Source organism: Flammeovirgaceae bacterium, assembly GCA_015180985.1.
In the GTDB taxonomy this organism is placed as follows: domain Bacteria; phylum Bacteroidota; class Bacteroidia; order Cytophagales; family Cyclobacteriaceae; genus UBA2336.
On the sequence record CP054185.1, the window covers coordinates 2,562,695 to 2,620,365 of the forward strand.

The 57,671-nt window shown below is 46.1% G+C and carries 47 protein-coding genes and 1 pseudogene (1 of these 48 cut by a window edge); 35 read left to right on the forward strand and 13 right to left on the reverse strand.

Going from position 1 to position 57,671, the window contains the following annotated elements:
• A protein-coding gene (locus tag HRU69_11860; protein ID QOI98136.1) for a transporter crosses the window boundary here: on the reverse strand, positions 1–634 show its 5' portion. It extends 188 nt beyond the left edge of the window; the window shows 634 of its 822 coding nt (coding positions 1–634); the start codon lies at positions 632–634; its stop codon lies beyond the left edge, outside the window.
• 104 nt (positions 635–738) lie between these two features.
• Here HRU69_11860 and HRU69_11865 point away from each other — a divergent pair, with 104 nt between their 5' ends.
• Together HRU69_11865 and HRU69_11870 are read left to right on the forward strand one after the other, a co-directional pair.
• Complete coding sequence (locus tag HRU69_11865) at positions 739–1,584, forward strand: Ku protein (GenBank protein ID QOI98137.1); 846 nt, start codon at positions 739–741, stop codon at positions 1,582–1,584.
• A gap of 45 nt (positions 1,585–1,629) precedes the next feature.
• Positions 1,630–2,223, forward strand: a complete 594-nt coding sequence (locus HRU69_11870) for a tetratricopeptide repeat protein (protein QOI98138.1) — start codon at positions 1,630–1,632, stop codon at positions 2,221–2,223.
• A 3-nt stretch (positions 2,224–2,226) separates the two neighbouring features.
• Here the strand turns inward: HRU69_11870 and HRU69_11875 are convergent, their stop codons facing one another.
• Positions 2,227–3,081: a DUF3667 domain-containing protein gene (locus HRU69_11875; GenBank protein QOI98139.1), complete on the reverse strand. Its 855-nt coding sequence runs from the start codon at positions 3,079–3,081 to the stop codon at positions 2,227–2,229.
• Between the two features lie 12 nt (positions 3,082–3,093).
• The gene (locus HRU69_11880; protein QOI98140.1) at positions 3,094–3,609 is read right to left on the reverse strand and encodes a hypothetical protein; all 516 of its coding nucleotides are present in this window, start codon (positions 3,607–3,609) and stop codon (positions 3,094–3,096) included.
• A 353-nt stretch (positions 3,610–3,962) separates the two neighbouring features.
• On the opposite strand from HRU69_11880, the gene HRU69_11885 reads away from it, so the two are divergent.
• Together HRU69_11885 and HRU69_11890 are read left to right on the forward strand one after the other, a co-directional pair.
• On the forward strand, positions 3,963–4,523 hold the full coding sequence (locus HRU69_11885) for a dienelactone hydrolase family protein (protein QOI98918.1): 561 nt from the start codon (positions 3,963–3,965) through the stop codon (positions 4,521–4,523).
• Positions 4,524–4,623: 100 nt separating this feature from the next.
• Positions 4,624–5,031, forward strand: a complete 408-nt coding sequence (locus tag HRU69_11890) for a hypothetical protein (GenBank protein QOI98141.1) — start codon at positions 4,624–4,626, stop codon at positions 5,029–5,031.
• On the opposite strand, the gene HRU69_11895 is transcribed toward HRU69_11890, so the two are convergent.
• Complete coding sequence (locus HRU69_11895; protein ID QOI98142.1) at positions 5,028–5,906, reverse strand: sulfurtransferase; 879 nt, start codon at positions 5,904–5,906, stop codon at positions 5,028–5,030. The genes HRU69_11890 and HRU69_11895 overlap by 4 nt on opposite strands.
• An 81-nt stretch (positions 5,907–5,987) precedes the next feature.
• Here HRU69_11895 and HRU69_11900 point away from each other — a divergent pair, with 81 nt between their 5' ends.
• Positions 5,988–6,941: a nitronate monooxygenase gene (locus tag HRU69_11900; GenBank protein ID QOI98143.1), complete on the forward strand. Its 954-nt coding sequence runs from the start codon at positions 5,988–5,990 to the stop codon at positions 6,939–6,941.
• Positions 6,942–6,971: 30 nt separating this feature from the next.
• On the forward strand, positions 6,972–7,790 hold the full coding sequence (locus tag HRU69_11905; protein QOI98144.1) for a sterol desaturase family protein: 819 nt from the start codon (positions 6,972–6,974) through the stop codon (positions 7,788–7,790).
• Here HRU69_11905 and HRU69_11910 read toward each other — a convergent pair.
• Complete coding sequence (locus HRU69_11910; protein ID QOI98145.1) at positions 7,784–10,078, reverse strand: acyl-CoA dehydrogenase family protein; 2,295 nt, start codon at positions 10,076–10,078, stop codon at positions 7,784–7,786. The genes HRU69_11905 and HRU69_11910 overlap by 7 nt on opposite strands.
• 8 nt (positions 10,079–10,086) lie before the next feature.
• Positions 10,087–10,497, reverse strand: coding sequence for an OsmC family protein (locus HRU69_11915; protein QOI98919.1), 411 nt, complete (start codon positions 10,495–10,497; stop codon positions 10,087–10,089).
• Positions 10,498–10,624: 127 nt separating this feature from the next.
• Here HRU69_11915 and HRU69_11920 point away from each other — a divergent pair, with 127 nt between their 5' ends.
• A complete protein-coding gene (locus HRU69_11920; GenBank protein QOI98146.1) occupies positions 10,625–10,948 on the forward strand; it encodes a DUF2834 domain-containing protein in 324 nt (107 codons plus the stop codon).
• Positions 10,949–10,963: 15 nt separating this feature from the next.
• On the opposite strand, the gene HRU69_11925 is transcribed toward HRU69_11920, so the two are convergent.
• A complete protein-coding gene (locus HRU69_11925) occupies positions 10,964–11,722 on the reverse strand; it encodes an MBL fold metallo-hydrolase (GenBank protein QOI98147.1) in 759 nt (252 codons plus the stop codon).
• 63 nt (positions 11,723–11,785) lie between these two features.
• Here HRU69_11925 and HRU69_11930 point away from each other — a divergent pair, with 63 nt between their 5' ends.
• Together HRU69_11930 and HRU69_11935 are read left to right on the forward strand one after the other, a co-directional pair.
• Positions 11,786–13,288, forward strand: a complete 1,503-nt coding sequence (locus HRU69_11930) for a M48 family metalloprotease (protein ID QOI98148.1) — start codon at positions 11,786–11,788, stop codon at positions 13,286–13,288.
• On the forward strand, positions 13,288–14,043 hold the full coding sequence (locus tag HRU69_11935) for a class I SAM-dependent methyltransferase (protein QOI98149.1): 756 nt from the start codon (positions 13,288–13,290) through the stop codon (positions 14,041–14,043). Before HRU69_11930 ends, HRU69_11935 begins: the two co-directional genes overlap by 1 nt.
• A 3-nt stretch (positions 14,044–14,046) precedes the next feature.
• Here HRU69_11935 and HRU69_11940 read toward each other — a convergent pair whose 3' ends face one another.
• The 5 genes and pseudogenes from HRU69_11940 to HRU69_11960 all read right to left on the reverse strand — a co-directional run bounded on the left by HRU69_11940 (position 14,047) and on the right by HRU69_11960 (position 24,349).
• A complete protein-coding gene (locus tag HRU69_11940) occupies positions 14,047–17,085 on the reverse strand; it encodes a T9SS type A sorting domain-containing protein (GenBank protein QOI98150.1) in 3,039 nt (1,012 codons plus the stop codon).
• Positions 17,086–17,280: 195 nt separating this feature from the next.
• Positions 17,281–18,420: an efflux RND transporter periplasmic adaptor subunit gene (locus HRU69_11945; GenBank protein ID QOI98151.1), complete on the reverse strand. Its 1,140-nt coding sequence runs from the start codon at positions 18,418–18,420 to the stop codon at positions 17,281–17,283.
• A pseudogene (locus HRU69_11950) lies at positions 18,410–22,794 on the reverse strand (CusA/CzcA family heavy metal efflux RND transporter). The gene HRU69_11945 and the pseudogene HRU69_11950 overlap by 11 nt, the downstream one beginning before the upstream one ends.
• Before the next feature lie 81 nt (positions 22,795–22,875).
• Positions 22,876–23,268, reverse strand: a complete 393-nt coding sequence (locus tag HRU69_11955; GenBank protein QOI98152.1) for a hypothetical protein — start codon at positions 23,266–23,268, stop codon at positions 22,876–22,878.
• 70 nt (positions 23,269–23,338) lie between these two features.
• Entirely contained in the window at positions 23,339–24,349 is a 1,011-nt protein-coding gene (locus tag HRU69_11960) for a metal-dependent hydrolase (protein ID QOI98153.1), read from the reverse strand.
• 172 nt (positions 24,350–24,521) lie between these two features.
• Here HRU69_11960 and HRU69_11965 point away from each other — a divergent pair, with 172 nt between their 5' ends.
• The 14 genes from HRU69_11965 to HRU69_12030 all read left to right on the forward strand — a co-directional run bounded on the left by HRU69_11965 (position 24,522) and on the right by HRU69_12030 (position 39,570).
• Entirely contained in the window at positions 24,522–25,349 is an 828-nt protein-coding gene (locus tag HRU69_11965; GenBank protein ID QOI98154.1) for a universal stress protein, read from the forward strand.
• Between the two features lie 32 nt (positions 25,350–25,381).
• Positions 25,382–26,407, forward strand: a complete 1,026-nt coding sequence (locus HRU69_11970; GenBank protein QOI98155.1) for a zinc-dependent alcohol dehydrogenase family protein — start codon at positions 25,382–25,384, stop codon at positions 26,405–26,407.
• Between the two features lie 87 nt (positions 26,408–26,494).
• On the forward strand, positions 26,495–27,307 hold the full coding sequence (locus HRU69_11975) for a universal stress protein (protein QOI98156.1): 813 nt from the start codon (positions 26,495–26,497) through the stop codon (positions 27,305–27,307).
• Positions 27,308–27,316: 9 nt separating this feature from the next.
• Positions 27,317–28,120, forward strand: coding sequence for a universal stress protein (locus HRU69_11980; protein QOI98157.1), 804 nt, complete (start codon positions 27,317–27,319; stop codon positions 28,118–28,120).
• A gap of 76 nt (positions 28,121–28,196) precedes the next feature.
• Positions 28,197–28,883: a nuclease gene (locus HRU69_11985; protein QOI98158.1), complete on the forward strand. Its 687-nt coding sequence runs from the start codon at positions 28,197–28,199 to the stop codon at positions 28,881–28,883.
• Between the two features lie 13 nt (positions 28,884–28,896).
• Positions 28,897–29,487 carry a hypothetical protein gene (locus HRU69_11990; GenBank protein ID QOI98159.1) on the forward strand — a complete coding sequence of 197 codons (591 nt, stop codon included), beginning with the start codon at positions 28,897–28,899 and terminating at the stop codon, positions 29,485–29,487.
• Positions 29,488–29,596: 109 nt separating this feature from the next.
• Positions 29,597–32,740: a glycosyl hydrolase gene (locus HRU69_11995; protein ID QOI98160.1), complete on the forward strand. Its 3,144-nt coding sequence runs from the start codon at positions 29,597–29,599 to the stop codon at positions 32,738–32,740.
• 64 nt (positions 32,741–32,804) lie between these two features.
• Positions 32,805–33,473: a TetR/AcrR family transcriptional regulator gene (locus tag HRU69_12000; protein QOI98161.1), complete on the forward strand. Its 669-nt coding sequence runs from the start codon at positions 32,805–32,807 to the stop codon at positions 33,471–33,473.
• Positions 33,474–33,490: 17 nt separating this feature from the next.
• A complete protein-coding gene (locus tag HRU69_12005; GenBank protein QOI98162.1) occupies positions 33,491–34,795 on the forward strand; it encodes an AarF/ABC1/UbiB kinase family protein in 1,305 nt (434 codons plus the stop codon).
• A gap of 88 nt (positions 34,796–34,883) precedes the next feature.
• Positions 34,884–36,167: a bifunctional folylpolyglutamate synthase/dihydrofolate synthase gene (locus HRU69_12010; protein ID QOI98163.1), complete on the forward strand. Its 1,284-nt coding sequence runs from the start codon at positions 34,884–34,886 to the stop codon at positions 36,165–36,167.
• Positions 36,167–36,829 carry a tRNA (guanosine(46)-N7)-methyltransferase TrmB gene (gene trmB / locus HRU69_12015; GenBank protein ID QOI98164.1) on the forward strand — a complete coding sequence of 221 codons (663 nt, stop codon included), beginning with the start codon at positions 36,167–36,169 and terminating at the stop codon, positions 36,827–36,829. Before HRU69_12010 ends, trmB begins: the two co-directional genes overlap by 1 nt.
• A gap of 126 nt (positions 36,830–36,955) precedes the next feature.
• Positions 36,956–37,810: a UDP-2,3-diacylglucosamine diphosphatase gene (locus tag HRU69_12020; protein ID QOI98165.1), complete on the forward strand. Its 855-nt coding sequence runs from the start codon at positions 36,956–36,958 to the stop codon at positions 37,808–37,810.
• Positions 37,807–38,802, forward strand: a complete 996-nt coding sequence (locus HRU69_12025) for a glycosyl transferase (GenBank protein QOI98166.1) — start codon at positions 37,807–37,809, stop codon at positions 38,800–38,802. Before HRU69_12020 ends, HRU69_12025 begins: the two co-directional genes overlap by 4 nt.
• Before the next feature lie 72 nt (positions 38,803–38,874).
• Positions 38,875–39,570 (forward strand): response regulator transcription factor, encoded by a 696-nt coding sequence (locus HRU69_12030; GenBank protein QOI98167.1) that lies wholly within the window; start codon positions 38,875–38,877, stop codon positions 39,568–39,570.
• Here the strand turns inward: HRU69_12030 and HRU69_12035 are convergent.
• Positions 39,567–40,154 carry a hypothetical protein gene (locus HRU69_12035; protein QOI98168.1) on the reverse strand — a complete coding sequence of 196 codons (588 nt, stop codon included), beginning with the start codon at positions 40,152–40,154 and terminating at the stop codon, positions 39,567–39,569. The genes HRU69_12030 and HRU69_12035 overlap by 4 nt on opposite strands.
• 23 nt (positions 40,155–40,177) lie before the next feature.
• Between HRU69_12035 and HRU69_12040 the strand changes: the two genes are divergently transcribed.
• The 12 genes from HRU69_12040 to HRU69_12095 all read left to right on the forward strand — a co-directional run bounded on the left by HRU69_12040 (position 40,178) and on the right by HRU69_12095 (position 57,382).
• Positions 40,178–40,924: a hypothetical protein gene (locus tag HRU69_12040; protein ID QOI98169.1), complete on the forward strand. Its 747-nt coding sequence runs from the start codon at positions 40,178–40,180 to the stop codon at positions 40,922–40,924.
• Positions 40,911–42,530 carry a S8 family serine peptidase gene (locus tag HRU69_12045; GenBank protein ID QOI98170.1) on the forward strand — a complete coding sequence of 540 codons (1,620 nt, stop codon included), beginning with the start codon at positions 40,911–40,913 and terminating at the stop codon, positions 42,528–42,530. The genes HRU69_12040 and HRU69_12045 overlap by 14 nt, the downstream gene beginning before the upstream one ends.
• Before the next feature lie 65 nt (positions 42,531–42,595).
• Positions 42,596–43,249: a ribulose-phosphate 3-epimerase gene (locus tag HRU69_12050; GenBank protein QOI98171.1), complete on the forward strand. Its 654-nt coding sequence runs from the start codon at positions 42,596–42,598 to the stop codon at positions 43,247–43,249.
• Between the two features lie 42 nt (positions 43,250–43,291).
• Positions 43,292–43,864, forward strand: a complete 573-nt coding sequence (locus tag HRU69_12055) for a penicillin-binding protein activator LpoB (GenBank protein ID QOI98172.1) — start codon at positions 43,292–43,294, stop codon at positions 43,862–43,864.
• Positions 43,865–43,874: 10 nt separating this feature from the next.
• Complete coding sequence (locus HRU69_12060) at positions 43,875–45,263, forward strand: hypothetical protein (protein ID QOI98173.1); 1,389 nt, start codon at positions 43,875–43,877, stop codon at positions 45,261–45,263.
• 218 nt (positions 45,264–45,481) lie between these two features.
• Positions 45,482–46,381: a hypothetical protein gene (locus tag HRU69_12065; protein QOI98174.1), complete on the forward strand. Its 900-nt coding sequence runs from the start codon at positions 45,482–45,484 to the stop codon at positions 46,379–46,381.
• A gap of 203 nt (positions 46,382–46,584) precedes the next feature.
• Positions 46,585–48,999, forward strand: a complete 2,415-nt coding sequence (gyrA, locus tag HRU69_12070) for a DNA gyrase subunit A (GenBank protein ID QOI98920.1) — start codon at positions 46,585–46,587, stop codon at positions 48,997–48,999.
• A gap of 24 nt (positions 49,000–49,023) precedes the next feature.
• A complete protein-coding gene (locus HRU69_12075; protein QOI98175.1) occupies positions 49,024–50,208 on the forward strand; it encodes a tetratricopeptide repeat protein in 1,185 nt (394 codons plus the stop codon).
• A 32-nt stretch (positions 50,209–50,240) separates the two neighbouring features.
• Positions 50,241–52,262, forward strand: coding sequence for a glycoside hydrolase family 127 protein (locus HRU69_12080; protein ID QOI98176.1), 2,022 nt, complete (start codon positions 50,241–50,243; stop codon positions 52,260–52,262).
• 15 nt (positions 52,263–52,277) lie between these two features.
• Complete coding sequence (locus HRU69_12085; GenBank protein QOI98177.1) at positions 52,278–53,393, forward strand: galactose mutarotase; 1,116 nt, start codon at positions 52,278–52,280, stop codon at positions 53,391–53,393.
• Positions 53,390–56,194, forward strand: a complete 2,805-nt coding sequence (locus tag HRU69_12090; protein QOI98178.1) for an SUMF1/EgtB/PvdO family nonheme iron enzyme — start codon at positions 53,390–53,392, stop codon at positions 56,192–56,194. Before HRU69_12085 ends, HRU69_12090 begins: the two co-directional genes overlap by 4 nt.
• Positions 56,195–56,221: 27 nt before the next feature.
• The gene (locus HRU69_12095) at positions 56,222–57,382 is read left to right on the forward strand and encodes a phospholipase (GenBank protein ID QOI98179.1); all 1,161 of its coding nucleotides are present in this window, start codon (positions 56,222–56,224) and stop codon (positions 57,380–57,382) included.
• The last annotated feature ends 289 nt before the right edge of the window (positions 57,383–57,671 follow it).

The following is a 57,671-nucleotide window of genomic DNA, read 5'->3' on the forward strand; positions in this document are numbered from 1 at the left end:
CCCATCCGTTCCAGTCTTCTATAACGTAGGTTAAGGGCAAGGCAAGGGTTAAGTACTGCAGTTTCTCATCCTTTTCAGGATTCTCCAAGTCAGGAACGCCATCAGCACCACCGCGGCTGTTCACTTGCTTGGAGGAGAACTGAAACCGGACTTCAGGATATAAACTAAAAGCCGGGCCCGGCTGAACGGAAAAGATTAAGCCGGGTTTATAAAGCCACCATCCTACACCATGACCCAGGTCGGCATTGCCTGTAGGAGCCGTTACATCAAAATAGAAGGATACCCGCTCCAGCCCCAAGGGCGTTTTCTTAACATAGGGTGCCCCCAGGTAACTCATCCGGATATCGCCAATACCAGTGGTGTTTTCGTAACCGGCAAAATCTGCGTTGAAAATACTATGCACCAACGGAATAGTTAAACCGAAGGCATGACGGTCGTTGGGAATGCCGTAATAAAACCCGGCCCGGGCAACAAAAAACTTATTGCCGGCAACGAAATAATACGAGTCAAAATCAAACGCTACCCGGCTTTGAACGTTAGCCGGATCATAAGGCCGCAGTTCAAAAATTTCGCCTTGTGAAAAAGCCGGGATACCACTGACGAAGCCTAACCAGGCAAAGATAACAATGCGCATAGGTGCCCTTTGAAAGGCAAGCTAATGCCAAAAAGATAAAAATATTTAAAATACTTTATATCAATTACTTAGAGTAGTATATTTAATGCATTAAAGCAAGTAACATGAGAGCAATCTGGAAAGGCCACATCCGGTTTTCGCTGGTAACAATTCCCATCCGGATATACAATGCCATTGACAATGCACAGACTATTAGTTTCAACCTGCTGTCGCGCGAGGGGCATAATCCGGTTGCGTATGAAAAGAAGGACAAGGTAACCGGCAAGGTATTGCGTAACGAAGATATTGTTAAAGGGTACCAATACGAGCCCGGACAGTTTGTGATTATAGAACAGGAAGATCTTGATAAGGTTAAACTAAAGAGCACAAAAGTTATTGAGATTGACGGTTTTGTGAAGGCTGAAGAAGTACACCCAACCTTATACGAATCGCCCTACTTTATAGGCCCTGATGGCGATGTGGCTGCCAAAACCTACGCCTTGCTGGCTGCAACACTTAAAGAATCAGGTAAAGTAGGAGTAGGTAAAGTTGTTCTGCGCGACCGTGAAACACCGGTTTTGCTCAATCCTCATGAAGGAGGTATTCTCATGTATAGGCTTCGCTATCCAAACGAAGTGCGGAGTATAAAGGAAGTGCCTCAATTACTTGAGGCCAGGGCCGATAAGGAGCAGCTTAAACTGGCCAAATCGCTGGTTGATTCCATGACGACAAAATTTGCGAACATCAAAATGGAGGATCATTATGCCGATGAGCTGAAAAAAATCATTCAGGCTAAAATTGAAGGTAAAGAAATCATATCCATCGAAGAGGCTGAACCGGAAATTGTTGATATTATGACTGCCCTTAAAGCCAGCATTGAACGCGCCAAAAAGAAACCAATGGAGAAGGCCAAAGGTGCGGTTGCCCAAAAGACAAGCAAGCAAAAAGCACTGAAACGGAAAGCAGGCTGATCCACATCATACTTAAGAATATATGGAATTTGTACCTTTGTGGTAATGGCTAAAGTTGTAAAATTTCCAGGGCCTGCACCTGAAAAATTCGGACTGCAAAGGGCGCGAAAACGAAAGGGTGATTTACCCGGCAAAGCCGGTCAGTTAAACCTTTTTGGCGGGCGAGTTATCAAACTTAACCACTTGTCGACCTTTGAGGAGGCTCTGATGCTTGATGAGGCCGGTAACTATGAGCAAGCCAGTGTTCTGTACCAGAAGGCAATTGGTGAGGGTGATTTCGTTGCTGATGCCTGGTGCAACCTGGGAATAATCGAATCGCAAAAGGAAAACCATGCCCGCGCCATTGATGCCTTTACCAAATGTTTAGTCAACGACCCCAGGCATTACGAAGCACATTATAACCTGGCCAACCTGTATGCCGAAGTGGGTAATTATGCATTGGCGAAAGTACACTATGCTATCGCATCAGAAATTGAGCCGACATTTCCAAACAGTTACTTTAATCTGGGCATTACATTGGCGATGAACCGGGAGTACACCGAAGCTATTCGAGTACTAAAAAAATACTGCAGCCTGACACCGGCTGAGGATCATGGGCCGGCCATTGAACTTATCAGTCAGCTTTCTTCGCTCGGCTAAGTATTAAACTGACCAGAAGGTCACCAGGAACAATAACAGCCGATAGGCCTCAAGCGCAAGGAAGAGCCCAATAATCACAAGAATGCTTTTTATCCACAAGCGCTTTCCTTGTTGATCATAAAATGTAGCAGAGGCCCGATAAACAAAGTACAAGTTAGTTGTTACAAAAATTCCGGTTAATGTATTTTCATTCAGATAACCCTGCCAGGGCAGGTTTCCTAATCGTAATAGCCAGCTAACCACCCAAAGCAACGCTGACAGCAAAATGGCGTTGACAAAGAGATTATAACAGGCAAGTTCAACCGAAAGGGTTACATGGTCGGTAAAGTAGCGATTCCTCTTTTTCAAATAGATTAGGCTGAGCGGGATGGAGGCCAGCAAAACATAAACTACAACCAGTAACTTTGCCAGACTTGTTGATTTGGCATTGTACATCAATTCATAACCCTGTAAGCTCATACCCGAGGCAGTAATCCTTTCTATGACAAGCGTTCGCACCCAAGGGCTGTGAAACAGGTAATACATCTGTGTGCGGAGCGAGGAGTTAAAAAGCTGAAGCACTGGAAACAAAAAATATATCAGGTTCAGGATGAAAAATAACTGGAGGGGCCTGAGGTAGTTCACCCTACGGCCTTCGGCATATTCTTTTGAAAGAAACCCCGGGTTCCGGATAATCATCCAAAGCGTTTTAATAAACCGACTGTCGGCAAACGTGATGGCTATAAGGATGTTGGAGAGGAAGACTTTAAAGGACCGGTCTTTCGGCTCGATTACCTTCTCACCGCATAGGTTACAATACAATCCTGTAAACTGGTTACCGCAACTTTTACAGGTATGGGTAGTGGTTTCGTGGGCCATGCCCCGAAGATATTACTTTTTGTGTCGGGCTATAATTTTTAGAGCTCGTGAGCGATAGCCGGGTGAAGCATAAGGCAAATGGTCTTCCAGGATGAGTACTAATTCACGTGCCAGCGAAGGTTGCTTCAGTGCAATATTGGATAATACGGTCATGGCAAATACTTTAACCGCTCTTGTTTCAGTCCGGCTCGTCAGTAAGGTATAACAGATTGTAAGTACACTTCCCTGGAATTTTGCGGGTATATCAACAAACTGAAGGAGCCGGATTATATTTCGTTTTAGCGCAACGGCCGTATCCCTATGCGATACAATTTTAAGCAGGTTGCCCAGATACGGTTTTAAAAGTTCCGGATAGTTCTCTGAGCAATAACTCAATGGCCAGGCTGCGCGCTGGGTTATGCGGTAGGGGCCTTGTATGAAAGCATCCATAAGCACCCTGAATCTGAAAGGATTATTCCCGATGTAGCAAACAAGGTTATTTACCTGATTCTTAAAGGCTTTCTTCCTTAATTCGGCCAGAATGTCCATAACTATTTAATAAGATCTTATAATAATAATTATAACTATTTGATTTTAAGTATTTTTACTATATTTACTTAATTTTTTAATTTATACTAAAACTGATGTGCTATGGAGATATTTTTTGCCATCATTTCAATCCTTGCTTTTGAGCTTGGCTTATGCATGTTCTGCTTTTTTAAGAAGTCAACTCAGGCCTTTCTTCCGAGGTAGTTTACCAACGCGGAATATTTGCCGGTTAGGTTTTAAATTTAAGGGTGACGGGTTCTTCAGAAAGACTGGAACGTTTGCTCGTTTCCGATTTAGTGGGGTGGGTGTCCTGTATAATTTTTTTACCCCTACGCCCTTTGGCCTTAATTGTAATGGCACATGGGGCCGGTGCAGGCATGCGTCATCCTTTTATGCAGCGGGTTGCTGAAGAATTAGCCGGGCACCGGATTGCGACAATTCGCTATAATTTTCCTTTCACAGAGAATAATAAAAAACGACCTGATTCACCGGCTGTAGCGATGGCCACGGTTAAGGCAGCTATAAATTTTGCCTCTGTTCAGTATCCCGGTATTCCGCTGTTTGCCGGTGGTAAATCGTTTGGTGGCAGAATGACATCACAATTCATCGCACAACACGGTGCTGCAAATGTTAAAGGCATTGTGTTTTTTGGTTTTCCGCTTCATCCGGCCGGAAAACCAGGTGTTGAACGTGCTAACCATCTTCAGCAACTGGCTGTTCCTATGCTCTTTCTTCAGGGGACACGCGACCCGCTTGCTGATGTTAACTTAATAACGAAGGTATGTTCAGACCTGAAAACGGCCACACTCATTACGTTTGAACAGGCCGATCATTCCTTTAAGGTATCTAAACACGACCTGCTACCGGTACTTGCCCGGCATACTGTTAAATGGATGAAAATGGTGGAGTCCTGATTTTACCTGTGTCCATCAAATATCATTGTTTTCTATGACATGAATCAGTCTTCGTTGTGAAGGTTTAGGGTATTTTCGGAACCTTCAAATTACAATGCGTATGAGGAAAATAGGTTTATGGATCGATTCGCGCGAGGCGCTCATTGTCAGTTTTGAAAACGGCAGGTTATCACACCACCGGATCTTTTCCGGTATTGAATCAAAGCCCCGTTACAAAGGTGAATCTTCAAGAAAATCAAAACGGGCAATAGGGTTTGATTACGAAACCTCGCAGCAGGCGCATTACAATGAATGGCTAAAGAAGTACATCCAATCGGTAGTTGATATTCTTCGTGGCAGTTCAGCAGTTATTTATATCACCGGGCCAGGCACTGTACGCATAACCTTGGAAAACGCCTTGCGAAAAGTTAGAAATATCCGTGTGCTTAAAAACGATGCGCTAGGACACCTAACCGAAGCCAGAAAAATAGAAGCTATCAGGCAATTTTTTGAATCGGTAAATGGTTAGTTCTTACCTGGCGCTTTTTCCATCGGGCACTCATCAATCCGGCTCCATTCCTGCATGGAACCATCGTATAATTTCATATTATACCCTAAGGCCCGCCCGGCCAGGTAAACTATACTGGCCGATTGCCCGACAAAGCAGTATGACACAAGTTCTTTGTCTTTTGCAGGCGCTACAGGTGTGAACAAGGTTTGTAATGAATCAGCCGGTTTAAAGAAATTACTGGTGTTCAATAATTCGGCATAAGGGATATTCTTCGCACCGGTAATATGTCCATCACGCGGATATCCGGAGGGTTCACCATCATAAAACCGTTTCAGGCGAGCATCAACAATAGTGGAAGCGCCTGTAGTTAATTTATCCTGCACATAAAAACGGTCAACCAAAAGGCCGGTTGGTTTTGCTTTAAAATTACCCTTTTTTACAACCGGCAAATCTTTTGTAACAGCGTATCCGGCTTTCTTCCAGGCTTCCAGTCCTCCATTTAAAAACGATACCTGGCCCTTCAGGCCAAGGTGCTCAAGCGTAAGAAACATGCGGGCAGCAGGGCCCACTTCGTTGCGTACATGACATAAAACAACATGCGACCCGGATGAAACGCCCAGGCTTTGAAGTATTTCGGTTGCATCAGCCGGATCAGGTGCATTATAAGTGCCCTCCGGTGAATCAGGCGCAAGCCAGCCGGGCCAGAGAAAACGCGCACCGGCAATATGCTCCCTTTCATAATCAAGCCGCAGTGCATTTACCTGCAAGATGACCAGGTTGGGTTTTGCCAAATTCTCATGTAACCACTTAACATCTACCAACACAGAAATCGGCTGTGCCACTGCTATCCGAATCCCGAATAGGATGATGACCCCTACTGCGAATTGTTTCATATTGATATAAGTTTTAATACCTTACCCGACTATCAAATATACGTTGTAACGACAAACGTACTACTTAAGTTTTTAGTATTCATGACGCTTGATAAAATTCTGGGCATAAATTACCCGATCATCGTAGCCCCCATGTTTCTTATTTCCAACACCGCAATGGTAAAAGCAGCGCTGGCCAGCGGTGTTACCGCGGCTTTTCCGGCCTTGAATTACCGTACCGATGCGGAACTGCGGACGGCAATACAGGAGATTAAAACAGCTTCTGATAAGCCTTTTGGCGTTAACCTCATCGTTAACAAGTCCAATCCAAAATACCGCTCGCAATTAAAAACGCTAATAGAACTCCGTGTTCATTTTATTATTACATCGCTCGGTAATCCGAAAGAAGTAATTGAACAATGCAAACCCCTTGGCATAAAAGTATTTTGTGATGTGGTTGACCTGGAATATGCAAAAAAAGTAGAGGCCCTCGGTGCCGATGCCGTGATAGCTGTTAACAGCAGGGCAGGGGGGCATGCCGGTAAGATCAGTCCACATGATTTGATTAAGTTGCTGAAGGAGAATATCAGCATACCCATTATTTCTGCCGGAGGTATTGCCAGCGGAAAGGATATTCGCCAGGCTATGGAATGGGGCGCTGCCGGTGTATCGGTAGGCACTATCTTTATTGCCAGCGAAGAATCACCTGTTTCACAGGAGTACAAACAAGCCTGTATTGACTATGGAGAAAAAGACATTGTGCTGACTACAAAAATGTCAGGCTCTCCGTTAACGGTTATCAATACCCCTTATGTTCAGCAATTGGGTACTAAAGCAACCTGGTTGGAAAAAATCATAAACAACAATAAAACTTTGAAGAAATACGCCAAAATGTTGCTCGCTCTTCGTGGTATGAAGGCCGTTGAAAAAGCCGCCTTCGGGGCCACATACAAAACAGTCTGGTGTGCCGGCCCCGCCATTGAGCACGTTCATGCCATCCGGCCGATGAGTGCCATCCTTGAGCAACTCGCTGCCGAGTATGCACAGTCCGCCTGATTGATTATTTTTGAACACACCTTAAATCAGATGGCGACATTCTTACTGTTTTTTGAATCCATGCCCACCTGGCAACGCGGAGTGTGGATTGTTATCTGCCTGGTTATATGCTGGATTCTGGAAGGTAATTTTCCGCTGTTTGCATTTAATTACCGCAAATGGAAGCATGCCGGGGTGAACTTCGTATTTCTTTCTACAACCCTGGTCATCAATACACTGTTTGGGCTGGCCACGGTTGGCGTGTTTGAATGGACAAAGCAAAATCAGTTTGGATTAATCTACCTTATTGATTTACCGGTTTGGGTTGAACTGCTTATTTGCATCCTGCTGTTTGAGCTGGTTGCCCAATATTTTATTCACTTTTTACTACACAGGTATAAATGGATGTGGAAGTTCCACATGGTACACCACAGCGACACCCACCTGGATGCCACCAGCGGTACACGGCATCATCCGGGCGATTTTGCCATGCGCGAAATTTTTGCTTTGGTAGTGGTTATTGTTACCGGAGCTCCGCCTGCATATTATTTCTTTTACCGGATATTGACAGTCTTCTTTACCTATTTTACGCATGCCAATATTTACCTGCCGGCTTGGATTGATAAACCGCTCAGCTACATTTTTATTACCCCGAATACTCACAAGTTCCATCATCATTATAAACGCCCATGGACAGACTCCAACTTTGGCAATATGTTTTCCATCTGGGACCGGCTGTTTGGCACATTTGTTTATGATGATCCCAAAAAAATCCGATATGGGTTAGATGTGTTAGATGACAGTACCGATGAAAATATAGGCTTTCAGTTTAAAATTCCATTTAACAAGAACATCAAAACCGACTATTGAAGTGAAATAGGGGCTGCCAGGCAAGTAGGCGGTATGTTAAATGCGTCAACCAGGGGTACTGCATCAGCGCGGATATCCCAGCACAGTTGATTAAACAGTTTACGTATTGCCTTGGTTTTTACACCTTCCAAATAGCCCTGCTCCAGGTACCATCCTTTATTCTTCTCAAGCTGGGAAATGGCGTAAAGGTTATAGAGCTTACGTAGTACGAACTGGCACTTTTCATCGGTTACATTTTCGACTGCCTCGAAGAATTGTTCCAGAATTATCCGTTCAACATAGGCAAACCCTACCTGTACCAGGTGGTGCTGACACACATTAAACGCATCGAACGAATCCATGCCGTCATCAAGGTGGCGTTTCAGGCGTTTCGCCACCGATACCAGGATATCCCGTTCGCGGTAACGGAATGCGTTCAGGTGAAACTCAGGATCAAGCAGGTGATCTTCGTCTGTATTGCGGATGATGATGGGATTCATCTCGGTTATGGATGTAGCCGCCTGCGATGCCAGGTAGTTCAATAACCCAAACGCGTTCATGCTGCTGAACTCCTGTTTAAATTCAGTAAGCCTGCTCTTGGCAACCAGTTGCATGAGCACGGTGTTGTCGCCTTCAAAGGTGGTGTAGATGTCGGTGTCATTTTTCAGGCTGCCGATCCGGTTTTCAAACAAGTACCCTTTTCCACCACACGCTTCACGGCATTCCTGTAAAGTGGCTGTGGTATTCCATGTAGCCCAGGCTTTCAGTCCTGCCGCAAGTGCTTCAATCTCCTGCATTTCCTCTTCGGTTCGGTTTACAAACCTTTTGGTTAAATATTGCAATGCAAAATGCAGCGCATAGGTGTTGGCAAGCAGGGGCATAAGCCTGCGCTGATGGGTGCGGTAGTTCAGGATGGGCACTTCGGCTGCACCTTCAGGGCCAAACTGTGTTCGTTTATCGCCATACCGGATGGCAATGGTTAGTCCTGTTTTTGATGCGGCATTTCCGGATCGGGGTATGCCTATCCGGCCGCCCACCAGGGTGCCGAGCATGGTGAAAAACCTGCGGTTATCGCTGGTAATCGGGCTTTCAAACCGGCCTTCATCATTAACACGGGCAAACCGGTCGAGCATTTCATCTTTCGGAATAACCACATTGGTAAACCGAATGACACCGTTATCCACACCATTTAAGCCCAGTTTTCTACCGCAGTCGTTAATGGTAATGCCCGGCAACAACTTGCCCTGTTTATTCCGTAATGGAACAATAAATGCGTTTACTCCGAAATCCTGTCCATTAACTATAAGTTTGGCAAACACCGTGGCCATTTGGCCGTGCAGGGCTGCATTGCCGATGTATTCCTTCTGCGCAGCATCATTCGGAGTATGAATGGTAAATGTTTTGTCAACGTGATTATAGGTGGCCGTGGTTTCCACACCGCGTACATTAGAGCCATGCCCAGTTTCCGTCATGGCAAAGCAGCCGGGTAAATCCAGGGTGCCAATATCTTTTAAATATTTTTTATGATGTTTTTCTGTTCCCAGAAAATAAACACTCATACCCCATAAACCGAACTGAACGCCAAACTTCACCACAAGGCTAAGATCATGGTAGCTCAACGTCTCCATTACGGTAAAATACTCAGCCATGCCGCTGATTCCTCCGTATTCTTTAGGATAAGCCAGCGCACCGAAACCTTGCTTGGCCAGTAATTTTGCCCAGTGCAAAACTTTCGTGCGGTATTCGCCAAGGTTGTCGGTTTCGATGTACGCAAATTCCGGATCGGAAAGTATGGTTTTCACCCTGCTGATCAGCTCGGCCTGGTCGCCATCCAGAATTTTTGTCATGGTGGCTACATCGAAGGTATGTTGCGTGGTTTGCTTTTGCGTGATGGAGGTTCGGTACTCCGGGTGAAAAGCATAGGTGGCTTCACGGCCGATAAGTCCAAGGCTTTGTTCGATCCCCGCCAGTGATTGAATAGCTTGTTCCGGAATAGTTGCTTTGCCTGATGAATGCAAAGCAGCAAGCTTAATCCCGATATTGGCTAATGAGTCGGCAGGGGTGGTGTTCACTTTCAGAATTTCAGCTAACCAGTCTTTTAATCCGGATGGCGTTGGCGGGTTTGCCGGGTCAATCAGTGAACGAAGAAACTCCCGATCAGTCTTACCAAGCCAGGTTTGCTTTTCGATTACGGCCTCAATGCTTTTGATTTCGGTAGGTGTGAGTACGGCATCCGACCACACCGTGTACAGTACGGGTAAAAAAACGAATAACGCAGGGTTATTCTTGGCTTGAGGAGAGTTAATCATGATGCGGGTTAGATCAATCTGGCTTCAACGGTAATAGCCGTTTTGAGCAATTTTGAAATGGGGCAGTTTACTTCGGCATTTTTTACGCATTCATCAAACTTTTCTTTGCTAATGCCGGGTACTTTTGCCTGCAGTACAAGGTGCGATTGGGTAACCGTACCGCTGTCAAGCGTAATCATGCAGTCGGTTTTCAGTTCTTCCGGGGTAAAGCCAGCTTCGCCCAGTACAAAACTCAGTTTCATGGTAAAGCAGCCGGCATGGGCCGCGGCAATAAGTTCTTCAGGATTGGTACCGATTCCACTTTCGAACCGGGAACTGAACGAATACTGGGTTTTATGCAGTACCGTACTTTGTGTACTCAGATGGCCGGAGCCCTCTTTTCCAGAGCCGATCCAAACGGCTGTGGCTTTTCTTCTTATACTCATGGCAATTTAGTTAGTTGGCTACAGCAATTTACGGGAATTACACTTCATTATTCAGTATTCTCTTAAGATTTAGCTAAACCCAATGTAGATTATTATTTTGCAGGTAACCAACAAACCAACCATGAAAATCATTTACCTGATCCTTGCAGTAATCGGTTTTATTGCCCCGAATATTTTTGTTGCCATCGAATCGGTTGAAACAGGCAACATTTTGCTTTGGCTTGACCCAACTGCCACCCTTAGCGGGATGTTCGGTAACCGGATTGCCACCGCATTTATTGTAGATCTTCTTGTTGTGGTGTTTATTTTCTTTTTCTGGACGTATCACGAAGCGAAACTGCATGGGATTAAAAACGTGTGGGTAATATGGGTACTTACTATGCTGTTTGGAATGGCAGGAACCTTCCCGCTGTTTCTGTACCTGCGTGAAAGTCGAAAATTTTAACTACAGGTATCTATTTTAGTTGATGGGGTACCAGTTTCGCAACCGCACCTCAATAGCCGGGTTAGCATCCATAACCAGTTTTTTGAAACCCTCAACATCGGTAAGCCCGCTTTGACCCCGGTAATGAAAAGGATAGACAATTCCAGGCTTGAACTCAAGCACCGCACTGGCAGCCTGTTTGATGTCCATTGTGAAGGGCTGATTCATGCAAACAAAAGCAATGTCAATATTCATGAGTGCACGCATTTCCGGAATGTCCTCGGTATCGCCAGAAAGGTAAACCTGTTTATCGGCAAACCGAATAACATAACCGTTACCCCGGCCTTTTGGATGCCTTGAATCAGGTGTTTCCGGCAGATTGTACATCGGAATGGCTTTCACTGAAATTCCGGCATGTGTGGTGTGCTGACCATTTGTTATTACAACAGCCTTCGCCAGCAGAGGCTCAGGTAGTTTTTCTGCCACTGCCGGTGGAACGATAAGAGTGGCTCGGGTAAGGTCCAGTGTATTAAGTGTTTCTAAATTATAGTGATCGCTATGAATATCGGTTATAAGAATAAGGTCGGGAGCAGGCAATCCTGCAAACGCATTGCTGCCGCCATATGGATCATGATAAACCACCTTGTTGTTCCATGTAAAAACCACGGTGCTGTGCAGGATGGGTTGTATCGTCAGATCGCCCGAAACGGTTTTAACACGATCGGGCTCGATACGTTGTGCAAATAATGAGGTTGTCAATAACCAACTAAATGCAACTATTTTGTGTACTTGCATAATAAATTATTGATACAGATATTGCTAATATAGAAAATTTAAAGATCGTTTAATTCATAATTCATGTTCTCTGTATTTACGAAAATCGGTCTTATCAGCTTTTGTATCATAGCTTCTTCTTCTCCAGGGTACGGTCAGTTCAATAATAATTACACCCCGCTAAAAACCTATAACGCGTTAACCGGTAAGCCGATAATAGAAGTACTTCGTGTACAGCAGCAGGAAGAACTTAAACGTCTCCCGGTTTCTGCCCGCAGGGAGGCCGGCATGATCTACAGGGCACGAACTGCTTACCTCACCGAATTAATCCGGAAGGGCGGTGTCATCCATGACGACAGCCTGCATACTGTATTGCAACACATTATGAACCGGATAACAACTGGTAACCAATTGCAGCGTAAGCCTAACCTTCTCCTCATTTTAAAAGATCCTTCAGTAAATGCCTACTGTTATGGGGAAGGAACATTTGCTGTAACAGTTGGATTACTCAGTAAGATTAAAACTCCGGATGAACTGGCCTTTACACTGGCTCACGAGTTGGCACACTACGAACTTGACCATGTTATGAAGCGTGTGTTGAAGCAGGTTGAAAGTGATTACTTTAAAAATACGCAAGCCGGGTTAGCTAAAATATTCCTTGAGGATATCACCCTTGAAGACGTTAATAAACTCCGGAAACTTGTTTACGAAGGAAGCCGGTACAGTCGTGCGCATGAACTGGAGGCCGATTCACTTGGTTTAAAATTATTACTGAAAGCAGGTTTTAATCGTTCAGGGGCCCTGGGTGCTCTGAATGTGCTGGACTCGGCTGACCGGATGAAGTATGTTTTTAATGAGCGCTTGTTTGAGCCATTTTACACAAGCAAGTATCCGTTTCAGGAGGCCTGGCTGAACAAACGGCTGAGCATTTACAGCAAACGGCCCGAAAATCTCTTTATTTTCTCCATGGATTCAATCCAAACACATCCCGATATCGAATACCGCATGAAAGCACTCTCCTCTGATACGGACACAGTTAGCGAAACAATTCAAAGTTTACTGCCTTATCAGGCAATTAACCGGCTTATCAAACAAAGTGAATTCGAACGGGTAGTTAGTGCTTATTTTAACAAACAGGCCGATTTAACTCTGGGCCTTGCGTTGGAACTGATGCAGTTTTATCCGAATAATTCGTATCTGATAAGTATAATAAGCCGCACCTTCATCGAACTGATTGAATCAAAAGGCCAGCCGGTTCCCTCCATCTATCTGCCAACGTATACCATCAATTATGATGAACAATTAAAATTGGTAAATAATTTTCTTCATAATATGAACACGCAGGAAATGGGCGAGGTAGCTTTTAACTTTTTGAACAATCAACAACGCTTTAATGCAGACAATGAAGAACAGTATTATCTGTTATGGAAAATCTGTGGCCTTACCTACCGGAATCAGGTACAAAAGCGGATTAAAGACGTATACAAAGCCAGGTTTTCGGATGGAAGGTATTATTCGCTGATGCGCGAAGGCCTTACCTTAAGCCAGGCCCTGTCGATACTATCGATGCCGATTAAACAAAACTGATGAACGAACAAAAACACTGGAACAAAATTGCTCCAACCTATAACGAGGAAATTTTTGATGTATTTAAGTCCGACAGAAACAGGATTTTGTCCAGGTTCTTCAGGAAGTACAGAAACCAGAATAAGCACGCCCTTGATTTCGGTTGCGGCAATGGAAAGGCTTTTCCGTATTTGGCGCCCGGTTTTAAGAAACTTACCGCCATAGATATTGCTGACGGATTATTGACCCAGGCTAAAAGCAGACCTTACAAAAATGTATCCTGTATACAGGCTGATCTGGCCAACCCTTCCGTTAAGCTGCCCCGGGTTGATTTTGTATTCTGCTGCAATGTGATAATGCTTCCCGAACCGGAGAAGAACCTTGCCATGCTGAAGAATGTTCACCGTGCACTTCGCAAGGACGGTTCGGCAATAATCGTCCTGCCCTCTATGGAATCATACCTGTTTGCTGCCTGGCGGCTGATTGACTGGAACAAAAAGGAAGGAACATTACCTGATGCGATCGATCCGGATGAACTGAGCGGCTTTGAGGTTAGTAACACCGATTTACTGCAGGGCCTGCTTAAAATTAACGGTGTAACCACCAAACATTATACAGCCGAAGAACTTCAGGTTATCTTTCCGTTGGCAGGATTACAGATCATCAGTGTGAATAAAGTTGAATACGACTGGGATTCTGAATTCAGCGAGCCGCCAAAGTGGATGAAAGCTCCCTATCCGTGGGACTGGCTGGTGGAATGCCGCAAAGCTCGGTAATGCTTACCTGATAACGACCCGTACCGTACGGACCACACGGCCGTTGGTAACCTGCAACAAGTATACTCCGGGAGGGAGGGCACTGCTATCAACCATAAGCTGGTTAAGGTTGTCGCCAGGCTGCGTTATTACGTAAACAGCTTTTCCTACCTGATCAAACAAACGAATACGCGATTCATTCAACTCGAACGAAGCCTTAACGGTAAACGTTTCGCGGGCAGGGTTAGGGAAAACCTGAACGCGCTCCGCCATTTCAACAACAACCGATACCACATCAGAATAGGTATAGGTCCCGTCAAAATCGGTTTGCCTTAAGCGATAATAGTTAACACCCTCAAGCGGGTTTTCATCCACCACCGCGTAATCAGCAGGTATGGATGAGTTGCCTTTACCGGGTATGGTCATCACAACGGTCCATTCCCCAGCATCGGCTGAGCGCTCTATTGTAAAATAATCGTTGTTGGTTTCTGTGGCTGTTCGCCAGGTCAGGTCAACCGTACTACCGTTAGCTTTTGCACGGAAGTAAACCAGCTCAACCGGCAGGGGAGCAGCAAGGTTTGTATTGCCCAGTGTAAAGCGATCGCCATTTTGCAGGTTAATGCCATTAAAGGTTACTGTACTGCCGTCAAGCGTACCTCCGCCAATGGGTGTAACATCGTTGTCGGCAAAGCCATCGCCATCACGGTCAATGAGTAAACGCAAATCCGCACCAATTGGGCTGCCGGGCAAACTGCTGATATCGAAGGAGATGGACACATTGCCTGCATCACCAGTTTCACTAACCCGCCACACGCGGTTTAACCGTTCAACGATAATTGTACCGTCAATATCTGTAAAGTTGCTGGTCATGCTGGCGTTGTTGTGGCCCCAAAGCAGAAAGGTATTATTGAACAGCGATGACGGACTTTGAACTACCATTCGTACTATACCTGTGCCGCGGGCATCAACATGCCGTGAGCCGTTGCTGGCCTGTCCCACACCGGCCACATCAAAATCAAAATTGCCGTTGCCCGGGTTATCCATCGTGTACACATCATCGGCACCCAACGCCAGGCCGTATTTAGCCGCCAGGTAATTTTGAATGAGGATGCGCTCAATCAGCGTAACATTGCGGTTGATAAGAACGATTTCAGAGATATCACCATCGAACGGCTGCCTCACGCCTGTGCCGGCATCATTAGGACTTATCCCTACATATAAGAAGTTTGTACTATTGGTAATGTTTGCAGTGAACGGATCGGTTCCCTGAGAAGTTCCGTTATAAAAAGTTTGCACGTTTATGTTATCATAAACCATGTTGATAAGGGTAAATGTACTGGCTGCAAGCGTTGAATTGATAAAATTGGCATTCCAGTTTGTAACATAACCGCGAACAGAGTTGTCGGTGTCGTTACGGGTTATGGCATACCCATCTGCCCATGTATAATTAGTGGCCTTAATAATAAATGGCGACCACTGTGACGCAGCAGATGTATACATGCCTGCAACGAATACCGAAATGTTGTTTGGCCTTAACGAGGCAGCATCAGCAACGCGCAGGTAATCGGTATTGGCGGCTGTAAACCGTACCGTAGGGTTTGTGTTGATGATGCCGGTACGAAAAACAGGTTCATTACCACCTACAGCATTGGCGGTATTTCCGTAACCGGATTGATCGGCCCACGAAGTTATGTTGGTATTATCCGACTGGCTGATAGTTGAAGCATTAAGCCACAATGTAAGGTTACTGGTGCCTGTTGTATTGAACACGCCACCGGGGCCGCGGTTACCGAAAACTGTACCAGTCCCTGTAACCGGGAAGCCCGTACAACCAACACCGGTACAAACTACGGTAAATGAAGTACAGATTTGGGCCACGGTTGCTCCATTGGTATACGTAATCGTGCTACCTGCACCGTTTTGCAGCGTTGCTGTTCCGCTGCCGCAAATGGTGGCATCCCGGTGATCGATAACCAAATCATCGGTAGAGGTGGAGTTGGTATTGATGATCGTATTGCTGTTACCCGTTACGATCAGGTCATCGAGGCTGCTTAGGGTGGAGCCGGCATCGGCTTCCAGGAAACCAACATTAACGAGGTTCGAGGCTAAAGTAAACGCTCCTCCTGATAAAATACGTGTGTGTCCCTCAACCATCATCTCAATACCGGTTACGTTGAGCGTTCCCGAAATCGTTATGTCACCGGTTTGATAAAACATGGCGATGTTAGAAGAAACAAATGGGCCCACGTTGCTGCGGCCGAGTCCGTCAGGCGAAACGCCACAACTCTTATTGTCATCAAGTGCATCAATAGTAATGGTATGGCCACTTAGAATTACAACATTATCAAATCGTCTGGGCCATACGCCTGCTGCCAACGGGCCGCCCGACCCATCGGAATTGGTTGTCCATGAGGTGTTGCTGTTCCAGTTACCACCCAATGTGGCATTGCGCGAGTAATAGGTTATGCCTCCGGACTGCGTTAAGCCATTAAAAATTACTCCGGCAATTACCAATTGGGCAGAGCCACTCCACGTGGCCGTGGGTGTTTCGGTACCGGCCGATGTAATTGACTTATAAGCCGTTGCCAGCGAGGTAGTTTCTGTACCCACAACCACCTGGTCGCTGAGTTCGGTATAACCGGTTGCGGGTGTATGGGTTGCACTGTTGGCACGGGTTGCTGAAGAATAAAATGCCAGATCGTTTACTCCGGCCGCCATACCAGTTGTTGTAGTAGTTGTTCCATCTGCGTTAGGGGACCCGGTGCCTGTGGCAGCAACCGGTGTGGTTTGATCAACATCTTTTAAGGTAACTACCGTAAAGGCTTCTGTAGTAGCTCCACTCCATGTTACGATGAAATTATTGCAAAATCCTGTAGCCGCATTGATGCCGGCTTCATTCAGATACCAGATTTCGGTTCGAAGGTCGTTGCCACCCGATCCCTGATTGGTACGTGCCACCGCAAAGGTCAGGTTTTGTCCGCCCCATGTAATACTGCTTACAGTACGAACATTGTTATTGTTCTCGTTAGAAACAGCAACCACAATCAGTCGGTTGTTGCCCACGCCCGGGGAGTAATTCGTTTTTGAGTTGGAAACCGAGCCAGAAACTACGCTGGCTTGTCCACATACCAAGTAGGTTGAAAGGCTTAAAAAAAAGCTTAGGAAAACCAGTAACAAGTTTTGTTTGAGGGTTAGACTACCCATTTGCATGCGACTAAAGCCGGTTATTTATTCGACAAAAGTAACAAAAAAATGACCTTACTCCTCATCTGTATTTTTCAACACAGACAGCAGGGTATAGGCACCCTTAATAACCACTTGCGTGGATGGGGTAAACTGCCCGGGCTGTAAAATTTCTATAAAGCCGGTATCGGTGTTACCGGTTTGAATTTCCATTAATTTAAACGTTGTTGCATCCGCTGCTACAAAAACAAAATGCTTTGCCCCTATGGTCAGGACAGCCTCCTCCGGAAGAACAGTAGCCTGGTGTGAAGCTGTTTCAATAAATGCCTTCAGGTAAAGGCCCGGTATCAATTCCGGATAATCCTTGTCCATGTGGCAATGGATACGCACCGTGCGTTCCGGGCTGATTTCTTTTCCGATCAGGTAAATTGTAGCCTGCCTTAGGGTACTTTCATTTACCAATGAAAAATTTACCCGTTGGCCGACACGCAGACCCGGCAGATCATTTTCAAAAACATACAACTCAACATGTAAATGTTCGGGATCAATAATTTTAAACAGCACATCGGACGGGCTTACAAATTTTCCGGGGTTAACATTCACTTCGGTAACATATCCGTTTATTGGCGCATACAGGTAAACCGAGTTTTGTATGCCGCTTCCGGTAAGTTGCTGTACAGAAACATTAATCAGGTCGAGTCGCGCTTTCAATGCCTGCAGGTTAATTTCAGCGGCCTGGTAATCGGCACGGGCCCGCTGCAGCGCTTTCTGGGTATTAATGCTCTCGTTAGCCAGTTCAAGTTGACGTTCGTACTCGGCTTTTAAAAACTCTGACTGGCTTTTGGTATTGAGATAATCCTGTTGAAGCTGAATATAATCCTGGTGGTAGAGCTCCACCAACACATCGCCTTTCTTTACCCGCATGCCTTGCAACAGGCTGGTCTTCTTTACAAAACCAGCCATAGGGGCGGCAATTGTTACCATGCTTTGCGGGGGTACATCAAGCATGCCATTGGCTTTGATTGTTTTGCTCATTACCCTGCTTTCGGGCGTGCCCAGTTCGATGCCGGCCTTTTGCTGCCGGTCGGCTGATAGGGTAAGTGTGTTGATTTCAGTTGGCAGTTCGCTTCCGGCCGGTTGTGGTTGTTTACATCCGGCAACGGCTAACAAGAGAGTACTAAAGAAAATGGGATTTATAATGCGATTAGTTTTCATTGATGGTTCCGGTTACAAATTCATAATTAATAATGCTTTGATTCCAGGTATTTATGGCTTGCAGGTAGGCCTCTTGTATGCGAAGGGCCTGCTGGGCATTGATTAAGAAAGAGGTATAGGTTATTTCGCCAGTCTGGTATGACCGCACATTTTGATGTTCTAACAGTTGAACATTCGGCAAGGCCTGGTTTTTAAAATACGCCAGATTGTTTTGGGCCTTTTGCATTTCACTTACGGCCTGGTGCCACCTGCCGGTAAGCTGAAGCTGCGTTTGAGCAGCTTCCTGCAGGGCCATGTGTGCTGATAAACGGGCTGCTTCAACCGAAGCTGTACGGTTAAAAAACCAAAGCGGCACGGCTAGTCCAACCTGAAAGCCCTGAAATCGTTTATCCGAACCAAATATGGTTTCAACGCCATTCACTGTTTGCGGCCCTATAAGGGTTTGGTTGAAGTAGCCAATGCGGATATCCGGCAGCATGGCGGATTGCTGAAGATTTTTCAACCGATGGGCTACTTCCATTTGCTGGCGGCTGTGCCTTAATGCAGGGTTTTGTTGAAGTTGTATGGTATCGGTAATTACCGGAGTAAGTTCATATAATGCTCCTGCAATTTCTGCTACCGGGGTGTTAAGTAAGGTGGCCAGCCGATGCAAGGCAATCTGGTAATCCTTTTCAGCCTGTTGCACCTGGTTACGGGCATCACCCTGTTGTGTTTCGGCTGATGCTTTTTCGAGCAAGGTGGCGTCACCGGCTTTGTAGCGTTGGGCAGCGGTAGTTGCCAGTGCCTGCAGCAGGCTGTCTTGTGCTTGCAATAGCGTTATTCGCTTTTTCAGGTAAAGCAACTCAAAAAATATTCGCTTGACTTCATAAAGCAATTCGTGCCTTGTCATTTCATAGCGGTACTCTGCCGCAGTTTGCAAAGCCTGCGCATGCTGAACCTGCCGGGCAATGGTTGTTGGAAAGGGCAGGGTTTGAGTAATGGTTATGTTATTATCATGCTTTTCAATACTGTTGTATTGGCCGTAGAGCAATTGAATATCGGTCTTCGGTATTTCGGGAGCAGCCCGCTTTAATGCGGTGTGTCGTTCAACATCCAACGCAGAGGCTTTAAGAAACGGACTATGCTGAAGGGCCTGTGCCTGCGCCTGTTGCAGTGAAAACGTTTGTGCCTTGATTGCCGAAGCGGCAGTTGTCAGCAGCAAAATGGTTACTAATGATTTCATGGTAAACATCTTATCAGTTATAATGAAGTGCGCAATCGCTGAATTTGTATTCTTTCAGTTAATGAATACAGGCAGGGCAGAACCACCAATGTTAAGAAGGTGGCGCTTACCAATCCACCGATGACTACCGTGGCCAGCGGGCGCTGAACTTCAGCACCGCTGCCTTGCGATAGGGCCATCGGCAAAAAACCAAGTGATGCAACAAGGGCTGTCATTAATACAGGCCGTAAACGCACCTCTGTGCCTTTGCTGATGATTTCATCGGTTGAGGTCACTCCGCTTTTTTTCAGCCGGTTAAATTCGGCTATCAGCACAATGCCGTTGAGTACCGAAACACCAAAAAGCGCAATAAATCCAACACCGGCCGAAATGCTGAAGGGCATATCACGAATCCACAACGAAATAATGCCGCCAATGGCGGAGAGCGGAATAGCGGTATAAATGAGCAGACTTTGTTTGATTGAATTAAACGCAAAGAACAACAGTACAAAGATGAGTGCCAGCGCTACCGGTACGGCTATCATCAACCGGTTGCGGGCCTCTTCCAGGTTTTTAAACGACCCTCCATAAGTAACATAGTAACCGGCTTCGAACTTTACTTCGGCTGCAATTTTATCGCGCAATTCATGAACAATGCTCTCTACATCGCGGCCCCGCACGTTAAACCCGACTATGATCCTTCGTTTAGCATCATCGCGCTGAATTTGTGTAGGGCCGGCTTCAAGGTTAATGGCCGCAACTTCGTACAGGGGTATCCGTAATCCGGCAGGTGTATTTACAATAATGTTTCGGATATCGTCAAGATGTTGTCTCCGTTCGGGCGTGTATCGCACTGTCAGGTCAAATCTGCGCTCACCCTCAAAAACAACACCCGCTGCTTTGCCGGCTATGGCTGAATTGATTACCGAGTTTACCGTTTCAAGACTAAGGCCGTAATACGCTATTTTTTCCCGATCAACTCGAATTACAACTTGTGGAAGGCCGGTAATTTTTTCAACGAACAGATCGGCAACGCCCGTTACCTGGCCGGCCAGTTTACTTACCCGGTCGGCATATTCCGTCAGTTTATCAAGGTCTTCACCATAGATCTTTAGCACCACATCCTGCCGGGCGCCTGTCATCAGTTCGTTAAACCGCATTTGTATAGGATGTTGAAAACCAAACCAGATGCCCGGTACTTCTTCCTCGAGTTTTTGCTGCATCTTTCCAATCAGCTCGTGCTTGGTGGAGGCGCTAACCCACTCTGATTTGTCTTTCATAATTACCATCATATCGGCACCTTCCAGCGGCATGGGGTCGGTAGGTATTTCGCTCGCTCCGATTTTACCGATTACCTTTTCTACTTCCGGAAAATTTTTAAGCAATACCTGCTCGCCTTTAAGGGTGGCATTGATGGTTTCCGTCAGGCTGCTGCCCGGCAAGGTGCGTGTTTCAACGGCAAAATCACCTTCATCCAATTCAGGCAAAAACTCGCCACCCAGTGTACTAAACAAACCTAACGAAAGCGCAAAAATGATCAGCGTTACTGTAACAACGGAAAGCCGGTGATGCAACGCCCATTGCAGGGTAGGCCGGTAGCCTGCTTGAATGGTGTGAATGATCTTATCGGCCAGTGTAGCCGAAGACTTAATTTTCTTGGATAAAAATACCGATGAAGCAACCGGCACATACGTAAGCGATAAGATAAACGCACCGGTTATGGCCAGCATTACGGTTTCGGCCATGGGTTTGAACATCTTGCCTTCAATACCAACCAGCGATAGGATGGGCAGGTAGACAATCAGGATGATCATCTGGCCAAAGGCGGCCGCGCTCATCATGCTTTTAGCCGATTCGCCCACTTCACGATCCATCTGCACCTGCGTTAACCGCAGGGAACTGTTCCGGGCAACCAGGTGATGGAGACTTGCCTCCACAATAATAACTGCGCCATCCACAATCAATCCGAAATCAATGGCTCCGAGGCTCATCAGGTTACCCGATATGCCCAGCACCGTCATCATGCCAATGGCAAACAGCATACTTAGCGGAATAACCGAAGCCACCACCAGCCCGGCCCGCAGGTTGCCCAGCAACAGGACAAGAACGAATATTACTATCAGCGCGCCTTCGGCCAGGTTTTTGGTAACCGTGGTAATGGCATTGTTAACCAGCTTGGTGCGATCGAGAAATGCTTCAATGGCAATTCCTTCGGGCAGGTTCTTTTCAATTTCGGCAATCCGTTCTTTAACATTGGCAATTACCTCTGATGAGTTGGCTCCTTTTAACATCATAACAACCGCACCCACAGCTTCGCTTTTACCGTTTTGTGTCATGGCCCCGTAACGGATGGCCTGACCGAAACGAACATCGCCCACATGGCTGATAAGAATGGGAATACCCGCGGCTGTTCTTCCAACAACAATATTCTTTATATCATTGGTGCTGGTAATTAAACCTTCACTGCGGATAAAGTAGGCACTTGAATTTTTTTCGATATACGCTCCCCCTGTATTCTGGTTGTTGGTAGCCAGCGCGCCAAATACATCCTGAATACTGATTTCAAAACTTCGCAGGCGGTCAGGATCAAGCGCTATTTCGTACTGTTTTACATAGCCGCCAAAACTGCTTACATCGGCAACACCTTTTGTGCCGAGTAATTGCCTGCGGACGATCCAATCCTGAATGGTGCGCAGGTCAGCCAGGTTATAACGCGATTCAAAACCCGGCTTTACCGTTAAAATGTATTGGTAGATTTCTCCCAGCCCGGTAGTAACCGGAGCAAGTTCAGGAGTGCCTACACCTTCGGGTATAAGCTTTTTTGCATCAACCAGCCGCTCATTAACCTGCTGACGGGCCCAATACACATCGGTTTGGTCGGTGAACACAATGGTAACTACCGACAAACCAAACCGGGAGAAGGAGCGTATCTCCTCAATACCCGGAATGGTGGCCATGGTTTGTTCAACCGGAAAAGTTACGAGCCGCTCAATATCCTGGGCAGCCTGCGAAGGAGCCACCGTAATGATTTGAACCTGGTTGTTGGTAATATCGGGTACGGCATCAATAGGCAGTTGGGTAAGGGAGTAGCTTCCCCAACCGATCAGGCCGGCAACCAGCAGTAAAATGATAAGTTTATTCCGTAAGGAAAAATCAATAATCCAATTCAACATAGTTGATCGGTTTTTTAATTCGGGATAAAAATCAATTTTTAAAAATGAGGCGCAAAACCCAGGCGCCAAACACGCGTAGGATTATGCGTTTCGGGGCGGCTGCCAGATAGAGGATTGCCAAAGCGATTCGAACGGACTTATGTAAGTACTGGCAGGATCTGTGCGCAACAATGTATTACAAAACTGAACGTTAAAATTTGTACAAGAAAACCAGACCTGCAGCGGACTACTATCGTGATGCTGGGCTCCATATGGCAGGTTACTATGCTTATCATGATCCTCTTTATGATGGCGGTTGTTTTCGTAGTGAAGTACAATAAATTCCCACAATGAAATACCGGGGTTTTCCTTTTGATGTTCGGCATAATGTTCGGCCAGGGCCGGCAGCTTTGATAATTCAAACGTATCCATGGCCGGCATCATGGACTTGAGCACAAGTACCTGAAAGCATACTATAACCAAAACATCTCTCACAACATGCAAAACTACGTGTTTGAAGGTTTTTAACAAAAAAGTTTTATATCAGCGGGGCGTGGGTTTCTGTTTAGTTTCCTTTTATCCTGCTCCACAAGGATGCAGTAGTTTCGCTGTTCCAGTTAGCGAAGCGACCCCGCTGAATAACCAGGTTGTTATCATCGGGGTGCTGCAGGTAATAATGAAAAACAAACGGGGCACGGGGGTTATGCCAGCCCGTAATCTGGCCAAAGCGCAGATCATTAAATGTTAGCGTGTCGTTTTGAAAACTTATCGTATAATATCCCTGTGAAAACCGCTTTAACCGCTGAAGTGCTTCATGGTCATCCACCAGGGCCAGCAGACTGTCATTTTTCGGAAAGTACGTCCAGTCTATTTCAGGTGCCTGGTCAAATACCGAGCGATAACCAATCCGGAAGCCTTCACCATCCTTTACAACAGCATACCACAACCAGCTGTTTAACGGGGTCGGGGTTGTAAAATGTTGGTCGGCCAAATATCCGTTTCGTGCTATTTCCCTCGCAACTATCTTTTCAATTCGAAGTTTATTGGTAAAAGCATACAGCAGGTACGCAAGGCTGACCAACAAGCCAATCAACGCCAACCGGAACCGATAAGGATGATCGCTCTTAAAAAAAACCAATAGCACCGAAGCCGCACCTACACCCAGAAAGAAAAACGGGTCAGCAACAAATAATAGATTAAAGGAAACTCGTTGCAGAGTAAACGGTTCCAGCCAGCCAACACCATAGGCGTTGCAACCGTCAATAAGCAGGTGCACGGATAACTGTAATGCAAAAAACATCCACCAGGTGCCGAAGAATACCGACTGCCTTCGGTGCCAACGGTCGGCCAGCAGGGCCAGCAGCAATGAAACAATACCGGCAAACAGAAAGGAGTGCGTAAAACCCCGGTGGGCAATCAGGTTTTCGGAGGGGGACAGCCAAAACGCAGCCAGAAAATCAACATCAGGTAGTGACTGAGCGGCCGCTCCCACCACAAGCGCTTTTTTGCCGATACGCCTGCCAATCATGACTTCGCCAAGGGTAGCACCAAGGGCAAGGTGTGTTATGGAATCCACGGTTTAATACTTCTGCATTTTAAAATCAAGGTAGCACTTTCTTTAAAGTATGATAAATATCAGATTCGTGCCCTGATTCTTGTAATTTGAATCAACACTTAACAGCTGTTATTTGCCATTGCTGTTGGTAAGTGGGGAATGTTTGGATGTCTTTCGATAAACTGTTTGAGTTATGAGAAATATTCTAATCCCATTCGACTTCTCGAAATATGCCCAAAGTGCGGCTAAAACCGGAGCTGCTCTGGCCCGTAAAACCGGAGCCCAGCTCAACCTGTTGCACGTAGTGTATGCGCCACCGGAATGGGACCGCATGACGGTTAGTATGCAGCAAAATTATCCGGAAGTGGAGGCGCGCATGGTGGATGCTGAAATAAAATTGGATAAATACGCTGAAGACGATACGTTTAAAGGAGTTAACGTTCAGACATTTGTTTACAGCGGTGTGGCTCATGAACAGATCATCCAGTTTGCCAAAGCTTATAAAATGGATTTGATTATTATGGGCGCACACGGTGCCGGTGAATCAGACAAACTGTTTGTGGGGTCAACTGCCCAACGCATTATGCGCAAGGCTACAGTGCCTGTACTGTCGGTTAAAAAAGAGTACACACCGAAAGCAATTAAAAAAATACTTTTCCCGTCCGACTTTGAAGAAGGAAGTATGAACTCGCTGAATACTGTTAAAAATCTTGCCGCTGACCTGCATGCCAGTATAACCCTGTTATTTGTAAACACACCGTTTAACTTTTACGATACCCCATCGGCCGAAGCAAGAATGGCTGATTTTATTCCGGTACAACGGGCCGTTAAGTTTCACAGCTTCATATACAACGATTTCGACAAGGAAAAGGGTATCCTCAATTTTGCCCGGCAAAAAAAAATGGATTTGATTGCCATGGTAACCCATAACCGGAAGGGAAGGCCTAACTACCAACTTGGTGTTACAGAAACCCTGCTTTATCATACAGATATTCCCGTACTGAGCATGGTGATGAAGTAGTGCTTGTAAAACCTGAATCCTTACCTTCGTGTATGAAGGCCTGGCTGCTGCACAATACCTGTAACCTTGCTGATAATGATTCGCCATTAACCTGGTCAGAAGTACCCACACCAGTACCTGCAACAAAAGAACTACTCATAAAGATTTCCTGCTGCGGTGTGTGCCACACCGAATTGGATGAAATTGAAGGCCGTACACCCCCACCTATGTTTCCGGTTATACCCGGGCATCAGGTTGTGGGAACTGTGGCAGCAACAGGCATGGGTGTTACCGGGCACAAAGCCGGAGATAGGGTAGGCGTTGCCTGGATTTTCGCGGCCTGCGGTGTTTGCAACTTTTGTTTAAAGGGTGAAGAAAATCTCTGCCCCGCATTTAAAGCCACCGGCCGCGATGCCCATGGCGGTTATGCCGAATACCTGACGGTGAATGAAAAATTTGCGTATGGCATTCCAGACTTCTTTACCGATGTTGAAGCGGCACCACTCCTGTGTGCAGGCGCCATTGGTTACCGAGCATTACGGCTAACAAACCTCACTGATGGCGATACACTTGGCTTAACCGGTTTTGGAGCTTCCGGCCATCTGGTTTTAAAACTGGCAAAAGCCCTTTACCCGAATTCGCACGTACTGGTGTTTGCACGGAGCCGCCAGGAACAGGAATTTGCCCGAACGCTCGGTGCGGAGTGGGCAGGCCATATTGACGATGTGCCACCGGAAAAGGCAACAGCAATAATTGATACCACACCAGTCTGGAAACCAGTATTGGCTTCATTAAAAAATCTGGTACCCGGAGGGCGTGTAGTTATTAATGCCATCCGTAAAGAAGAAACCGATAAGGCAGAAATGCTGGCGCTCAATTATCCCGAACACCTGTGGATGGAAAAGGAAATAAAGAGTGTGGCCAACATCACTTCGGCCGATGTACGGGAGTTTTTAGAGCTGGCAGCCCGACACCAAATAAGCCCTGAGGTTGAAAGTTATCCGATGCAACAGGCCAACCGGGCTCTTCTTGATATTAAGCATAAACACATCCGGGGTGCCAAGGTGCTGACGTGGTAATGCCTGGTGACAAAAGTCAGGCATTGGTTTTGACCGCCATCATATGCCGGTGATCATCATTAAAGTATTTTATCCGAAAATACGGATATGAAAAAAATACTTGTTCCAACCGATTTTACCACATGTGCCCACCATGCAACACACGTAGCGCTTGAACTGGCCAGACACCTCGGGTCATGGGTGTATTTTCTTCACATAAGCCCCGAACCGGCTGTTAAAAGCGCTGTCCATTCCGATGTTGAATTGGAACTGCATCATCAGGAGGTGAGCACGGCAAAATCGCAACTGGATGAACTGGTTCGAAAAGGGGAGGATATGGGAGTAACCTGTTTTCCGATACTGGTGTTTGATAACGGAACGGAAAAAATTGAAAACTACATTAAACCGTATGCCATCGATTTAGTGGTAATGGGATCACATGGTGCGCGGGGCATCCGCAAGCTGGTTATCGGCTCCAACGCACAGCGGGTTATCCGGCAGGTTGATGTTCCTGTACTGGTGGTTAAACAGATTCCTGAAAAATATTCTATCCAAACTGTATTGTTTGCCTCCAGGTTCCGCCACGATAGGTCATCCCATTTTTCCTGGGTGGCCAATCTGGTTAACGGGCTGAAGGCCAAGTTGCATTTACTTTACCTGGCTTCGGCAACCAAGCCCGAGCCGGAACAATCAGCGTATAGCACAATGCAAAATCTCACTTCAGGTTTTCCGGGCCTGCGCTATGCATTGGACTACGCCATTACCAACGATATTGAATGGGCCATTAGAAACGTAGGTGAAAAGGTGCAGGCCGACCTGCTTTGTGTTTCCGGCAGTGAACACGATGATGGCGTATGGGCTACACACGTGGCCACCAAGTTGCTTGACCAGGAACAGAGCCCGGTGCTGGTTATCAATTAAAAACCGCAAATGAAAAAAATTCTGTGCCCAACCGATTTTTCATCTGTAGCCGATAACGCTGTAGTTTATGCAGCAAAACTCGCACATAAATTCGGTGGGGTGCTTACGTTGTTGCATGTACGTTCGCTTACGGCATTCACCGATTCTGATGAGCCGGCAACAATAACCGATGAATTAACAGCTCTGCTGGATCAGCGCTGCCTGGAAGTGAGCCGGGTATTCAAAGTGTCATGCGATTACGAAATAGCAACCGCGTACACATCTGTTACAAAAACTATTGGCGTTGAAGGAAAGAAATATGATCTAATTGTGATGGGTACAAACGGGGCAAGCGATTTACTCCAGTTTTTTTATGGTACCAATACCTATCGTGTTATCCGTTCTGCTTTAATACCAGTGTTGGTAGTGCCAGAAAATTGCCTGTACACTGAAATTGCAAACATAGTTTTTGCTTTTGACTATTGGCGGCAGCTTGACCTTCCCCTGAATCCATTGGCAGAATTTGCAAAATCGTTTAACAGCCGGATAACTGTATTACAAGTAATGGAAGAGTCTGTAAGCGAAAGGGCCAACCAGGAACTTTATGAATTCCAGGAGCAGGCCAAAAAATGGTTTTCAGATACGCCATTAACTTTTGAAACAATTCATGCCAGCGATCTCACTAATAGCCTGCATGAATACATGATGCGAAGTCAGGCTGATATGCTGGCTCTATCCGAAATAAACCGTCCTGTCATCGAAAAGCTTTTTCATAAAAGCGTTATTAAACGGGTTAGTGCACTAGCCACTTACCCTGTTTTTGTATTTGAATAAGGCTGGCAATAGCCCATTCCGCCTTGCCGGCTGAATGATTCCCTTAGTATATTGAGGGAATTTAAGTCCAAGCGGCATGGAGCAGATTATCAATTTTCTGAAGGAAAGCATTGCTGATGAAGTACTATCTAAATCAGAGAAACGATCGCTTAAAGACTTGCTTCGTACCCATGCCCCTGATCGCCATCAGTTGGCTGTACTCCGAAGCAGGATTTACGAAATGGCGCAGGAACATGTTACGGCTGCCAACTATCGCTTCATTCTGGAATGGGTAAAAACTGCAACAAGTGCACTGCAAGATAATCAGCAGGAAACACCCGAAAGTACAGCTGTTTTCTTTAGCCCGGGCGATGCCTGCCGGAATACGATTATCCGGCAAATTGATTTGTCGGTAAAACAACTTCAGATTTGTGTATTTACCATCAGCGATGATACCATTGCCAATGCTATACTGACAGCGCACAAAAGAGGAATTGACATTCGTATAATCACCGATAACGATAAGTCAGAAGATGAAGGATCAGACGTTGCCCGGTTATCCCGCCAGGGCATTGCCGTTAAAATGGACACCACACCAAACCACATGCACCATAAATTTATGGTGTGCGATGAGCAGATCTTACTTACCGGAAGTTACAACTGGACCCGGAGCGCAGCACAATACAATCATGAAAATATTCTGCTTACCAGTCACTCAGCAGCCGTAAAATCGTACCTGAAGGAATTTGATCAACTATGGAAAACAATGACGCTGTACAAATAACCGGGTCTGTTAAATGAAGGTGCTTATCTGCTTTATAAACCTTCTGGCGGGCATACTTTTTATTACACCATCAAGTGCTCAGCAATATCGCATCTTTATTAATCCTTCAAGCCGGGTTACTGTTTATGGTTCAACCAATGTCAATCAGTTCAAATTCAGATACACAGAAAATATTTCAATTGACAGACCTGTTAAAGTCGACTCCGAAAATAAAATTCTTAAACTTTCGGGTTGCCAGATTGATTTAAAGATACACGCATTCGATTCGGGCAACCCGATCATGAACAAGGACTTCCGAAAAATGTTAAATGAGGATGAATCACCCTTTATCCGGGTAAACCTGCTGTCACTTGCACCGGAGTGGGAGCGGGGCGGCAGCTGGCGAAAGGGTAAAGTGGAAGTGCTGGTTGAAATTAATACCATCGCAAAGAAGTTTGTATTTGACTGCACACTGGAAAATCCCGGGAGCCTGTACATTTTTGGTCGCCAGCGCATTTCACTCACCGAATTTGAGCTGACCCCGCCCACCCGCATGATGGGCATGGTACGCGTAAGCGAATGGGTAGATCTTGACCTGGAATTACGTTTCGGCACGGATGGTTAACTGGTTAAACGAGACACTATACAAACCACCCCAGTTTCAATATTAACTAACGCGAATCCATAATTTCCATATCTTTCCGGTCAGTTAATTACGTCTTACACCAACCACCATGAAAAAGTTTTGTAGTGTTATCCTGCTCATTCTGGCAGGACTTGTAACCTTTTCGCAAGTCCCTGATACCGTTTTTAAACAAGTTAAATTCCGAAACATCGGGCCCTTTCGAGGGGGGCGTTCGGTATGCACCAGCGGGGTCATCAACGACCCGCTGACCTATTATATGGGCACCACCGGTGGCGGGCTGTGGAAAACGGATGATGCCGGAATAAAATGGACGAATATTTCCGATGGCTATTTCAAAACCGGATCGGTAGGAGCAGTGGCTGTTTCCGAAAGCGATCCGAATATTGTGTATGTGGGCATGGGTGAACATGCGCCCCGCGGTGTGATGACATCCTATGGCGATGGCGTTTACAAATCGTATGATGGCGGCAAAACCTGGAAACACATGGGGCTGGAAAAAACGCAGCAGATTTCCCGCATCGCCATCCATCCCAAAAATCCCGACATTGTATATGTGGCCGCCCAAGGTGCAATTAACGGCCCAACCCAGGAGCGCGGTATCTACAAATCAACCGATGGGGGCGCTACCTGGAAACGGGTGCTGTTTGTTAACGATTTAACCGGCTGCTCCGAACTTTCAATGGACTACAACAACCCACGGGTGCTTTATGCCGCTATGTGGCACCACCAGCGCTTGCCCTGGAAAGTAATCAGTGGCGGTCCGGGCAGCGGCTTATATAAATCGACTGACGCGGGAGAAACCTGGCAAAAAATTCATACCGGCCTGCCAAAAGAAATGGGTAAGATGGCTATAGCCGTGTGCCGCTCCAACTCTGATAAAGTATATGCGCTTATTGAAAGCGATTCCGACAAAGGGCTGGGCGGATTGTTCGTATCCGAGAATGGCGGTAAAAACTGGTCGAAAGTAAGTGGAGACAACCGCCTGGTACAGCGGGCGTGGTATTACATTGAAGTGTTTCCTGATCCGCAAAACGACAATGTGGTGTATGTACTCAGTGCACCGGCCCTGCGATCAATCGATGGCGGCAAAACATGGGAAAACATTGCCGGCCCGCATGGCGACTATCACGACATGTGGATCAATCCGAGTAACTCAAAGAATATCGCTATTGCCGATGATGGCGGTGTAGGGATCAGTTTTAATTACGGAAAGTCGTGGTCATCGCAATACAACATGCCCACGGGCCAGTTTTACCGCATCAATGTAGATAACATGTTTCCGTATCGGATTTACAGCGGCCAGCAGGACAATACTACGGTGCGCATCGAGAACATGGCGCTGGGTCGTTATGGCATTACCCAGGAAAACTGGACCTACTCGGCAGGCGGAGAGAGCGCCTTTCAGGCGTTTAACCCTGATGATCCGCGTTATGTGCTGGGCGGAAGTTACCTGGGAACCATCGAGGTACTGGATTCCCGTTCCAATGCAGGTACCAATATTATGGCGGCACCCATACAATACCTGGGCCGCGATGCAAAAGACATGAAATACCGCTTTAACTGGAATGCCCCCATCATCTGGTCTAAACACGAACCCAACACTTTTTACCACGGATCACAATATTTGTTGCGCACCCGCGATATGGGCAAAACCTGGGAAGAAGCATCACCCGATTTAACCCGCAATGAAAAGGAAAAGCAGGGAAAGATGGGCGGACCTTACACCAACGAAGCGGTTGGTGCCGAAAACTACGGAACGCTTAGCTATGTAATGGAGTCGCCAACGGAAAAAGGCGTTATCTGGACCGGCAGCGATGACGGACTGGTTTACGTTACCCGTGATAATGGAAAAAGCTGGACTAACCTAACTCCCAAAGGTTTGCCCGAGTGTTTGATAAATTCCATTGAAATATCTCCGCACAACCCCTCAACGGTTTACATAGCTACAACCCGCTATAAATTCAACGACTTTACACCGGCCATCTACAAAACAACTGACGGTGGCAAAACCTGGACGAACATCAGTAAGGGAATTCCGTATGGAGCCTATACCCGTGTGGTGCGTGAAGATGATAAACGGAAAGACCTGCTCTTTGCCGGAACGGAAACCGGATTTTATGTTTCCTGGAACGGGGGATTGAACTGGCAACAACTTCAATTAAATCTTCCGGTAACGCCCATTACCGATTTAATGATCAAGCATGGCGACCTGATTGTAGCCACCATGGGCAGGGCCTTTTGGATTTTAGACGATCTGGCACCAATCCGTCAACATAATCTCACTGAAACAGCATTAAAACTGTATAAGCCCGATGATGCCATTACCGGCAACTGGTGGAGTGCGCTCAACGATCCGGCCGAAGACTTTGAAGGCACGGATCCGTTTAGCGGGGTGAACCCGGCCAATGGCGTTACTATCTATTTTAACCTGCCTAAACTGGCCGATTCGGTACATATTACCCTTGAAATCCGCGATGCGGCCGGAAACCCGGTGCGGCAGTTCACCTCAAAACCCGATGAATCTTTTCAATCCTATGCCGGTGGGCCCCGGGCCGAACCTGTGTTACCCAAAGTAAAGGGCTTAAACCGCTTTGTATGGGATATGCGCTACGCTACCATGATCGGCATCCCGAATGCATATATCGAAGCCAGTTACCGGGGGCATAAGGCGCCACCGGGTACCTATACACTTGTACTGAAGCAGGATAAGACCGAATTGAAAAATGAATGCAGGATTTTACCCAATCCGCATTACGAAGTAAGCCCCGAAACGTACCGGGAGTACCATGAGTTTATGTCGGGCATGGAACGTGCTTTAAATGATATGCACAGAAAAGTGAATGCCATTTACCGAATGCGCCAGCAGCTTGAAGAAATCATTAAGGAAATGGGCGATGAACCGAAGTATGCTGCGCTTAAGAAAGAAGGAGAGGCCCTTGTAAAAAAAATGCAGGCCTGGGATGAGGATATGGTGCAACGTAAATCGAAAGCCTACGATGATGTGGAGAATTTCCCGAATAAGTTTACCGCCAATTACATGTTCCTGATTAACCAAACGGAAAGCGAAATACCCAGGGTAAATCAGCCTTCGCGCGACCGCCATGCCGAACTGATGAAGGAGTGGGTTGCACTTAACACACGAGCCCAGGAAATTACCGACCGGGATGTGCCTGCGTTTACCCGTAAATTGTGGGATGCCGGAATAGGGGCCGTACGGGTTTTCGCTAAATAAATCAGCGTAAACATATTTTGCGGCTAAAGCAAACCTTTTCGGGCCGGATGTGTTTTTTGATTGTATGGAAAAGACTACCCGCTCAACCCGTAAGTCGCGCAAGCCTGCCGATGACAACATAAGGAAAGCCTATATTACCTATCTTCTTTCCAACGGTAAACAACCGCCATCGGTGTTTAAATTTTGTAAGGAAGAAGGTATTACCGAAGAAGCATTCTATAATACAGCCGGCTCTTTCGAAGCCCTGGAGGGCATTATCTGGAAAGGGTTTATCGACAAAACCATCGCTGCCGTGCAGGCTGACAGCGAGTACCAGTCTTTTAAATTGAGGGAGCGTATTCTGACCTTTTATTTTGCATTGCTTGAAGAACTTAAAGCTAACCGGAGTTTTGTACTACTCACATTGAAAGGCGATGGCCACTTTGATAAAGTACCCGCCCTGCTTCACCCGTTTAAAAAATCATTTGAAGCGTTTATCGAAAATCTTGTGAACGAAGGAAAGTCAACCGGTGAAATTGCCAAACGACCATACCTTGATAAAAGTTACCCGCACTTGTTCTGGCTGCACATGGTGTTTATCTTATTTTTTTGGATTAAAGACGCTTCACCCGGTTTTGAGAAAACCGATGCAGTGGTTGAAAAATCGGTTAACCTTGCCTTCGATTTAATCGGTAAAGGTGCTGTTGATTCGGCTATTGATTTTGCCAGGTTTATGTACCAGTCCGTTAAATAGAGTGTTGTAACCGTATAATGAAAGAATACAACAAAATACCGGTTACCCGTGCTCAGCGCACGGGCAAATTTTTAACTACGGGCGCTAAAATCGGTACTAACTACCTCAAACACTTCGGGCGTAAACTAATTAACCCCGCCAGCAGCCGTGAACTATTGCATGAAGATAATGCCCGCGACATCTATAATTCACTCAGCGAGCTTAAGGGCAGCGCCCTGAAAGTAGCCCAGATGCTGAGCATGGATAAAAACCTGCTGCCGGCAGCTTACCAGCAAAAATTTGCGATGGCCCAGTACAGCGCGCCACCCTTATCGTATCCGCTGGTAGTTAAAACATTCCGCTCACACTTTGGTAAAGGACCAGATGAGTTGTTTGATACGTTTACTAAAAAAGCCGTAAACGCAGCTTCAATGGGCCAGGTGCACCAGGCAACACGGGGTTCAAAAAAGCTTGCTGTTAAAGTGCAATACCCGGGTGTAGGCGATAGTGTAAAGGCTGACCTGGCCATGGTTAAACCTATCGCGCTAAGCATGTTTAACCTTAATCCGGCTGAGTATGATGAATTTATTCAGGAAGTTGAACACCGCATGCTCGAAGAAACCGACTATGAACTGGAGCTCAGGCGGTCGATGGAATTATCCCAGGCCACGCGGCACATAGCCAATCTGGTGTTCCCGACCTACTACCCTGAATTTTCCTCGCCCAGGATTCTGGTAATGGACTGGCTCGATGGCCAGCCGCTGGGCGAAGCGCTTAAACGTGGCTTGCCAACCGCTAAGGCTAAAAAGGCAGGGCAGGCCTTATGGGATTTCTATCATTTCCAGATGCATACCTTAAAAGCTGTGCATGCTGACCCGCACCCCGGCAATTTTATAATCACCCCCGATTACAAACTCGGTATTATCGACTTTGGCTGCGTAAAGGTTATTCCGGAGTCGTTTTATAAACTGTATTTTCAGCTTCTCGATCCGGAATTGCTAACCGATGAAAAAAGAAAACTGAATGTGTTCTTTAAATTGAGGTTTATTCACGAAAGCGATTCTGCTGGCGAGAAGAAATTTTTTGAGCGGCTGTTCACGCAGCTTGTTGAACTGCTCAACCGACCTTTCAGAACCGAATCATTCAATTTTGCCGACAAAACCTATTTTGATGAATTGTTTGCCTTTGGCGAAAGGTTATCTAAAATGAAAGAACTCCGCGAATCAAAGAAACCCCGGGGCGTTCGTGATGCACTCTACATTAATAGAACGTACTTTGGTTTATACAACATTCTTCACGATCTAAAGGCACAGGTTAATACAGGCCGGCTAAATCTTGATTAGCAGCAACTGATACCTTAAGACCCGGGCACATCCACACACCGGCTTGCTTAAATGCTATTTAGCCTGCAGATTTGCGGCCGGCTCCGGTATGCTAACCTCGTATCATCAAGCACTCGATTTCCTTTATGCCACGCTACCCATGTACCAGCGAGTTGGCGCTGTGGCTTACAAAAAAGATTTGACCAATACCCTTGCGTTGTGCAATGAGCTTGACCAGCCACAAAATAAGTTTAAATCCGTGCATATTGCCGGCACGAACGGGAAAGGTTCCAGCTCGCACATGATTGCTTCCGTACTGCAGGAAGCAGGTTACAAAACCGGTTTATACACATCGCCTCATTTAAAATCGTTTACCGAACGCATTCGGATCAACGGCCAGGAAGTGTACCCTGATTTTGTTGTCGGTTTCGTTAACCGTATGCGATCAGTAATTGAAAAAATAAAGCCTTCTTTTTTTGAAACCACAGTGGCCATGGCCTTCGACTACTTTGCCCGGCAGCAGGTGGATATTGCCGTTGTTGAAGTCGGGTTGGGCGGCCGGCTCGATTCAACGAATGTAATTACCCCGTTAGTTTCTTTGATAACCAACATCGGCTTCGACCACACCGATATGCTTGGCGAAACGCTAAGCCAGATTGCTGTTGAAAAGGCCGGTATCATCAAACCGGATACACCGGTGGTCATCAGCGAACAACAGGATGAAACAACACCGGTCTTTTTACAAAAAGCAAATGAATGCAAGGCACCAATTTTCTTTGCCCAGGATGAATATCAGGTAACAAAAAATGAAACAGGTTACCACGTTTTGTATCAAGGTGTGGTTCGGTTTAAGCACCTTAAATTAGCCCTGGGAGGTAACTACCAGCAAAAAAATCTTTACGGAGTTTTAAAAACGCTGGATGTATTGCGACAGCGAGGTTTCGCGATAACAGATGAACATATCATTAACGGCTTGGAAATGGTAACTACCAACACCGGCCTTAAAGGGCGATGGCAGATACTTGGAACCATGCCCCTGATCATTTGCGATACCGCCCACAATGCGGAAGGGTTAAACGAAGTGGTTGATCAAATCAGGCAGCAACCCCATCGGGCACTCTATATAGTATTCGGCATGGTAAGAGATAAACAGCCTGAAAAAATTTTGAGCATGCTACCGAAAGAAGCAACCTATTTCTTTTGCCAGGCACACATACCCCGTGCAATGGATGCCGGTGAACTGATGCGTAAGGCTGAGGCATTCGGGTTGACGGGTACGGTTGTACCCGATGTGAATCAGGCCATTACCCTGGCAAAAGCACTGGCCACTTCAGATGATTTGATTTTCATTGGTGGAAGCACTTTTGTTGTAGCTGAAATTAACGATTTGTAATGAAACGAAAAAAAGAGCGCTTCCGCATAATTGAAGAAAGGCAAAACGTTATTGAACCTTCCAAAACAAACTACCACAACATAAAAGGTAAGTGGCATGCTCATTTCGGAAATACTAATCCGATTACGGTTGAACTGGCCTGCGGAAGGGGTGAGTATTCAGTGAACCTGGCCCGGATGTTTCCGGATAAAAATTTTATTGGGGTTGATATTAAAGGCGACAGGATATGGAAAGGAAGTACATGGGCTGTTGAACTTAATCTTACCAACGTGGCCTTTCTGCGCACGCAGATATTGCTTATTGAATCGTTCTTTGCTAAAGGCGAGATTGACGAACTTTGGATCACATTCCCTGATCCGCGGCCGCGCAAACGCGACATCAAACGCAGGCTTACCAGCCCGCGCTTTCTTAATTTTTATAAGAACCTGCTAAAGCCATCCGGGTACTTGCGGCTAAAAACCGATAACACCATTCTGTTCGATTATACCCTTGAGGTACTGAATGAACGCAACGATATTGCCGACCTGGCTTTTACCCACAATTTGTACGCATCCGACCTGCAGGCTGAATGCTTTGATATTAAAACACGGTACGAGGAAGAGTTTGCGGCTAAAGGCGAATCAATCAAATACCTGCGCTTCCGGTTTACACAGGTTTCATAACAATTCCATAACACGGCCATGACCGGTAAGTAACAGCCGGACAATACTTTTGTGCTGGTAATACGTCTTCATAGGTTTAGGTATTCCTGAAGGCCCGCGGGTCTTCGGGAATCCTCTTATCAAAACATGGGTAAACACAAAAGGCGGAAGCCCGAAATTGTAATTCTCTCCGATATTCACCTTGGCACATATGGCTGCCATGCCGAAGAACTTCTCCGTTATCTGAAGACCATCAAGCCTAAAAAACTGATCCTCAATGGCGATATTATCGACATGTGGCAGTTCAGCAAACACTACTGGCCAAAGTCGCACATGCAGGTGATAAAACACATTACCGGTTTGCTGGCCAAGGGCACAAAAATAATTTACCTCACCGGCAACCACGATGAAATGCTGAGAAAGTTTGCCGGCTTCAGGCTCGGATCATTTCAGATTGAAAACAAAGTTGTACTGAAACTTAATGGTAAACGCGCCTGGGTATTTCATGGCGATGTGTTTGACGTTACCATGAAATACTCCAAGTGGCTGGCTAAACTGGGGGCTGTTGGTTATGACACGCTGATTTTGATTAACACGTTTGTGAACTGGTGCCTGAAAAAAGTGGGGCGTGAACGCATTTCATTATCCAAGCGGGTGAAAGACAGTGTAAAGACGGCTGTGAAATTCATTAATGACTTCGAAAAAACCGCAGCCGATATTGCCATTTCGAACGGGTACAACTTTGTGGTTTGCGGACATATACACCAACCCGAAATAAAAACCATAGAGAACGAGCGCGGGCAGGTAACCTATTTAAACTCAGGAGACTGGGTTGAAAACCTGACGGCCCTTGAATATGACGGAACCGACTGGAGTATTTACCGTTACCGCGATGACGCCTATGCTAAATCAGTTAAACTGCCGAAACGTTTACGCGATAAACTGGATAATGACGAAATTTTCAAAGACCTTGTTAACGAATTCCTGACAACCCGGAAGTGAAGATTTTGTATGCCATTCAGGGAACCGGCAACGGGCACATTGCGCGGGCCGAAGATGTAGTGCCTGTTCTGCGCGATTACGGTTCACTTGATCTGTTTGTAAGCGGGGCGCAGGCCGACATCAATTTACCTTACCCGGTTAAATATAAATCCAAAGGCCTGAGTTTTTACTTTGGTAAAAAGGGCGGGGTGGATATACTGAAAACATTTAAGCAGAACAGTTCTAAAGCCGTTTTCCGGGAAATCAAAAGTTTCCCGGCCGAAAAGTATGATTTGATAATTAATGACTTTGAACCCATATCAGCCTGGTCGGCCCGGAAGAAAAAAATTTCCTGCATTGCATTAAGCCACCAGTCGGCCTTGCTCTCGAAAAAGGTGCCTGTGCCTAAACATTACGATCCGCTGGGCGATTGGATCTTGAATAATTACGCACCTTCGGATGCTGCCGTGGGCTTTCATTTCGCCCGCTTCGACAAAAACATTTACACGCCCGTTATCCGCAAGAAGATACGGGAGGCGAAATCACGGGTTACCGATCATTACACGGTTTACCTGCCTGCATATGACGACCGGAAACTGGTAGTACTTTTGTTAAAAATACCGAATGTACGGTGGCATGTGTTTTCCAAACATGCCCATAAACCGTATCACATCGGCAGGGTTTCGGTTTACCCGGTTAATAACGATGAATTTGTTGCCAGCATGGTAACGGCAAAAGGAATTTTCTGCGGTGCCGGTTTTGAAACTCCGGCCGAGGCATTGTACCTCGGTAAAAAACTGCTGGTTGTGCCAATGAAAAAACAGTACGAGCAACACTACAATGCCGAAGCCTTGCGCGAAATCGGAGTGCCGGTGCTGAAGAATGTAAAAAAGAAACGATTGCCGCAAATTATTGAATGGATTGAATCGGACCGACCGGTAGAACTAACATATCCTGACATTACGCGCCAGGCAGTTGAACACGCCCTGACACTGGGCGGAGTTCGGTTGTAGTCGCATTCACATCATCGTAATTCAAAAATAATCTGCAGGTAATGTTATGATTATACCTTTCGCATTTAACGGATGCGAAAGAAAAAAAAATACCGCCTGCTGGTAGTGGATGATGACCAGGACATCCTGGAATTATTACGCTATAATCTTGAAAAGGAAGGCTACAAAGTAAAACTGGTAGCCGACAGCGCCAAAGCCATTGACACCGCATTGGAATTTCACCCGGATCTGATCATACTGGATATCATGATGCCCCATCCTAATGGAATTAAATTGTGCCGTGACATACGCAAGCTGAATGATTTTCGTAACACTTATATATTTTTTTTAACGGCAAAATCCGAAGGGTACTATCAACAGGCAGCTCTCGATACCGGTGGCGATGACTTTATTGAAAAAGTTATGGGCTTACGGGCCCTGACACAAAAAGTAGCTACCGTGTTGCGTAAAAAGTTCACTATTCGTAAAAGCATAGCCGAACTCCGCGTAGGCAATCTCATTATCAACAGGCGATCGCAAACCGTTCTCTTTCAGGATAAACGGTTTGAGCTAAGTCGGCCTGAATTTGAATTGTTATTCTTTCTGGCACAAAACCCGGGAAAGGAAATAGCGGCAAACCAGCTCATGGGCAGCATCTGGGGATCTGAAAATTTTATTGCCGATGGATCAATCGAAATGTACATTCAAAACCTCACGCAAAAATTGGGTTTTAACCTGATTCATCGCACACCCGATTACCGGTACCGGTTTAATTCGGGTGTTGTTTAATCTTTCGTCAGGTATTCTAACACAGTTGCCAGGTTTTCGTATGATTTTAAGCCGGGTTTTTCTTCTGTATTGCCCTTCAGAGCAAACCCTTTTACCGGTAACGCCAGAACATGCTCATCAACCGGTTTAGTAAGCTGCAACAACACGGGGTAATGGTCTGAAATTGATTTAAGATCAGATGCTTCCACTTCTTCTTCCGCCAAAATAAAAGCCACCTGGTTATGGATAGTGGCCAGTTGTTGAAGAAACTTTTCGGCCGATTGCATTCCCCGGGTTGACACAATCAGCGCCAGCGAAGGCAAATCAACAAAAGGTAGTTCAGCTATGCCCAATTCAACAAAATCAGGCAGGTAGTTGCGCATGATTTCATGCAAGGTTTCGCCATCGGGCAAACCATAAACCTCCGCCACAACCGAGGGTCCGTTAAACCACCCTCGAAATTCCTGGAAGGTTTCAGGACCCACATAGCCCGGCTGCTTTTCAATGGTGGTAAATCCCAGCATATCAACACCCATCCCGGCACAATAGCGGGCATCACTTAAATTGGTGATGTTTCCAACCTTAACCATGCGTATCAGTTTCATAACTCAACAAGAATAAAATACCTTTGGCTTTCGTTTATCCGGGCGGTTTACTTTTGTTACCGGGCGCGGATTTACCAAAAATCAGAAATATCCTGAAACAACCGGGCAAATATTTATTACTGATCGTGGTGTTGGTACAGTGTACCGATAGCGAGCAACTGCGCTTAAACGGCTCCGATTTCTTTCCGCTTGCCGGAGGACTGTATTGGATTTATAACATCCAGGAAACAAGTTATTCCCCGTTGCAGCCTCCGGCATCCGACACCTTTCAGCTTAAACTTCAGGTGGTTGACTCATTTAAAAATTCCGAATCAAGCTACACCTACGTTTTGCATCGGTTCATCCGGCAGGATGAAACTTTTCCATGGCAATTTTCAGATACCTGGTCTGCCCGCGTAACTGATCAATATGCCATTGTTAACGAAGAAAACGTGCCGGTAATTCACCTGGCTTTTCCTGTGCATATAAACCGGAAATGGGATGCTAACCTCTTCAACAGCCTGCCGGCCGATGAGTTTACCATTACAACCATTACTGATGACTCAGCCTATCCTTTTCCCGTTGATTGGGTTGCTGAGGTGGAACAGGAAAATGTGAACAACAACCTTACTTACCGCGATGTCCGAACAACCCGGTACGGCAAAAACATCGGGCTGCTTTCAGCGTTAAGTGAAGTATGGACGTACACTTGCTCAGGCGGAACTTGTACTGGCGAAATAAACAGCGGATACAGACGGATACAGTATTTACAGGAGTATGGTAAAATGTAAACTGGTTTTACTGCCGCTTTTACTGGGAGCCTGTTTTTATGCTTCTGCGCAGGTAAACCGGTATGTTGTTTTTTTTAAAGACAAGGCAGGTACACCGTATACGATAAACAATCCGGGCGAATTTCTATCGGGCAAGGCTATTCAACGCAGAATAAAGCACCTTATTACAGCAAACGAAACCGATCTGCCTGTAACCCCATCGTATGTTGATGATGTACGGAATGCAGGTGCAACGGTTTTGTATACAACGCGCTGGATGAACGGAGCGCTTGTCCAGTGCGATGCATCACTACTGGCTACGCTGCTTACCTTATCGCATGTCGAATCGGTTGAACTGGTTGCGCCCGGACCCCGGCCTTTAAATGGCGGCCGAAGAGGGCGGATTAAATCCCAAACCGGTCAGCAGGAAGATGCAGCAACGCCACAACTTGCCATGCTTGGCCTTGACCTTATGCATGCGGATGGCTTCCGTGGAGAAAACATGACTATTGCTGTTTTTGATGGTGGGTTTTCCGGGGCTGATTTGTCTGTACCATTTCAGCACGTGTTTACCGAAGGCCGGTTCAACGCCACCGTATCACACGACTTTGTGTATGGCGGTTCGGATGTATTTCGGCACGATGACCACGGTACCCAGGTGTGGTCTGTTATAGCAGCTCAACAAGATGGCGAATTTACCGGTGGGGCCCATAAGGCCAGATTTCAGTTATATGTTACCGAAGACGTGGATACTGAATACCGTATAGAAGAATACAACTGGCTGATTGCAGCCGAACGGGCCGATAGTGCGGGTGTTGATATTATAAACTCCTCACTTGGCTACAATACGTTTGACGATCCTTCAATGGATTACCAGCCGGAAGACATGAACGGAAACACAGCTGTCATTTCGCGGGCTGTCAACCTGGCCGCAGAACGCGGCATCATAATAGTAACCAGTGCAGGCAACGAAGGCGCTAAACCCTGGCGCATTATTACCGCCCCGGCCGATGCAGACGATGCGATAGCCGTTGGCAATGTAAACTTTAGTGGCATTAAAAGCCCGTCCAGTTCGTTTGGCCCAACGGCTGACGGCCGCATAAAACCCGATGTGGTTGCACCAGGCACTCTGGTGAAAGTTATTAAAGCAAATGGTACGGTTGGCTCCGCTTCGGGCACCTCTGTAGCTGCTCCGTTAGTAACATCATTGCTGGCAGGCGTGTGGCAAAAGTACCCGCACTTGTTTAACAGCAGGCTTATTGAAGCGTTAAGGATTTCGAGTTCGCAGGGTGCTTCTCCCGACAACTCCCTTGGATTTGGTTTACCGGGCTACCTGGCGCTTAGCCAGTACCTTGAACAGGATATTGAACCGCTCACTATAGGGGTTTATCCCAACCCCGTTATAAACGACACAGTAATTATCGAAACATCCAATCCAACCGAACTCGTGGAAGCTTCTTATACAATAGACAATTCAATGGGGCAAACTGTTGCTAATGGCCGTGCCCGCTTCACCTGGAATAACCCACGCTATAGCGTAAACCTGTCGGGCCTTCATACCGGCCTTTACTTTTTGCGTATTCAGTTTAACGGCAGATGGCAAACATTTAAAATCGTTAAAGTTTAACACCGGTTAAAGGTTCATTGGGAATTGGTTATAACTTTGGCCTGTTATTGATCATTACCGAGACCATGACTAAACCCATAATTGCGCCTTCTATACTGGCTGCCGACTTTGCCAACCTGGAGCGGGAGGTAAATCTGATTAACGACAGCGAAGCCGACTGGATCCATATTGATATAATGGATGGCGTGTTTGTTCCCAACATTTCAATGGGGCTTCCGGTGGTGGAAGCCATTGCCCGCCACGCCAAAAAGCCGCTCGATGTACACTTAATGATTGTTGAACCCGGCCGGTATGTAGAGGCTTTCAGAAAAGCCGGAGCTGAAGTTATTAGTGTACACATTGAAGCCTGTCCGCACCTTCACCGGAACATCCAACAGATTAGAGCAATGGGGTGCAAGGCCGGGGTGGCAGTCAATCCGCATACCCAGGTAAATACACTCGAAAATATAATTACCGATATTGATTTGGTTTGTCTGATGTCAGTTAACCCGGGTTTTGGTGGCCAAAAATTCATTGAAAATACGTACCGTAAAGTAGCTGATTTAAAGTCACTTATTAATCAGCGAGGAAGCACTGCCAAAATTGAAATTGATGGCGGTGTAAACCTTGATAACGCCAGGCCGTTAATGCAGGCCGGAGCCGATGTGCTCGTGGCCGGCAATTTCGTATTCACCGCCACCAGCCCCAAAGAAATCATCGGCAAACTGAAGAACCTTTAAACGGCAGGATTTTTGTTTTATTGCTACAAATTGCACTACACTATGAAGTACGTTCTCATCCTTGTGTTATTGGTCATGGTTACCTCGTGCTCGCGCACCGTAACCCGAATTGATCCCTCAACACAGATTGACTTAAGCGGGCGCTGGAATGACTCTGACTCACGCAAAGTGGCCGACCAGATGATTCATGATTTGTTTAAATCAGATGCCTTTCAAAAATATAACCAGACGTTAGGCCGCAAGCCGGTTATTGTAGTGGGTTCGATTCGTAACAAAACCAGCGAACACATCGATGCCGGAAATTTTATTAAGAAATTCGAGATTGTTATTCACCAATCCGGCATGGCCGATCTGGTGGAATCCGATGAGTTCCGTGATAAACTCAGAAAGGAGCGTGCCGAACAACAGGATTTTGCCGATCCGGCCACCGTGGCCCGCTGGGGCAAGGAAACGGGCGCTAACCTGATGTTGTTTGGCGAAATCAATTCCGAAACAGATGTATATAACAAAAAACGGGTAACCAACTACGTAACCACTTTGTTTCTTACTGATATAGAAACCAACAAACGCGTTTGGTACGGCCAAAATGAAATAAAGAAGCTGGTAAAAAATTAATCAAAAGCGTATGCTGAAGCAATGGTCGATCACAGCGGTGGTGATGCTTGGCTCAGCATGTGCATCGTTCTACGAAACCACCTACGACTATAACCGGAAATTTGAAGAAGGCAGCCTGGATAAGGCCCTTGCAGCACTACGCGAGGATAATCAATACCGGAAACCCAGCGTTAAGTTTCTCTATTACGTAAACAATGGCATCCTGCTCTCTATACTGGGGCAATATGAAGAAAGCAACAGTTATTTCGAAAAGGCCTTCCTCTTTGGAGAAGATTACCGGTTGAACATCGCACGCGAGGCAGCCTCTTATTTTACCAATCCGATGGTAACTATTTACCGGGGCGAAGATCACGAGCACCTGATGGTGCTGTATTACAAGGCGATGAATTTCCTGAAAATGGGCAAACATGAGGAGGCCCTGGTAGAATGCCGCAGGCTTAACATCAGGCTCCAGCAATTATCCGACAGGTACTCTTCAGAAAATAAATACAGGCGAGATGCCTTCATCCACACCTTAATGGGCATTATTTACCAGGCCGACAAAGACTGGAATAATGCGTTTATTGCTTACCGAAACGCCTTTGAGATTTACGAAGAAGATTATGAACGGTTATTCGGTGTAACCGCACCTGACCAGCTAAAAGCCGATTTACTCGTAGCCGCCTGGAACACGGGTTTTACCGATGAATTTGAATTTTACAAGAGCAAATTTAACTGGCCTGATTTTCAAATAAACAAGCCTGATGGTGAGTTAGTATTCTTTTGGCACAACGGTTTAAGCCCGGTAAAGGACGAGTGGAGCATAAACTTTGTGGTTAACCGCCAAAGCGATAACATGTTCCTCTTTAGCAATACGGATATGAACATGCAGTACTCGTTTTACGTGGGCAATGATGATGAACGCGCCAGCCTGAGTAACCTGGAAGTCTTCCGCGTGGCATTTCCTCGATATGTTGAGCGACCAACCTATTACACCCATGCAAGTATCCAATCTAGCGACTCTTCTTATCCATTGCAGTTGGCAGAAGATGTCAACCAGGTAGCCATTAAATGCCTCCAGGAACGGATGGGGCTTGAGTTCAGTAAAAGCTTATTACGGGTTGCGCTGAAAAAATCGATGGAGTACTCGGCACGCAAGGAAGATCGTTCGTTCGGAGCCATCATCGGAGCCATTAATGCCGCTACAGAAAAGGCCGATACCCGCAACTGGCAAACCCTTCCGCATAGCATTTATTACTCCCGTGTTCCGCTTAAGGAAGGTGCTAACCCGGTTATCTTCATGCTTAACCGCAGCGGGGGCGAGGCTGACCAGCACCGATATACCTATACCGTCAGCAAGGGGCAAACACTATTTCATACATTTACTTCGTTAGAGTCGCTGCCCGTATCAAGGTATTAATCTAACTGGCATTTTCTGTATTTTTGTTACTTAACTCCGGTATAGTTTAGGCGATTTTGAACAACTTTTAAAACAACCAAACCCGGCTTCTGAAAATACTAACCACCATAGTTGTCTTCCTAATCATCCTTTGTACTGGCTTTCCTGCCGTTTCACAAAAGGATAAGGACATAAGTATTCCGCTGGATCATTTCTATGTTGACCGGCAACAGCCGGGTATGCTTCGAAAGTTGCTTAGTAAACTGAATTTCGGATTTAGTACAGGGTATGGTTCAACGGTTTTCAGGCATCAACTGGACGGGTTCGCACTGCATCAGCCTGCCAGTGGTGGCCCTGTTCTGTTTAATCCCAATTCACCCACAGATGGCTATACCAACTGGTTTAACCGCAAAGTACCCGTGGTGCCTGCAATCAATCCTGGTGATTTTCAGGTTAACTCCGATACTGCTGAAATCGGATTCAGAAGCAATTCGCTTACCATTCCGTTAAAGGCCACGGTGCATGTTGAATTCAGCGGGCGCTACCGCATAGGTGGAGGTTACTCCTTTGACTTTGTCAATCTGGGTGATTTTAAGCCATTGACTTACCGCAACGATCTGCGAAATTTTGACCCTGGTTTTTCGAGCTTTTTTCTTAAAAAATATTTTGTAATGCTGGGAGCTTCGGTGTACCGGTATGATAACTACCTGGTAACGGTAGATGCCAACATAGGTGGTTATTCGTTGGGGAAAAACTTCGATAAAGCGGTTATCACAAAGGGTTTGTTTTTTAACCTGGGAACCACCATTGAGCGTGAAATGTCTGAGTACTTCCGGCTGTTTGTCAGGCCATCGTATGAATTTAAAAATTACAGCCTGGCATTCACAGAGTCCGGGCAAAACATCAAACACCGCTTCAATGCCTTTTATATTCATGTTGGTGCCACGTACCGGATTCCTGAATTGAGGAGGTGTTTTTTAAAAGAATGCCGCATTCAGATTAACCATGCGCATGGCAACCGTGAATACCGCAGCCGGGTGCATCCGATTTGGAAAAAGCAGAACCCCCACTATGGCGAAAACTACCCGGACCTGATCAAATACAAGGGTAAAAACAAGCGGAAATTAAACCCCTATTAACCGTTGGTTTTGTTTGCATTTTCCGCAGCCTACCGGTGCGGTTTCAGGTCAAAAATCGCTATCTTGCGCCTCCTTTAAAAAGTTCGATTTTGAATTATTTTAAAAGCTTTTTTAATGTAATAAACCTCTGAAAAGTGGCTGAAGAAACCGAAGGCCTAAAACCCGGCCGGCAAAGTATTATCCCGATAAACATCGAAGAAGAAATGCGCGGTGCCTACATCGATTATTCGATGTCGGTAATCGTATCGAGGGCCTTGCCCGATGTGCGCGATGGACTTAAACCTGTGCATCGAAGGGTACTTTATGGTATGCTTGAACTTGGTGTTAACTACAACAAGCCCTATAAAAAGTCGGCCCGTATTGTAGGGGAAGTACTTGGTAAGTACCACCCGCATGGCGATGCCTCTGTATATGATACCATGGTTCGCATGGCTCAGGACTGGAGCATGCGCTACCCGTTAGTAGATGGCCAGGGAAACTTCGGCTCGGTGGATGGCGATGCACCTGCTGCAATGCGCTACACCGAAGCCCGGTTGAGGCGCATAGCTGAAGAAATGCTGGCCGACATCAACAAAGAAACTGTTGATTTCCAACCTAACTTTGATGACTCCCTGACTGAACCCACCGTGCTCCCGGGCAAGTTACCCAACCTGCTTGTTAATGGATCATCCGGTATTGCTGTTGGTATGGCCACCAACATGGCCCCTCATAACCTGACTGAAATTGTTGATGGGATAACAGCTTACATTGATAACCCGGAAATCAACATTGACGAGCTGATGAAATGTATACCGGCCCCCGATTTTCCAACCGGAGGAATCATTTACGGAGTAGGGGGCATCCGGGAAGCCTACCGTACCGGGCGGGGTCGGGCGGTCATCAGGGCTAAAGCAGAAATTGTTACAACCGGCAAGGACCGCGAACAGATAGTGGTAACTGAGATTCCGTATCAGGTTAACAAGGCCCTGATGATTGAGAAAACAGCCGCCCTTATTAACGAAAAGAAAATTGAAGGCATTTCCGATATCCGCGATGAGTCTGATAGGGAGGGCTATCGTATTGTATACGACCTGAAGCGGGATGCTATCGGCAATATTGTATTAAACAATTTGTTTAAATACACTCAGCTACAATCAACATTCGGAATCAATAACGTTGCACTCGTAAAAGGAAGGCCGCAAACGCTTAATCTGAAAGACTTGATTAAACACTTTGTGGATCACCGCCATGAAGTAGTAGTTCGCAGGGCTAAGTTTGAGCTGGCCGAGGCCGAAAAAAGAGCGCACATTCTGGAGGGCTACATGATAGCTCTGGATAACCTGGATGAAGTCATTAAACTCATTCGTGCATCAAAAGATCCTGACACGGCCAAGGTTGAGCTTGTTCAGCGCTTTGCTCTCTCTGAAATTCAGGCCAAAGCCATACTGGAAATGCGGCTGCAACGCCTTACCGGCCTTGAGCGCGATAAAATTCAGCAGGAGTACAAAGAAGTAAAAGAACTAATAGCTCGCCTGAATGAAATACTGGCCAGCCAGCCCCTTCGAATGAAGATCATCAAGGATGAGCTAAAGGAACTGAAGGAACGTTACGGAGACAAGCGCAGAACGGAGATTGTGCATACCGAAGAAGACGACATTACCCCTGAAGATATGATCCCCAATGAGGAGATGGTTATTACCATTTCCAATCAGGGATATATCAAACGCACATCTCTCTCTGAATACCGTACTCAAGGCAGGGGTGGTGTGGGCTCAAGGGGGGTGGCTACCAAAGAAGATGACTTTACCAAGAATCTTTTTATAGCTCAGGCACATAATTACCTGCTGATTTTTACTGAGCAAGGTAAAGTGTACTGGAAAAAAGCCTATGAAATTCCGGAGGGTGTTAAGACCTCAAAAGGCCGGGCCATTCAGAACCTGATTAACATTGAGCCGGGCGACAACGTGGCTGCGATTATCAATGTCCGGTCCCTCGAAGAAAAGGAATATCTTGAAAACAACTTTGTTATACTGTGTACTGAACAGGGCACTATTAAGAAAACCAGCCTTGAAGCCTACTCACGTCCACGTCAGGGAGGTATTAATGCCATTACTATTCATGACGGAGATAAGTTGTTAAACGCCTCATTAACAAATGGTAATAATCATATTGTTATAGCTAAATCACAAGGTAAAGCCGTGCATTTTCACGAGCGTGACGTTCGCCCGATGGGACGGACGGCAGCAGGTGTTAAAGGGGTAACGCTGGATTCGGCAAACGACCGAGTAATAGGCATGGTTTGCATTACACGGGAAGATGTAAATTTGCTCGTTGTATCGGAGAAGGGCTACGGCAAGCGCTCGTCCATCGAAGATTACAGGGTAACCAGGCGGGGCGGAAAAGGCGTAAAAACTATTAATATTACGGCCAAAACTGGCAAGCTTGTTGCCATCAAGGACGTTGTTGATAAGGATGAATTGATGATTATTAACCGGTCGGGGATAACCATTCGGATAAAGGTCAGTGAATTACGGGTAATGGGCCGGGCAACACAGGGCGTTCGGCTGATTAAGTTGAACGATGACGACCGGATATCCTCGGTAGAAAAAATCCAACAAATGGATGATGTAGTTGAATAACTTTAAACTTGTAAATAACCTATAATGAAAAAAGCAATTGTTCTTCTTGTTGTAGCACTGCCAATGGTAGTGATGGCACAAAAACCAATAAAGCCAAACTTAAACAAGGCGCTTAGTTTATGGCAGTCGGGTAAACTGGATGAAGCCAAACAAATGATTGATGTTTGTGAAACAGACCCGAAACTTTCATTAGATCCCAAGACGTGGTTTTACAGTGGGTTAATATATTCTTCACTCGATACCACTCAAAACGAAAATTATAAGGCACTTGCCCCTAATGCTTTTGAAAAAGCCTTAGCTTCTCTTGCCAAGGCCGATGAGTTAAACAAAAACTCAAAAAATGAGTTGTTTTACACTGACAAAAACAGCTTTGTGCCCGTAACCCGGTCGATGATCACCGATAGAATGAGCGGGCATTACCTTAACCAGGGAGCAGCCGCCTACCAGGAAGATGACTTTAAAACAGCCCTCTTTAATTTCGACCGGGCACAAAAAGTTAAACCGGATGACACCACATCCTATTTCTATGCGGGTATTGTTGCCAATGCCGATGAGCAATATGACAGGGCTTCGAATTACATGAAAACCTATTTAAAAAATGGCGGTACAGCCGTTGAAGCTTATTACGTAATGATCAATGCCGCCTCGTTAACAGATAAAGCCAAAGCCATTGAAATTGCACGGGAAGCAAAAACCAAATACCCCAAGAATGTAGAATTACCTAAAATGGAGATTCAGTACCTTATTGAACTTGACCGTGTCCAGGAAGCTAAAGCAGGCCTGGAGGTAGCTTTAAAAAGCGAACCAAACAATGTTGTTCTGCATTATTTTCTGGCCTACACAAATTTTAAAATGGGCAATTATGAAGCAGCAAAGACTAGTTGTGAGAATGCGTTAAAGATTGATCCTAACTCATTCGATGCACAATTGCTTTTGGCGAAAGCCTACTTTGTTGATGCGGAAGTCATTAAAAAGCAGATGTCTTCCCTTGGAATAACTGAAGCTGATAAGAAAAAGCGGTTTGAATTAGATAAGGTTTATGTTGAAAAACTGAAAGTAGCGCTGCCCTATTGGGAAAAAGCAGAAAAACTTAATCCGAATGATTCGGAAGTTCTTGATGCACTGTACCTCATCTATGGTGATCTCGACAACCAGGCCGGTATTAAGCGGATTGAAAAACGGTACAAAGAACTGGGTCTTGATAACTGATATTCGGCAACGCCATTAATAAAAAAGCCGGAATGAATCTTTTCATTCCGGCTTTTTCTTTTGAATTTAGGTCGTTCAAGCTTATCAATATTTATCCCGTGAAAAGGTATCAACTTCTTGCTGCCGGACTATTCCTTATCGGGCATGTACATGCCCAACAAACCACTCTCCAGCCCGTCAACTTTGCATCGGTGACCATTGCCGATGGTTTTTGGAAGCCCCGGCTACAAACTGTAGCCACAAAAACACTGGAAGCATGTATTCTTCAAACGGAAGTAAAAACACCCCGAATCCGAAATTTCGAAAAAGTGGTAAGAAACCAGGGCGAAAAACACGAAGGGATTTACTACGATGACAGCGATGTGTATAAAGCCCTCGAAGCAATTGCGTACTCCCTGAAAAACTTTCCTGACAAAGAACTGGAAGAACGGGCCGACCGTTGGATTGATGTCATCTCAAAGGCCCAGATGCCCGATGGATATTTGTTCACATGGTATCAGCTTGGCGATATTTCGAAACGCTGGACAGACATTGAAAAGCATGAAGATTATTGTGCCGGCCACTTAATCGAGGCTGCCGTAGCCTATTACAACACAACGGGAAAAGACAAGCTACTCAAAACTGCCATCCGCTTTGCCAATCATATCGATTCAACCTTTCGCCTAAACAATAAACCCTGGTTCAGCGGTCATCAGGAAATTGAACTGGCCCTTGTGAAGCTTTATGTATTAACAAAAAACGATCGCTACCTCAAACTGGCCGATTGGTACCTGCAACAACGAGGTAACGGTTATTATCCCTACGGAAGCAATTGGATCACCCCTGACTACTGGCAGGATCTGAAGCCCGTTGCTGACCAAACCGAAATTACCGGCCATGCCGTGCGGGCCATGTATCAATACACCGGAGCAGCTGATGTGGCTGCCGCTACCGGCAACCAGCAGTATGGAAATGCCATGAAGGCCGTGTGGGAAGATGTAGTTTACCGCAACCTGTATATAACAGGTGGCATCGGTTCTTCGGGCCGAAACGAAGGATTTTCACATGATTATGATCTTCCAAATCTGCAAGCCTATTGCGAAACCTGTGCTTCAGTAGGAATGGTATTCTGGAATCAACGAATGAATCGGCTTACCGGAGACGCTAAATTTATCGATGTGCTTGAACGAAGCCTCTACAATGGTGCCCTTGCCGGATTATCGCTTAGTGGTGATCGTTTCTTTTACGGAAATCCACTCGCATCATTTGGTACGCATGCCCGCAGAGAATGGTTTGGCACTGCATGCTGTCCCTCCAATATTGCACGACTTACGGCTTCGGTTGGCGATTACATTTATGCCACCTCTTCATCCGGTTTATGGATAAACCTTTTCATTGGTAATCAGGCAAATATTATGATAGAAAAACAGGTAATACCGGTTGCGATGGAAACTAACTACCCTTGGGATGGAACACTAAAAATAAAATTCGACCCGAAACAAAAAACTAAATTCGATTTGCGTATCCGTATTCCAGGATGGAGCAAAGGAATTCCAGTGCCCGGTAATTTGTACCATTTTAAAAATTTTATACACCAGGAACCTGTGGTGAAACTAAATGGGCAGCCGATAAAATGGACGGAACAAAACGGCTACATCGTTATTAACCGTGCCTGGCAAAAGGCCGATGCAGTTGAAGTAACTTTTGCTATGCCCGTCAATGTAATCGTTGCCAACCAGGAAATTAAGCAAAATGCCGATCGAATCGCCCTGCAACGTGGGCCACTGGTGTATTGTGTTGAGGGGGCTGACAATAACGGGAAGGCATGGGATTTTGTAATAGAAAATGATACCAGGTTTCAGACAAACTATCGGGCTGACTTACTTGGTGGAGTGACTGTTATACAGTTCAATGCAACAGGGCTTACCGGTGGGGGCGAGGGTGCCGAAGTAAAAAAAATTACTAAACCGGTTACCGCTATTCCTTACTTTGCCTGGAGCAACCGGGGAGCTAATGAAATGCAGGTGTGGTTACCCACAAGAGTAAAGGAGGTACGGATTAATCCTGATAATTAATTCACCGCATGTAATATGAAGAGTCTGATTGGTATTTCTTCCCTTGCTATTTTGGCAAGTATTGTAATTACCTGCCAGTCGGGTAAGCAAGAAAAATCCAAAAACATAACAGAATCCACCTATGGTATGATTGGTAATAATGAAGTAAAACAATTTACCATCCGTAATACAACCGGAATGATTGTGAAGGTGCTGAATTATGGTGGAACCATCACCGACATTATCGTGCCCGACCGGAATGGAAACCCGGGTAACGTAGTATTGGGTTTTGATAATCTGGAAGGGTACCTCCGTTCGGAAAATCCATATTTCGGATGCCTGGTAGGCCGGTATGCTAACCGGATTGCCAACGCACAGTTTTCCCTTAACGGTCAAACGTATAAGCTATCAGCCAATAACAACGGCCATTCGCTGCATGGCGGAGAAAAAGGTTTTAATAAAGTGCTTTGGAATGCTGATATACTATCCGATAGCAGCTTGCAGTTAACGTACCTTAGTCCGGATGGCGAAGAAGGGTACCCGGGTAACGTAAATGTTAAGGTAATTCTGACCGTCACATCAAAAGACGAACTTATACTTGATTACACCGCCACAACCGATAAACCAACTCCCGTTAACCTCACCAGTCATTCGTATTTTAACCTGTCGGCCGGGAAGTCGCCCACGATACTTGATCATGAGTTGATTATCCGCTCAGAAAAATTAACGGCCGTCAACAACGAACTTATACCGACCGGAAAATTTGACGAGACCTTGCGCACACCATTTGATTTTATAGAACCTAAACGAATCGGTGAAGAAATTAATCAGGTAGCGGGCGGTTACGATCATAATTACGTGATCCTGCCTTCTGAAAAATCTCCTGCCAGGGCTGCAGAATTATATGATCCACAAAGCGGCCGCACACTTACTATATTCACTACCGAGCCGGGCATCCAATTTTACTCCGGTAATTTTCTTAACGGAACCTTAACCGGCAGGGGAGGTCAGGTATATCAAAAACATGCCGGCCTGTGCCTGGAGCCCCAGCACTTTCCTGATTCGCCCAACCAGCCGGCATTCCCAAATACCGTTCTTCAGTCTGGCGAGATGTACAGGCAAACCAGTATTTACAGGTTTTCGGTGCGATGAAAATACATGGATTAGCGGTTTATTTTGTTGTTGCCCTTAGCAAAGGTTGGGCCCAGGAAGCCCCTCTAAGCGACTTATATATTAGTGAGCTGAAGGCCATTGGCTGTACAAACAGATATGCCAACTGGAAATTTGGCGTACCGTTGCTTGAATTTGATGTAAACGGCATAACGTACCAATCATCTTCACAGAGTCTACTCAACATTTCAATTACGGATAAGGTAGCCGATGAAGCAGGTTTTCGCTTTAAAGTAACCTTTACAAATGCATCTTCTGCTTCGCTCACACTAAGCAATGTCATTCCGTTTGGGGCTGCCGACAAAGAAATGTATATCACCGGCAGGGGCAACCATCCGCTTTCGCGAACGCACCTGTTTCTTCCTGGAAGAACCCCGGTAAACGTAATTGTCCCGGACAATGCCTGGAATCTCGGCTACAGCTGTTTTAAACTGGATGACCAGCATAACCTTTTTGGTTTAACCAGGCGCGACCCGGATTCATTCATAAAGGCTACCCGCAAACGCTTTGAAACCATTTTGCTTCCGGGCGGATCAGTAAGCTACTTCTTTTATGCAGACCTGTACCGGGGAACCTGGCAGGATGGACTGCGTAAGGTGTTGCAAGAACGCTATTTGTATGACCTGAAAGAATTTGATGATGGATTATACAGGCGTACTGACCTTCAGTGGATTAAAAAAGCTTACGTAATGCATTTGATGATGGCCTGGGACAAGGACTATTACGATTATACCACCGGCCGGTTCAACTGGGACAAATTTCAGGAGCGCGCACAACAACTGTATGGTGGCGATGATGTAATCTGCCTGTGGCCCACGTGGCCTACACTTGGACTTGACCAGCGAAATCAGTTTGATATGTACCGCGATTTACCCGGAGGACTTACCAGACTGCGTGAACTGGCCGATTCGCTTCGTAGTCGTGGCACAAAATTCTTCATCGCATATAATCCCTGGGATGAGAGTACCCGCAGCGAAGGACATCTTCAGGGACTGGCTAAACTGATTAAAGAAACCTCGGCCGATGGCGTGGTACTCGATACAAAAGGCGAATCAAGTAAAGAATTGCAGGAAGCTGCCGATGCCGTTAAGCCGGGTGTGATCATGTACAGCGAGGGCATGGCCGTTCCGAAAGATATGCCCGGCATCATCAGCGGGCGTGTACACAATGCGCTGTACTATCCGCCCATGCTTAACCTGAACAAAATTATCCGGCCCGACTTTGCTATTTTCCGGGTTGCCGAAGTTTTTAAAGAGCCCATCAAACGCGAATACGCGGTGGCATTCTTTAACGGCTATGGAACTGAGATCAATCAATTTGCACCCGGACATCCCGAATGGGAAGAAGAACAATACCGCTTTTTAGGAAAAACTACACGCATTCTCCGCGAAAACTCATCGGCTTTTAACTCATTCGGATGGACACCATTAATCCCCACCTTGCGCGACAGCATCTGGGTAAACCAATGGCCCGCATCCGATGTGAGTATCTACACGGTTTTCCGTCCGAAGAAGACCCTTTACACAATTTTCAGTCTTAAGGCAGAAGGTTACAAAGGTCCTTTATTTGAGCTTCAACAAGAAGCTAATTATCACTATGTTGATCTTTGGCATCACGAGGAAGTTATTCCGGTTGCGGTAAACAACAGATTATTTTTACCAGCTAAACTTGAAGCATTTAACAGTTATGAGCTGGGAACTAATAATGAAGGATCCGTAAGCTGCATCGCCAGTTTACCGCAACTGCTGCGGGTTTCTTACCGCAACAATTATCTCCACATAGAAGCAGGCAAAGGTTCGGAAATCCGGTTATGGATGGGTAATCCTGGCTATGGTAAATCCTATCAAAGTTTTGCCCGTGCTCATCATAAGCTGTTTCTGCCCAACTACATCGGCCGGTATGAGGGCAAACTGGTGATTCAACTGATGGATGGTGATGAACTGGCTGATGAACGGATTGTAACGATCAAGCCGGGTACACCCCGGTTGATATCCCGTATACAACCATTGGCAGCAGTACCTGATAAGAAGGTGCCGGGTATGGTGCGTATTCCAGCCGGCAAGTTTGTGTTTAAAACCACCCATGGCGATGCATTTATTCCGTATCCGGAAGAAGGAGAGGGGGAGAAGTTTGATATGAATGCCTTCTGGATGGACCGCACTCCGGTTACAAACAGTCAGTTTAGGCAATTTCTGCAAGCCACTGGTTACCAGCCTGTTGATACTGCTAACTTCTTAAAACACTGGCAGCATGGTGCTATTCCAAGTGGCCAGGAAAACTTTCCTGTTGTATATGTATCCTACGAAGATGCTCAAGCCTACGCAGCCTGGGCCGGTAAACGATTGCCAACCGAACTGGAGTGGCAATATGCAGCACAAACAGAAAAAGGTAATGAGTGGCCCTGGCGGCAAACCAAACCGGTTACGCGAAAAGAACAGTTTGTAACCGAAACCTTAACGGTAACTGCCATCGAGGGAATTAATCCTCGTTTTGCCAATCTGGGCGATGGAAAATTGTACCCCGTTGGCAAGTATCCACGCGGAGTCAATCCACACAGTTTACTTGACTTAACCGGTTGTGTTTGGCAGATAACCAACGACTTATATGAAAGTGGCAGCTACCGGTATATAATCCTGAAAGGAGGAAGCTACTTTAAACCCTCATCCAGTTGGTGGTACGTGCAGGGCGGCCCGCGCGAACTGCATTACAGGCAGGCACTGCTACGGGTATCGCAGGGTTTTGAACGGAATGCTACTGTAGGTTTCCGTTGTGTGAAAGATTAGCCGGGCTGTTAAGGATACACTAAAAGAATGACTGACCCCAATGCTTCCTATTACTTGTACAATAAGGCTCAACTTATTCGGGGAGGAGCGGAATACTTTGATCTTCTTGAGCGGCTCATTGATACGGCCAACCATTCGGTTTACCTCCAAACGTATATTTACGAGGCAGATGAAACAGGAATGCGCATTGCAGCAGCTTTAATGAGGGCGGCTGGCAGGGGTATTTACGTGCATTTACTGGTTGACGGGTACGCCTCTCAGAATCTGCCGGCAAACTTCATTAAAGATTTAAAGAACACGGGAATTAACTTCCGTTTTTTTGAACCTCTTTTTAAAAGCAAATACTTTTATTTCGGCCGAAGACTACACCATAAAGTGTTGGTGGTTGACGGTCGTTACGGTGTTGTGGGCGGATTAAACATCAGCAACCGCTACAACGATACACCTGCACAAAAAGCCTGGCTTGATTGGGCAATTTGTGTGGAGGGGGAAGTGTCAGCAGCTCTTTACAACATTTGTGCTTCACGTTCCATTTCGCCTTGGCGGTTAAAAGGGGTTCAGATTCCACCGGCACCAACTTATCTGCTGCCTAAAGAAGTCTGCCCGGTACGGGCTCGTGCCAACGATTGGGTAAGAGCCAAACGGGAAATAACGCGCAGCTACATTGAAATGCTCGATCAGGCTAAGCATCAGGTTATTATCATGTCGAGTTACTTTATTCCCGGACGGCAAATCAGGCGACATATGGAGCGAGCAGTAAAGCGGGGTGTGCGTATCCGTTTAATCCTGGCGGGTGTCTCTGATGTGCGCCTGGCCAAGGATGCTGAGCGGTTTATGTACCGGTGGCTGTTTAAACGTGGTGTGGAGGTGTACGAGTACCAACCCAATGTTCTGCATGCGAAAATATCTACCTACGACCGCAAATGGGTGACCGTTGGATCCTATAACGTGAATGAAATAAGCGAAAAAGCCAGTGTTGAATTAAACCTGGATGTGTTTGATAAGGTTTTTGCTGCCGAAGTAGAGACCCGGCTGGTTGAGATTATGGTGCGCGACTGCAGACGGGTTACCGATGAAGAACTTAACAGAAAGTTTAATCTGGGTCATCGTATGCTTCAATGGGGGGCTTATACCATTATCCGCACATTGCTGGTATTATTTACATTCTATTTCAGGCATAGGGAGTAAAGGGTAAAGGCAAAAAATATATTTAACATAATATAAATTATATAACTCTTGCCTGCGCTTCTGCCTGATGCTCAGTTATATAATTATATTATGTTAACCATCTGGCGCCCTCCATCACGCAATCCCTGCGGGCGCCATCTGGGGGTTTACGGTTCTGTATGAAGTACGGGAAGTTGCCGCGCTTGCCAACCGCACAGTTATATAATTTGACGTTATATTAAATAGCCGCTCAAGCCTGCCCGCATCCGGGCCTCAGTGCACACAGTCTTGAGCGCCTGTTAATGGTGAA

What these genes read in the sequence shown, in the direction of transcription:
- HRU69_12035 (QOI98168.1), bottom strand. Translation starts at nt 40,154, where the DNA reads ATGAAACTGATACGCATGGTTAAGGTTGGAAACATCACCAATTTAAGT.
- HRU69_12065 (QOI98174.1), top strand. Translation starts at nt 45,482, where the DNA reads ATGCTTCGAAAGTTGCTTAGTAAACTGAATTTCGGATTTAGTACAGGG.
- HRU69_11925 (QOI98147.1), bottom strand. Translation starts at nt 11,722, where the DNA reads ATGCAAGTACACAAAATAGTTGCATTTAGTTGGTTATTGACAACCTCA.
- HRU69_11935 (QOI98149.1), top strand. Translation starts at nt 13,288, where the DNA reads ATGAACGAACAAAAACACTGGAACAAAATTGCTCCAACCTATAACGAG.
- HRU69_11945 (QOI98151.1), bottom strand. Translation starts at nt 18,420, where the DNA reads ATGAAAACTAATCGCATTATAAATCCCATTTTCTTTAGTACTCTCTTG.
- HRU69_12000 (QOI98161.1), top strand. Translation starts at nt 32,805, where the DNA reads ATGGAAAAGACTACCCGCTCAACCCGTAAGTCGCGCAAGCCTGCCGAT.
- HRU69_11975 (QOI98156.1), top strand. Translation starts at nt 26,495, where the DNA reads ATGAAAAAAATACTTGTTCCAACCGATTTTACCACATGTGCCCACCAT.
- HRU69_11990 (QOI98159.1), top strand. Translation starts at nt 28,897, where the DNA reads ATGAAGGTGCTTATCTGCTTTATAAACCTTCTGGCGGGCATACTTTTT.
- HRU69_11965 (QOI98154.1), top strand. Translation starts at nt 24,522, where the DNA reads ATGAGAAATATTCTAATCCCATTCGACTTCTCGAAATATGCCCAAAGT.
- HRU69_11880 (QOI98140.1), bottom strand. Translation starts at nt 3,609, where the DNA reads ATGGACATTCTGGCCGAATTAAGGAAGAAAGCCTTTAAGAATCAGGTA.
- trmB (QOI98164.1), top strand. Translation starts at nt 36,167, where the DNA reads ATGAAACGAAAAAAAGAGCGCTTCCGCATAATTGAAGAAAGGCAAAAC.
- HRU69_11875 (QOI98139.1), bottom strand. Translation starts at nt 3,081, where the DNA reads ATGGCCCACGAAACCACTACCCATACCTGTAAAAGTTGCGGTAACCAG.
- HRU69_12085 (QOI98177.1), top strand. Translation starts at nt 52,278, where the DNA reads ATGAAGAGTCTGATTGGTATTTCTTCCCTTGCTATTTTGGCAAGTATT.
- HRU69_12030 (QOI98167.1), top strand. Translation starts at nt 38,875, where the DNA reads ATGCGAAAGAAAAAAAAATACCGCCTGCTGGTAGTGGATGATGACCAG.
- gyrA (QOI98920.1), top strand. Translation starts at nt 46,585, where the DNA reads ATGCGCGGTGCCTACATCGATTATTCGATGTCGGTAATCGTATCGAGG.
- HRU69_11920 (QOI98146.1), top strand. Translation starts at nt 10,625, where the DNA reads ATGAAAATCATTTACCTGATCCTTGCAGTAATCGGTTTTATTGCCCCG.
- HRU69_11970 (QOI98155.1), top strand. Translation starts at nt 25,382, where the DNA reads ATGAAGGCCTGGCTGCTGCACAATACCTGTAACCTTGCTGATAATGAT.
- HRU69_11890 (QOI98141.1), top strand. Translation starts at nt 4,624, where the DNA reads ATGAGGAAAATAGGTTTATGGATCGATTCGCGCGAGGCGCTCATTGTC.
- HRU69_11910 (QOI98145.1), bottom strand. Translation starts at nt 10,078, where the DNA reads ATGATTAACTCTCCTCAAGCCAAGAATAACCCTGCGTTATTCGTTTTT.
- HRU69_12045 (QOI98170.1), top strand. Translation starts at nt 40,911, where the DNA reads ATGGTAAAATGTAAACTGGTTTTACTGCCGCTTTTACTGGGAGCCTGT.
- HRU69_12095 (QOI98179.1), top strand. Translation starts at nt 56,222, where the DNA reads ATGACTGACCCCAATGCTTCCTATTACTTGTACAATAAGGCTCAACTT.
- HRU69_11870 (QOI98138.1), top strand. Translation starts at nt 1,630, where the DNA reads ATGGCTAAAGTTGTAAAATTTCCAGGGCCTGCACCTGAAAAATTCGGA.
- HRU69_11980 (QOI98157.1), top strand. Translation starts at nt 27,317, where the DNA reads ATGAAAAAAATTCTGTGCCCAACCGATTTTTCATCTGTAGCCGATAAC.
- HRU69_11995 (QOI98160.1), top strand. Translation starts at nt 29,597, where the DNA reads ATGAAAAAGTTTTGTAGTGTTATCCTGCTCATTCTGGCAGGACTTGTA.
- HRU69_11905 (QOI98144.1), top strand. Translation starts at nt 6,972, where the DNA reads ATGGCGACATTCTTACTGTTTTTTGAATCCATGCCCACCTGGCAACGC.
- HRU69_12005 (QOI98162.1), top strand. Translation starts at nt 33,491, where the DNA reads ATGAAAGAATACAACAAAATACCGGTTACCCGTGCTCAGCGCACGGGC.
- HRU69_12010 (QOI98163.1), top strand. Translation starts at nt 34,884, where the DNA reads ATGCTAACCTCGTATCATCAAGCACTCGATTTCCTTTATGCCACGCTA.
- HRU69_11895 (QOI98142.1), bottom strand. Translation starts at nt 5,906, where the DNA reads ATGAAACAATTCGCAGTAGGGGTCATCATCCTATTCGGGATTCGGATA.
- HRU69_11930 (QOI98148.1), top strand. Translation starts at nt 11,786, where the DNA reads ATGTTCTCTGTATTTACGAAAATCGGTCTTATCAGCTTTTGTATCATA.
- HRU69_12090 (QOI98178.1), top strand. Translation starts at nt 53,390, where the DNA reads ATGAAAATACATGGATTAGCGGTTTATTTTGTTGTTGCCCTTAGCAAA.
- HRU69_12075 (QOI98175.1), top strand. Translation starts at nt 49,024, where the DNA reads ATGAAAAAAGCAATTGTTCTTCTTGTTGTAGCACTGCCAATGGTAGTG.
- HRU69_11885 (QOI98918.1), top strand. Translation starts at nt 3,963, where the DNA reads ATGGCACATGGGGCCGGTGCAGGCATGCGTCATCCTTTTATGCAGCGG.
- HRU69_12055 (QOI98172.1), top strand. Translation starts at nt 43,292, where the DNA reads ATGAAGTACGTTCTCATCCTTGTGTTATTGGTCATGGTTACCTCGTGC.
- HRU69_12020 (QOI98165.1), top strand. Translation starts at nt 36,956, where the DNA reads ATGGGTAAACACAAAAGGCGGAAGCCCGAAATTGTAATTCTCTCCGAT.
- HRU69_11865 (QOI98137.1), top strand. Translation starts at nt 739, where the DNA reads ATGAGAGCAATCTGGAAAGGCCACATCCGGTTTTCGCTGGTAACAATT.
- HRU69_11985 (QOI98158.1), top strand. Translation starts at nt 28,197, where the DNA reads ATGGAGCAGATTATCAATTTTCTGAAGGAAAGCATTGCTGATGAAGTA.
- HRU69_11900 (QOI98143.1), top strand. Translation starts at nt 5,988, where the DNA reads ATGACGCTTGATAAAATTCTGGGCATAAATTACCCGATCATCGTAGCC.
- HRU69_12080 (QOI98176.1), top strand. Translation starts at nt 50,241, where the DNA reads ATGAATCTTTTCATTCCGGCTTTTTCTTTTGAATTTAGGTCGTTCAAG.
- HRU69_12050 (QOI98171.1), top strand. Translation starts at nt 42,596, where the DNA reads ATGACTAAACCCATAATTGCGCCTTCTATACTGGCTGCCGACTTTGCC.
- HRU69_12060 (QOI98173.1), top strand. Translation starts at nt 43,875, where the DNA reads ATGCTGAAGCAATGGTCGATCACAGCGGTGGTGATGCTTGGCTCAGCA.